Origin of the sequence: Dryocola boscaweniae, assembly GCF_025215095.1 — a bacterium.
Classification (GTDB): domain Bacteria; phylum Pseudomonadota; class Gammaproteobacteria; order Enterobacterales; family Enterobacteriaceae; genus Dryocola; species Dryocola boscaweniae.
The window spans coordinates 1-56,098 of record NZ_JALHAP010000073.1 but is presented as its reverse complement, the minus strand read 5'-3'; the positions used below and the strand labels follow the sequence as shown (position 1 = coordinate 56,098).

Sequence of the window (56,098 nt, the reverse complement as noted above, 5' to 3'; positions counted from 1 at the left end):
CCCACTTTTCGCCCCCGGACGGCATTATTTTTTGTTGTTAAGTCATCCACCCGGCCTTGACCAATGACAAAGCGGCGTCGCACAGTCCGTCACTATAATCAAAGCCGTTTGTCCTCCCACTGGTATGAAACTATGGCTTATCAACTCACCTTAGACTGGCAAGAATTTTTAGAAAAATATTGGCAAAAACAGCCGGTCGTATTGAAAAACGCTTTCCCGAATTTTGTCGATCCTATTACGCCAGATGAACTGGCGGGCCTGGCGATGGAGCCTGAAGTGGACAGCCGCCTTGTCAGCCATAGCGAAGACGGGCAATGGCATGCCAGCAACGGACCTTTTGAGAATTTCGATAATCTGGGTGAAACGGGCTGGTCGCTGCTGGCGCAGGCCGTCAACCACTGGCATGAACCGTCAGCGGGCCTGGTGCGTCCTTTCCGCGTGCTGCCGGACTGGCGTCTGGACGATCTGATGATCTCCTTCTCCGTGCCGGGCGGCGGCGTTGGACCACATATCGATCAGTATGATGTGTTTATTATTCAGGGAATGGGCCGCCGCCGCTGGCGCGTAGGCGATAAGCTTCCGATGCGCCAGTTCTGCCCGCATCCTGCGCTGTTGCATGTTGACCCGTTCACGCCAATTATCGATGAAGACCTGGCGCCGGGCGACATTCTCTACATCCCGCCAGGCTTCCCGCACGACGGCTTTACCCATGAAACCGCGCTTAACTATTCCGTTGGTTTTCGCGGGCCGAATGGCCGCGATTTGATCAGCAGCTTTGCCGATTACGCGCTGGAAAACGATCTGGGCGGCGGGCATTACAGCGATCCGGACTTAACGCTGCGCGAGCATCCCGGCAAAGTGGAAGACTACGAGCTTGACCGCCTGCGCAGCATGATGATGGCGATGATTAACCAGCCGGAGGATTTCAAACAGTGGTTCGGGCGTTTTGCCACTACCGTGCGACACGAGCTGGATATTGCGCCTGCCGAGCCGCCTTATGAACCGTCGGAAATCCTTGATGCGCTGCTGCAAGGCGATAGCCTGACCCGCCTGAGCGGCCTGCGCGTTTTGAACGTGGGCGACAGCTTCTTTGTAAACAGCGAACCGCTGATAACGTCCCGGCATGAAGCAGCAGACGCACTTTGCCGCTATACGACAGTTAGCCGCAAAGAGCTGGGTTCAGCATTGCAGGATGACGCTTTCATCGAGGTGCTGACCGGGCTGGTAAACCAGGGTTACTGGTATTTCGAGGATTAATGCCGCTGGCGTCGTTGGGCGGGAGGCGCTTGTGCTTATCTCGCCCTGACTTGTGCTTATCTCGCCCTGAATAGTTGAACGCCACTCGCAGAAAAAATCAGCAAAACTTCCCAGAGTCAGCCGCAATGGCTACAGTTAAACGGGGACTTCCCGGGCCGGCTTTGGGGACATCATGGCGCTTTATTCCATCGGAGAAGTGGCTGCGCTTTGCGATATCAATCCCGTGACGTTGCGCGCCTGGCAAAGGCGCTACGGACTTCTCAAACCACAACGCACCGACGGCGGGCATCGCCTGTTCGACGACGCCGATATCGATCGCATTCGCGAGATAAAACGCTGGATTGAAAACGGCGTACAGGTCAGTAAAGTCAAAGCGCTGCTTAGCGGAGAAGAAAAGGATCTGGATACCGGCTGGCGCGAAAGGCAGGAAGCCCTGTTAAGCCATCTTCAGTGCGGCAACCCTAACCGATTACGCGCCTGGATTGCCGATATGGGGCGCGATTATCCCGCAGAAACGCTTGTCATGCAGCTCTACACCCCGCTGCGTCGTCGCCTGCAATGCCAGCAGGTTACGCTCAATACGCTCTTAAGCCTGCTTGACGGCGCGCTGATTAACTACATCGCGCTGTGCCTTGCCTCAGCACGTAAACACAGCGGCAAAGACGCGCTTTTAATCGGCTGGAACACGCAGGATACCACGCATTTATGGATGGCGGCCTGGATGGCAGTTCAACAAGGCTGGCGCGTTGACGTGCTCGCGCACCCGCTAAGCAGCGTGCGGCCCGAACTTTTTCCGCAGCAGACCATTCTGGTGTGGTGCGGCGAAACGCCGACCGACCATCAGCTCAATCAACTGGAGCAGTGGCGCTGCGCCGGTCTGCCTGTTTTCCCGCTCACCAGCCACGGACGTGAACCCACTCGCATTACTTAAGGCATTTAAAGGTTCATTAACAAGTCGGCTTCGCTTTATAATCGCCTCCGTCACATTGGGAGCGAAAAATGAAATTATCTAAACTTGCCATCGTCGGCGGCATGCTGGTGATGGCCATCGGCGGCATTGGCGGCGTAATACTGATGGGTTACATCGTTATCCTTCATAACGCGTAATGTAACGCAACAGGCGTTCAAACAGGCGGTCGGTGACTATCGCCGCCAGCGCCACCAGGATGGCCCCCTGAATCACATATGCGGTGTTAAAGCCGCTCAGACCGATAATGATGGGCGAGCCGAGCGTATTGGCCCCAACCGTCGAGGCGATGGTCGCCGTTCCGATATTAATGATCACCGAAGTCCGCACTCCCGCCAGAATCACCGGCGCCGCCAGCGGCAGCTCAACTTTACGCAGCACCTGCCAGCGGCTCATTCCCGCGCCAAAAGCAACTTCTCGCGTCGCTTCAGGCACCGCGCCAATACCCGCCAGCGTACCCTGCAATATCGGCAACAGGCCATAGAGCACCAGCGCGATAATTGCCGGCTGCTGCCCGAATCCCATGACTGGCACGGCAATGGCCAGCACGGCTACGGGGGGAAATGTTTGTCCTGCGGCGGTTATCGTTTCCACCAACGAGCGAAATTCAAGCCCTGCGGGACGCGTTACTGCGATACCCAGCCCCACGCCAACCACTACCGCCACCAGGCTTGAAACCGCCACCAGCGTCAGGTGTGCGAGCGCCAGAGAGCTAAAACTGTCCTGTTGATACATCGGCCTTGCAAGCTCGGGAAACAGCCAGCTAAACAATGCGCTGGTATGGGGCATCAAAAAAAGCAGCGCGATAAACAAAGCCAGCAGCCACAGCAGGGGATCAGCGATTAGTCGCATGTTCACCCCGCACCAGGTCGCTGAAATGCAGCACGCCACACGGCACGCCTTTCTCATCCACCACCGGCAATTGCTGGCACTGTCGGTCAACAAACAGCGACAGCGCCTCACGCAGGCTAAGATCGGCTTTGATAGGCTCGCCTTCGATATGCTCGTCGACGCGTAAACTGTTAACAACCTGACGTAACGACAGCAGCCGCACGCCAAGCTCGCTGCGGCCAAAGAAATCCCGGGCAAAGTCATTGGCCGGATTCGTCAGCAATTCCAGCGGCGTTCCCTGCTGGATAATCTGCCCGCCGTCCATCAGCACGATGCGATCCGCAAGCCTTAACGCTTCTTCAATGTCATGCGTGACCAGCACAATGGTGCGTCCTAGCAGATTGTGGATGCGCACAATTTCCTGCTGAAGCGCCGCTCGGGTTACCGGATCAAGCGCGCCAAAAGGCTCATCCATCAGCAGAACTTCCGGGTCGGCTGCCAGCGCGCGTGCCACGCCGACTCGCTGCTGTTGTCCGCCGGAAAGCTGATGCGGATAGCGCTCGCGGAATTGCGCGGCTTCAAGGCCGAGCAAATCTAATAATTCGTCAATGCGCGCCTCGATTCGCGCCTTTGGCCATTTCAGAAGCTGCGGCACCGTGGCAATGTTCTGCGCCACGTTCCAGTGGGGAAACAGGCCGATGGACTGAATCGCATATCCCATCCGGCGGCGCAGCGCTTTGGCATCAAAATTACGGATCTCTTCGCCGGCGAAGCGAATTCGCCCTTCGTCGTGCTCCACAAGCCGGTTAATCATTTTCAGCGTGGTGGATTTTCCTGAGCCGGAAGTGCCAATCAGCACCGTGAACTCCCCTTCCCGGATAGTCAGCGACAGATCTTTGACCGCCGCTTCCCCCTGGAAGTATTTACTGACATGGTCAAATTCGATCATGGCTGTTTCGCCTCAAGTAACGAGATGAGCAGTTTAAAAAGCGCGTCCAGCATTACGGCCAGCGCAATCACCGGGATCACTCCCAGCAGCACTAAATCCAGCGCGCTGCTCAGCAGCCCCTGGAAGATAATCGCCCCAAACCCTCCGGCGCCGATCAACGCTGCGATAACCGCCATTCCGATAGTTTGCACGCAAACCACACGCAGGCTACGCAACAGTACCGGCATCGCCAGCGGCACTTCCGCCCGCCAGAATATTTGCCGCCGCGACATGCCCATTCCTTCCGCGCTTTCAATAATATTACGCGGCACCTGCTGCAAGCCTGCGACAACGCCGCGAACCAGCGGCAGCAGCGCATAAAGCACCAGCGCGATTAATGCGGGCGTCACCCCAATGCCGCTGACGCCTATTGCGCCAAGCCAGGGGAACACTTTGGCAAGCCCCGCCAGCGGCGCTATCAGCAGGCCGAAAAGCGCCACGGAAGGAACGGTCTGAATCACGTTAAGCACGGAGAATACGGATGATTGCAAGCCTGGGCGCTGATAACAAAGTACGCCGAGCGGCACGCCAATCAGCAGCGCCGGAACCAGAGTACCCAACAATAGCGCCAGGTGGCGACTTAGCGCGTCGTCAAAAACCTCCTGCCGGTTGGCGTATTCTTTAAGCAGAGAAAGATCGGAAAAGAAACCGCCCAGCAGCAGGACAACGGGCACTATCCAGATTTGCAGATTAAGCAGCAGCCGCCAGAGCGCTTTCGGGGTCAGACGATTAATCGCGTCGGCGCACATTAGCAGGCACAGCGCCAGCACCAGCCAAAGACCGCTGCCGGGGGATGTACGGGCAACGCTGCTTCCTTCCTGCGCAAACCAGGCTGCCGTTTTGCCCATTATCACCAGCGCTGCGATAAACATCGCCTCACCAACAAGCAGAGTCAGGAACAGCGGAATTCGACGGGTGGGAGCAAAGGTTAGCCCGGCCAGAATGACCGTTGGAAGAGCGAGCAGTAAAAGCGCATGGTCAGGCAACTGGCTGAGCACCAGGGGTTCCCCCGATACCAGCCGGTTTGCGGCGTGATTGATAAAAGGGAGAACTCCGCCTGCCGCTACCAGCAAAAGCACCAGTAGCAGCAGTACGCGGTTATGGATCTTCGGCAAACTCACATCCTGTTAGTTTTGTCGGGCGGCATTTCGCCTACCCGACCTACGGAACTCATATTCGTAGGGTGGATAAGCCTATGCGCCATCCACCGCTTGTATTGGCCGCCCTTACTTAACGAAGCCTTTCTGCTTCAGATAATCGGCCGCCACTTTTTTAGCATCCAGCCCTTCTACCGCAATGCTGGCGTTTAGCTGCTGCAGGGTTTTCTCATCAAGCGATGAAAAGACGGGTTTTAACCACTCATCAAGCTGCGGGTAAGCTTTCAGCACCGCCTCGCGCACGACTGGCGCAGGCGCATAAATCGGCTGCACGCCTTTTGGATCGCTTAGCGTTTGCAGGCCGAGCGCCGCCACCGGGCCATCGGTGCCGTAAGCCATCGCCGCGTTCACGCCGGAGGTTTGCTGAGCCGCAGCTTTGATGGTCACCGCCGTGTCGCCGCCCGCCAGCGAAAGCAGTTGTTTCTGATCGAGATTAAAGCCGTAGGCCTTTTCAAAAGCAGGCAGCGCATCCGGGCGCTCGATAAATTCAGCGGAGGCGGCAAGCTTAAATTCACCGCCTTTTTTCAGGTATGCGCTGAGATCGTCAAGGGAAGCGAGCTTGTTTTTTTCCGCGACATCTTTGCGCACCGCAATGGTCCAGGTATTGTTCGCAGGCGCAGGCGTCAGCCAGACAAGCTTATTTTTTTCAGCGTCTAGCTGCTTCACTTTGTCATAACCCTTTTGTGCGTTTTTCCACACCGGGTCGTTGTCATCTTTAAAGAAAAATGCGCCGTTGCCGGTGTATTCAGGATAAATATCCAGTTCGCCCGAAGTGATTGCGCCGCGCACCACCGGCGTCGTCCCCAGTTGCACTTTATTTACGGTTTTCACGCCGTGGCTTTCCAGCACCTGCAAGATGATATTGCCCAGTAAAGAGCCTTCCGTATCGATTTTAGAGCCGACCTTTACCGGCTCGGCCGCCTGAGCGCTCGCCGCCAGCATCATTAATCCTGCCACGCCCCAACGCGCTGATAAATTCATGGTGATTCCTCATTGTTGTTCTTTGCTTAAAAATCAGGGGGTCACAAAAGTTTAGCTGAGTTTTAATTCGTTGGGAAAACGAGAGGGGAAGAATAAGAAAAGAGCCGGAAAACCGGCTCTTAAGCTTGAGAATGTTATTTCAGTTCAAACTCGCCACGCTTCACGCGCGCGGAATCCAGGCCAATAAAGACGTTAAATTTGCCCGGCTCGGCGTCGTACTTCATTTCGGCGTTCCAGAATTTCAGCCCTTCGATATCAATCGGGAAGCTGACGGTCTGGGTTTCACCCGGTTTGAGCATCACTTTCTTAAAGCCTTTCAGCTCCTTAACAGGGCGGCTCATTGACGCCGTAACGTCCTGCAGATACATCTGCACCACGGTTTCGCCCGCGCGATCGCCGGTGTTTTGCACATCTACCGAGGCTTCCACTTTGCCGTCGCGCGCCATGGATGGCGCGGACATTTTCACGTCGGAAACGGTGAACGTGGTGTAGCTCAAGCCATAACCAAACGGATAGAGCGGGCCGTTCGCTTCGTCGAAGTAGCGGGAAGTATATTTGTTTGGTTTTTCCGGGTTATACGGACGACCGGTATTCAGGTGGCTGTAATACGTAGGGATCTGGCCGACGGAACGCGGGAAGGACATCGGCAGCTTGCCGGACGGGTTGTAGTCGCCAAACAGCACGTCGGCAATGGCATTACCGCCTTCGGTTCCTGCATACCAGGCCTCAAGCAGCGCATCAGCCTGCCTGTCTTCCTTCACCAGCGCCAGCGGACGCCCGTTCATCAGCACAAGCACCAGCGGTTTGCCGGTCGCTTTTAGCGCGGCGATTAAATCACGCTGGCTTTGCGGCAGCACCAGATCGGTACGGCTTGACGCTTCATGAGCCATGCCCTGCGCTTCACCGACAACCGCGACCACAACGTCTGAGTTATTCGCCGCGTTTACCGCCTCATCGATCATCTCTTTTGGCGTGCGCGGGTCTACCTGCACTGCCGGTTCGTAATGGTTGAGGAAATCGACGATGTCTTTCTGATCGGTAACGTTCGCGCCTTTAACGTGAACAATTTTCGCTTTATCGCCCACGGCGTTCTGAATGCCCTGCAGGACGGTAACGGTTTGATCCGCAACCCCCGCCGCAGACCAACTGCCCATCACGTCACGCTTGCTGTCGGCCAGCGGGCCTACAACTGCGATTGTGCCGGATTTTTTCAGCGGCAGCGTTTGCAGGCGGTTTTTCAACAACACCAGGCTTTCACGCGCGACTTCGCGAGCTTCTTTACGATGCAAGCGGCTTTCGGCGTTGGTATCTTCCGGGTCAGACTCTTTCGGCCCTAAGTGGCTATACGGATCGTTAAACAGCCCCATGTCGTATTTCACGTTCAGCACATGGCGGGCGGCGTCGTCCAGCTCCGCCTGCGGCACGGCGCCGCTTTTCACCAGCTCCGGCAGATATTTGCTGTAGAACTCGTCGCTCATACTCATGTTGATGCCGGAGTTCAGCGCAATGCGCACCGCGTCTTTCGGATCGCTCGCCACGCCGTGCTTGATAAGCTCTTTGATAGCGCCATGGTCAGAAATGGTGATGCCTTTGAATTTCCATTCATCCCGCAGCAGGTTTTTGAGCAGCCAGCTATTTGAGGACGCCGGCGTACCGTTGATGGAATTCAGCGCCACCATTACTCCGCCGCTGCCCGCGTCCAGCGCGGCTTTATAAGGCGGCATGTAATCGTTGAACAGGCGCTGCGGGCTCATGTCCACGGTGTTGTATTCTTTGCCGCCTTCAACTGCGCCATAGGCCGCGAAGTGTTTCACGCTGGTCATCACCGAGTAACGATCCGCCGGGCTTTTGCCCTGCATCGCTTCCACCATGGTGCGGCCCATGATTGACGTCAGGTAAGTATCTTCGCCAAAGCCTTCGGAAACGCGGCCCCAGCGCGGATCGCGGGAGACATCCACCATCGGCGCCCATGTCATGTTCAGGCCGTCGTCCGCGGCTTCATAAGCAGAAATACGCCCGACGGTTTTTACCGCTTCAAGATTAAAGGAAGAGGCAAGGCCAAGGCTGATTGGGAACACCGTGCGCTGTCCGTGAACCACGTCGTAGGCGAAGAACAGAGGTATTTTCAGGCGGCTGAGGCTCATCACCTGATCCTGCATGATGCGAATATCGTGGCGGGTAACGGTGTTAAATATCGCCCCGACCTGCCCGTCTTTGATCATCTCACGAATGGCTTCTTTTGGATTATCCGGCCCGACGCTGATTAAACGTAGCTGACCGATTTTTTCGTCGTTGGTCATTTTTGTCAGCAGATCGGTGACGAACGCATCACGCGCTTGCGGCGTTAATGGATGAGGACCAAACATCTCTTCAGCCAGCGCCGGTTGCAGTGCGAGGCTAACCGCGATACCTACAGAACAGAGCCATTTCATGGATTTACTCTCTTGCTCAAGCCGCCCGCGCGGAGCAGCACATTATGATAAGGAGAGCAGTGTGCCACATCGTTAAGCGGGTAAGAAGAGCGGCTTCAGTGTTAAATGCTGATTTTTCGAACATTTCAGAGTATTGGTAAGCGTTTTGCCGCTATCATTGAAAGCGAGAATTTTTGTGCCATCACAAGGAGTGGGACCATGTCCGTATCTGCACATTCTGACAACCAAACGTTTATAAATGAACTGAACCGTCTGCTTGGCAGCAACCATGTTCTGACTGAAGCGGCAAAAACCGCGCGTTACCGCAAAGGTTTCCGTTCCGGCCAGGGCGAAGCGTTGGCGGTGGTGTTTCCCGGCTCGCTTATTGAGCTGTGGCGCGTGCTGAGCGCCTGCGTAGCCGCGGATAAAATTATTCTGATGCAGGCGGCTAACACCGGTCTTACCGAAGGTTCCACGCCGAACGGCAACGATTACGACCGCGATGTCGTTATTATCAGCACTCTGCGCCTCGATAAATTACAGCTTCTCGATAACGGCAAGCAGGTGCTGGCTTTTCCCGGCAGCACGCTTTATCAGCTTGAAAAGGCACTCAAGCCCCTGGGCCGCGAACCTCATTCCGTGATCGGCTCTTCGTGTATCGGCGCTTCGGTGATTGGCGGCGTCTGCAATAACTCCGGCGGTTCGCTGGTGCAACGCGGCCCGGCCTATACCGAAATGGCGCTTTATGCCCGAATTGATGAACAGGGCAAGCTGACGCTGGTTAACCATCTGGGCATCGAACTGGGCGCCACGCCTGAGCAAATTCTCAGCAAGCTTGATGACGAGCGAATCAAGCCGGAGGATATCCTGCACGATAATCGTCAGGCTTCGGACCATGACTATGCCGAGCGCGTACGCGATGTAAATGCCGATACGCCATCGCGTTTTAATGCCGATCCAAACCGTCTGTTTGAAGCTTCCGGCTGCGCAGGCAAGCTTGCGGTGTTTGCCGTCCGCCTTGATACCTTTGTCGCTGAAAAACAAAACGAAGTGTTTTACATCGGCACGAACAAACCGGAAGTGCTGACCGAAATCCGCCGTCACATTCTGGCGAATTTCAAAAACCTGCCGGTCGCGGGGGAATACATGCACCGCGACATTTACGACATCGCCGAGATCTATGGCAAAGACACTTTTATGATGATCGACAAGCTCGGCACCGACAAAATGCCGTTCTTTTTTACCGTTAAGGGTCGCGTGGACGCGGCGCTGGAGAAAGTGCCGTTTATTAAACCGCATTTTACCGATCGCGCATTGCAACGCTTTAGCGCCCTCTTCCCGAGTCATTTGCCGCCGCGAATGAAATCCTGGCGTGATAAGTACGAGCATCATCTGCTGTTGAAAATGTCCGGTGAAGGCATTGAGGAAGCGCGCACCTGGCTGGAAAGCTATTTCCAGCAGGCCGAAGGCGCGTTTTTTGCCTGCACCCCGGCCGAAGGCGCTAAAGCATTCCTGCATCGTTTTGCCGCAGCAGGCGCCGCCGTGCGCTACCACGCCGTACACGATAAAGAAGTGGAAGATATTCTTGCGCTCGATATCGCCCTGCGCCGTAACGACCGCGAGTGGTTTGAACAGCTCCCGCCGGAAATCAGCGCTCAGATTAGCCACAGCCTGTATTACGGCCACTTTATGTGCCATGTCTTCCATCAGGATTACATTGTGAAAAAAGGCGTGGACGCACATGCGCTCAAAGAGCAAATGCTTGAATTGCTTCGTCAACGTGGCGCGCAGTATCCGGCAGAGCATAACGTGGGTCATTTATACGAAGCGCCAGAAACGTTAAAACGATTTTATAAGGCGAATGACCCTACAAACAGCATGAACCCGGGGATTGGCAAGACTACCAAGCATAAGTGGTGGGATGAGAGCGCTTGCAGCCATACACACCATCATGACCCTTACTAAAACCGGCCGTCAACCGCCAGAATGAGGGCTGTTTTTCGCTCATTTTTAGGACTAAATTAGCGAACCAAAGGGTGGGAAATCCCTTTCCCACCCGCCCCCAGCGCAGAGGTTCGAAAATGTCAGTGGTCGAAACTTTACCGTTCGCGCGGCTGGATGTTCGGGAAGCTACGCTCGACGATATTCCTGCTATCACCGCCATTTATGCATGGCACATCCTCCATGGTCGCGGATCTTTTGAAGAAAAGCCGCCGACCGAACTGCAAATGAGAGAACGTTTACAATGCGTTCGCGAACAGGGGCTGCCCTGGCTGACTGGACGCTATGGCGGCATTGTCGTGGGCTACTGCTACGCCACTGTTTATCGCCCTCGCCCCGCCTACCGTTTTACCATTGAAGATTCGGTTTATATCGACGCCAGCATGACAGGCCGCGGCATCGGCAGCGAACTGCTGAGCGCGCTTATCACACGCTGTGAAGAAGGCCCCTGGCGACAAATGATTGCTGTTATCGGCGACGGCGAGAAAAATACCGGCTCATGCCGCCTGCATAAACGGCTAGGCTTTGAAATCGTAGGGAATTTACGCAGCGTGGGATTCAAGCTCGGTGACTGGCGGGATACGTTAATTATGCAGCGTCCTCTTAATGACGGGGACTGGACGCTGCCTGATTAAGTTTAAGCGTTAGTCTTCCTGCGCACTGCCCGCCACAGCATTGTTCGCCATCTGCGCTGCTTTTTGCTTTTTGTAGCTCAGGGCGGATGACGGAACGGGCGTTATTTGGCCGGTTTCCATCCATTTGCGCAGACGGTTAGCGTCCGCGAAGTGGGTGTATTTACCAAACGCATCCAGCACCACCAGCGACACGGGGCGATTGTTAATCACGGTGCGCATCACCAGGCAATGCCCGGCATTATTGGTAAAGCCGGTTTTCGTCAGTTGAATGTTCCAGTTATCGCGATACACCAGATGATTAGTATTACGGAACGGCAGCGTATACGGCGGATTGCTGAAGGTCGCCATATCCTCTTTCGTGGTGCTGAGCTGGCCGAGCAGCGGGTATTGTTTCGAAGCGATCAGCATTTTGGTGAGATCGCGCGCGGTGGAAACATTTTCTATCGACAGCCCGGTCGGCTCCACATAGCGGGTGTGGGTCATGCCAAGGGATTTAGCCTTCGCATTCATCGCGCGAATAAACGCATCGTAGCCGCCCGGGTAATGGTGCGCGAGGCTTGCTGCCGCACGGTTTTCCGAAGACATAAGCGCCAGCAGCAGCATATTTTTACGGCTGATTTTACTGTTCAGACGCACGCGGGAATAAACCCCTTTCATTTCCGGCGTGTGGCTGATGTCCACGCTCAGCATTTCATCCATCGGCAAATGCGCATCCAGCACCACCATTGCGGTCATCAACTTGGTGATAGAGGCAATCGGGCGCACCAGGTCCGGATGGCTGGAGTACAAAACCTGATTAGTTTGCAGATCGACAATCATGGCGCTGCCGGAAGCGATTTCCTGCCCGGTGCTGGCGGGCGTCACGGTTTTGCTCGCAAGAGCCTGCGGTGCCAGAGGCACGGTTATCATCAGCGCAAGGCTGAACAACGATAGACGGATTTTAGTCGGCATGGTGACGCTTCTGTAATTATTTTGGAATGTGATGTTTGCCACCGCTTACGTTCACATGATGAATAACATAAGTGAGGCGCCAGCATAATACTCTGACGCCTCGGGAAACGGCTACAGGAGAATCGTAACGTGATATCAAAACAGGCGATATCCGTAACCCCACAAAATAACCGCCATCGCCAGCAGCACTTCCAGCACCAGGACGCCGATGGCGAGCGTGGAGCTGGAGAAGCTCATCCCTTCTTCTTTATTGATGTTCAGGAAGTCAGGAATGCCGACATACAGCAGATAGCCCGTATAGACCAGCGCCGCAGCACCCACCGCGACACAAAGCCAAACCAGCGGATAAAGCGCCACCACGCCGCTTAAAAACAAAGGCGTCGCCACATAACCGGCAAACACCATGCAGCGGGCAAGCGACGGACGTTTAGGATAATTTCTTGCCATCCACCAGATAACGCGGCCCATTACGGCCACACCGGCCAGCATCAGCGCATAGAACACCACACCAAGAGACAAACCGGTCAACAACGAGAGTTGCACAAAGGTGCCATCGCCAAAATTCCAGCCAATCTGCGTGGTGCCGATAAAAGCGCAAATGACCGGGATGGCCGCCATAATCAAAACGTGGTGCGTATAGTGATGCGAGATCGTTTCGTTCTCGCGCTTAATTTCCTGCATTTCACGATTGGGATGGGATAGCAATCCCCAGACATGGTTCATAAGGCCTCCTGTCATGTAGATCCAAAGTGTAAGCAGCATCCTAATTATAATGCACACCGGTAGATTGTTTTTTAATCGCAGGAATTTATCTGCCCCGTTTAGCTGCAAGCGAGCTGTGGGGTTGTATGCTTTAAAGGTGTTAACAATAAGGAGAACAACTGAGCCTGATGGATATCAATAGCTTAATTGAGCATTACGGCTATGCAGCGCTGGTTTTAGGCAGCATGGCGGAAGGAGAAACGATTACGCTACTCGGTGGGGTAGCCGCACATCAGGGATTGCTGAAATTTCCTCTGGTAGTGCTTTCAGTGGCGCTGGGCGGCATGATTGGCGACCAGTTGCTTTATCTGGTTGGACGACGCTTTGGTCACTCGTTGCTTTCGCGCTTCAAAAAACATCAGAAAAAAATCACCAAAGCCCAGAGGCTAATCAACCGCCATCCTTATCTGTTTGTACCAGGCACGCGCTTTATGTACGGCTTTCGCATCATCGGACCGATATTAATCGGCGCCAGTCGCCTGCCGCCGAAAATATTTCTTCCGCTCAACGTTGCGGGAGCATTGATTTGGGCGACGCTGTTCACCTCGCTGGGCTATGTCGGGGGCGAAGTTATCGGCCCGTGGCTACATAACCTCGACCAGCATGTTAAGCGCTGGATTTGGCTGGTCGTCGTCGTCGCCCTGGTCTGGCTTGCCCGCTACTGGTTTAAACGCCGCGAGAGCAAACGGCAGGATTAGCTTTTCGGTTTGAACTGGGGATTAGCCAGCATAAAGCCCCCGTCGACGATAAAAGATTGCCCGGTGGTGTAACTCGCGCTCTCTGAACACAGCCAGGCGACAAGGCTTGCTATCTCCTGAGTCTCGCCAAAACGGCCGAGCGGGACTTCCGGCAGCTCAGCGCTTTTACCTTCCCCCTCTTTCATGTTGTTCATCGGGGTGGCGATAGCGCCTGGAGCGACCGCGTTTACCAGAATTTTATGCTGAACCAGCTCCATCGCCATCGATTTAGTCAGCCCGCCCAGCGCGTGTTTTGCGGCGGTATAGGCGCAGGCTTCGGGCAACGGCGTGTGTTCATGAACGGAGGTAATGTTGACAATTCGCCCTCCCTGCCCCTGCTTAACCATGGCGCGAGCCGCTTTTTGCGAACACAAAAATGCGCCGTCCACGTCAACGGTAAACAGCTTGCGCCATTCGTCCAGGGTGACGTCCAGGAAGGGATTCTTGCTCATGGCGCCTGCGTTGTTCACCAGCGCATCGATTCTCCCGAAGCGGCTTATCAGCTCATCAATGCCTGCCGCGCCGTCGGGTAAATTGCCTAAATCAAGCTGAACAGTTTCAGCGCGTCGCCCCAGCCCCCGAACCTGCCGCGCGGTTTCTTCCGCGCCCTGCTCGTCGGAATGCCAGGTGATCCCCACGTCATAGCCCTGCTCAGCCAGCATCAACGCGCACTTTTTGCCGATACCAGAATCCGACGCCGTCACGATAACCACTTTGTTAGCTGCACTCATCATCACCTCCCGGGCAAGATTAAAACCTGAAAGCTAAGTATAGGAGGTGATAAATAATTAGCCGACGCCGGCTTGCAGGGCCGGATAACTGCTACCCTTATGCCAAAAAATAAGCCCATCGATAATCAGCTTAAGCAGGGAGCAGCTTAAGGTAATCATTTAATATTTTTATGGCTTCGTCTGGTCGAGCGTCACGCTGGGCCTTAACGATAGCGCCGTCAATCCCCATCGCTATTATCGCGGCCAGCCTGAGTCCTGTTTCATCTTTGGGCAAATACTCCGCCAGAATCCGGGTCATTTCCTGTTTGTGGCTTTGAGCAAGCGCGAGGCTTTCGGGCAAGGCATCCGCCAGCTCCACCGCAGTATTAATAAACGCGCAGCCTCGAAATGCTTCGCTCCGGAACCATTCGTCCAGCGTGGCGCAAAGTGCTGCGGCAAAGCTATGACGTAGCGTAATTTCATGGGCAAGAGAGGCGCGGAACCAGCCGATCCAGCGTTCATGACGATAGTTCAAAAAAGCACGAACCAGCGCGTCCTTCGCCGGGAAGTGGCGATAGAAGGTCACTTTTGTCACCCCTGCCTCTTTGATTATTTTATCGATACCCGTAGCGCGAATACCGTCGCGATAAAACAGATCGTGAGCAGTCTGCAATATGCGATCGTGGGCGTTTGGTTGAGCGGCTGGCATGTTTCCTCCTGGCTGGAGGCCAATCATGCCGCAAGTAGACAACTCTGTCTACTTGGTTTAGGGTAGCGAAGTAGACAGAGTTGTCTACCTACCTGTGGAGAGCAGATATGACGATTAAAACCCCCGTCCCGCCGTTTACCCGTGAAACCGCACGCGAGAAAGTCCGCCTTGCAGAAGATGCCTGGAACAGCCGAGATCCCGAACGCGTGTCAAAGGCATATTCCGTGGATACACACTGGCGCAACCGCGCAGAATTTGTTGACGGCCGTGAAGCCGTCGTCGGCTTTCTGCAACGCAAATGGCTGCGCGAGCTGGATTACCGCCTCATCAAGGAACCGTGGGCATTTGACGGCAACCGCATTGCGGTACGTTTCGCCTACGAATGGCACGATGACTCAGGCAACTGGTATCGCAGCTTTGGCAACGAAAACTGGGAATTCAACGAGCAGGGTTTAATGATAATCCGCCACGCCTGCATCAACGACTGTCCCATTAAGGCCGAGGAACGAGCTTTCTTCTGGCCGCTGGGCCGCCGCCCGGACGATCATCCTGAATTAAGCAGCTTTGGTTTCTAAAAACAGCAATCAGGTAATGAAACCGATGTATGGCCTGATGCTTTCTTCAGTAATAAGGCCCTACTACACTACCTGGGCCAGTTACGGCTGGTTTTGCCGCTACGCTCGCGTTCGGGGCGCAGCGGAAACCCTGGCGCTTGATGAAGAAAAAGAACGCCGACGATCTTCCTGCTGGCCGCTCGTAAAGCCTAACCCCGCTGATTTTCAGACCTTTTATTCTCAAAAATTCCGTTTACAGGGAGGCGACTCCCCCCGCTTCGCGCATCCTTGCCTATACTGTTAAAACATTAGCCAGAAGTTAAGGAGCCACAATGAAAATTCTTTTATGGGCAATTTTGATCATCTTTATTATTGGCTTACTGGTCGTAACCGGCGTTTTCAAAATGATATTCTGACTGTTGTGGCGGGTGGCGCAACGCTTACCCGCCCTACTTTAAACCGATGCCGGGGAAAGAAATATGCGCCGCCGCGGCCCAGGCCCCTTCCTCAGCAAATTGCCTGAGCCCCCTTTCTCTGGTTAACACAGCCCTTTTCTGATCAACGTCAAAATGAATCGCCACGCCCGGATCAGGCATCTGCACGGCTTTTGCATGAATAATATCGCCCCATAGCATCATGGTTTACCCGCCGTTGCTGACGCAATAAATGTGCCGTCAGACACGGCAGCGCTAAAATTGTCAGAGCTGTTTTCATCTTGTCCGCAGAGCGTTGTTTCAACTTGCGGACAGTACCCATGCGGCATTATTATCACTCCAATTGATTGGAGACATAATGACTATCAAAGAGAATGATTTTCGCAAAATCGACCTCAACTTGCTGATCGCTTTTGCGGTGCTATTTCGCGAGCAGAGCGTTTCGCTGGCAGCGGATAAGCTGCATCTCGGCCAGCCTGCGGTGAGCGGTTCACTGGCGCGTCTGCGAGAAATGTTCGACGATCCGCTGTTTATTCGCAGCGGCCATCGCATGCAGCCCACCGCCCGTGCTACCGAATTACACACCGAATTAATGCCGCTGCTGGAGCAACTGCAGAGCGCGCTTTTCCAGCAGGCGGAATTTAATCCGGCCAGCGCCAAAACCACCATCACCATCGGCATGACCGACTGGGTAGAAATGTGGCTGATGCCGCGGCTGGTGCCCGCGTTGCGCGAGCAGGCCCCGGGCGTGCGTCTGAACGTTGTGGCAAGCGACCCGTTCACCGATGCACAGCGACTGGAAGGCGGCGAGCTGGATATGGCGATTAGCGTCGCAAATCAGTCCGCACGCTGGATGGAACGTGAAATTCTTAAGCCGATGGAGTTTGTTACCCTCTGGCATCCTTCGCAGCTTCAGCCTGCAGCTCCGCTAACTCCGGAAACTTACGCCGCACAGCAGCATGTGCTGGTGAGCTACCGCGAAGCCACAAGCAGCCATATCGATACGCTGCTGGCAAAACTGGGGCACAAGCGCGAAATTTGCTATACCACGCCGCATTTCGCCGCTCTGCCAGGCCTGCTGATGCAGATGCCTGCGATTGCTACCGTGCCACAGGGGCTGAGCGATAACTGGCAGAAAACATGGGGTTTACAAAGCAGCCCGGTGCCGCTTGAGGTCGCCCCGTTTGAGGTAGCTTTGTTGTGGCATCAGCGTCATAACAGCGATGCGGCGCTGATGTGGGTACGTGGATTTATTAAGCGGCTGATTCAATGACCGCGTCGGATGGCGCTGCGCTTATCCGACCTACAAGCGATGAATAAAACGTAGGGTGGATGACGAGGCTTATCCGACCTGCATGCAATAAATTAACGTAGGGTGGGTTAGCTTTAGCGCCATCCACCATAAAGCCGGATGGCGCGGGCCTGTCCGGCTTATGCCTTCAGGCTCCCACCGTTAGTGGCAATCACCTCTTTGTACCAGTGGAAACTCTTCTTACGCGCTCGGGCCAGCGTGCCGTTGCCCTGGTCGTCCCGGTCAACATAGATAAAGCCATAGCGCTTGGAAAGCTCCGCTTTTGACGCGCTCACCAGATCGATTGGCCCCCAGCAGGTATAGCCGAGCACGTGCACGCCGTCGTCAATCGCCTCGCCCACCTGCACCAGATGGTCGTTCAGATAGCTGATGCGGTAGTCGTCATGCACCGTGCCGTCTGCCTCCAGCTTATCTTTTGCTCCAAGCCCGTTTTCAACGATAAACAGCGGCTTCTGATAGCGATCCCAAAGTTCGTTAAGCAGAATGCGCAGGCCAACCGGGTCAATCTGCCAACCCCATTCGGAGCTTGCCAGATGCGGGTTCGGCACCATGCTCAGAATATTGCCGCGCGCCTTCTCGTTCAGCTCTTCATCGGCGGTGACGCAGCCGGTCATGTAGTAGCTAAACGAGATAAAATCGATGGTGGTTTTCAGCGCCTGGCGATCGCTTTCGGTGATGTCCACTTCGATGCCGTTGTCGCGGAAATAACGCAGCATATAGCCCGGATATTCACCGCGACACTGCACATCGCCAAAGAACAGCCAACTGCGGTTTTCCTGGAGCGTTTTAAGCACATCGTCCGGCTTGCAGGTCAACGGGTACATCAGGCCACCCAGCAGCATATTACCGATGCGGGCATCCGGGATTATCTCGTGGCAGGCTTTCACCGCCAGCGCGCTTGCCACTAACTGATGATGAATCGCCTGGTAAATTTCTGCTTTGCTGCTGTTTTCCGGCAGGCCTACGCCGGTGAGCGGCGCGTGCAAAGACATATTGATTTCATTGAATGTCAGCCACAGCTTCACTTTGTTTTTAAAGCGCGTGAACACCGACCGGGCATAACGCTCAAAGAAAGCGATCAACTCGCGGTTGCCCCAGCCGCCGTAGTGTTTAACCAGCCCCCACGGCATTTCGTAGTGGGAAAGCGTCACCATTGGCGTGATGTTATGTTTCGCAAGCTCGTCAAACAGGCTGTCGTAATAGGCAAGCCCCGCTTCGTTCGGCTCCTGTTCATCGCCCTGCGGGAAGATTCGCGTCCAGGCGATAGAAACGCGCAGGCAGCTAAACCCCATTTCGGCAAACAGCGAGATATCTTCCGGATAGCGATGGTAAAAATCGATGGCGACGTCTTTGATACCGAAATCACCCGGCTGACGCTCGGCGACTTCGCCAAACACGCCATGTGGCTGAACGTCAGAGGTGGAAATGCCCTTTCCGCCTTCTTGCCATGCGCCTTCTACCTGATTTGCGGCAATCGCGCCGCCCCACAGAAACGTCTCAGGAAATGCTTTCATATACTTCTCCTTTGCTTAACGGCGCACCGTAAGAAACGGCGAGCCTGAATCAATGGTGTGGTTAGCCGTTACGCGCTCAACCGCTGCGTAATCATCGCTATTGCTGACTATTACAGGCGTGGCGAGGTCGTATCCCGCATCCAGAATTGCCCGGCGGTCAAACTCAATAAGCAGGTCGCCAGGCTTAATTTTGTCCCCCGGCTTAACATGGGCGGTGAAGTGCTGGCCGTCCAGTTTTACCGTATCAATGCCTATATGAATCAATAATTCAATGCCGCTATCGCTCAGCAGGCCGATGGCGTGGCGCGTCTGAAACAGCGAGGCGACTTCCCCGTGGAACGGGGCGATAAGCTGGTTACTGAGCGGTACGATCGCGGCTCCCTGCCCTAACAGGCCGCTGGCGAAAGTTGAGTCCGGAACCTGGTCCATGGCCAGAACGGTTCCGCTCATTGGAGCCAGAATGTCGTTCTCATTTGCCTGTTCAGCACTTGCAGAAATAGCTTCATTTGTTTCGCCGCGCGGCAAACCAGCAAACCACGTCATCACACAGGCCAGCACCAGCGCAAGGGCCGTGCCGATTATCGCCCCCCATACGCTTGCATCTATCCCTCCCGGCGGGATCGTCTGCGCAAGGGTGAAGATACTGGCAAAGCCAAATGAATAAACGTTACTGTGGCTGAACCCCACAATCGCCCCGCCGATAGCCCCGGATACGCAACCGAAAATAAACGGACGGCGATTTGGCAGCGTTACGCCATACACCGCAGGTTCAGTGATACCAAAAATTCCCGCCGTTGCCGCCGATCCCGCCAGCATTTTCAGACGCGTATCGCGAGTACGCAGGAATACGCCAAGGCATGCCCCCACCTGCCCCATAACGGCCGGAAGCAGCAGCGGCAGCAGGGTATCCTGCCCAAAAACAGAAAGATTATTGATCATCAACGGCACCATTCCCCAGTGCAGGCCGAAGATGACGCACACCTGCCAGACCGCCCCCATAAACCCACCAGCAAGCCAGGGAGCGAAGGCATAAATCGCCTGATAGCCGTGCGCCAGCATCTGGCTAAGCCAGGTCGCCGCCGGGCCAATCAGCAGAAACGTCAGCGGAACGGTGATGGCCAGGCAAAACAGCGGCGTAAAGAAATTACGCACGGCGGACGGCAGGAGTTTAGTGAAGCGCTTTTCAAGCCAGCAGCTTACCCATGCGGCAAAAATTATCGGAATAACCGAAGCGCTGTAATTGATGTAGGTAACAGGTATGCCAAAGAAATGCTCGGTCACAGCACCCGCCTGGCTGCCCGCTTCAAAAGCCTGCAGCGCAACCGGATGCGTCAGCGCGCCGCCAATCGCCATAGTGACAAACGGGCTGCCGCCGAACTTTTTGCCTGCCGTATAGCCCAGAACCAGCGGGAAAAAGTAAAACAGCCCGTCGCTTGCGACAAACCACAGTTTGTAGGTTCCACTCTCCGGCGTCAGCCAACCGCAGACAGTCGCCAGCGCAAGCATACCTTTGAGGATACCGGATGCAGCCATCACGCCCAGGAACGGGGTGAAAATCGCCGATACGATATCTATCAGCCGGCTTAGCAAATTAACTTTTTCACCTGTCTCTTGCGGCGTTGAGCCAACCTCAACGATTCCCGCCTCGGCGCATACCGCGTTGTAAACATCATTGACATGGTTGCCTATCACAACCTGGAACTGTCCGCCGCTTTCTACCACCATAATCACGCCGGGGTGTTTTTTAAGCTCCGCGGCATCCGCAAGCGTCCGATCCTTTAGTTTGAAACGCAGTCGGGTGGCGCAATGCACCAGACTCGCTATATTCTCGCGTCCGCCAACGTGGGCCAGAATAACCTTCGCAAGTTCTTGATACTCCATAATTCATTCCTTTCACTTATCGCCCCCAGGCGATGTGCGGCTGAGTAAAATGCAAAAAACCTGAGACCAGCCTCCCTATGGGGAAACCAGCGCTCAGGTTTTGCCTGCCGAAGCAGTAACAATCCGTTTTTATTAAGCCTTACGGCTTTCTTTGCGCACTCGCTCAATGTGAATGGCGAGGAACATAATTTCTTCTGTGGTCAACTCGCGCTGATATTCAGCGACTAAATGCCGATTAATCTTTTCAGCACAGCGCCAGGCGTGCGGATAATTATCTTTCGCCGCGGCGTGCAGCGTCGCATCATCATCTGCCACTACGTTACGGCTTAGCATCCGCTGGGCGAAAAACTTCAAATGAGTAACAAACCGCTGATAGCTCAGGCTCTCTTCGTCATACTCAAGCGTAAGCTGATACTTAACGATATGAAGAATTTCCTGCATTACGCGCGTCACATGCATCACTTCGGGCATTTCGCCGTCAAGCTGTGCGGTGACAAGATGCAGCGCGATAAAACCAGCTTCATCTTCTTCCAGCCGTACGCCAAGACGTTTTTCGATAATGACCAGCGCCTCCTGCCCCAGCAAAAACTCTTTCGGGTAAAGACGCTTTATTTCCCACAGCAGCACGTTGCGGATAGCCACCCCTTTCTTTTGCCTTTCAATGGCAAAGTGGCAGTGATCCGTCAGAGAAACGTACAGGCTCTCCTGTAGCTTGCCCAAACGCTGGCGCGAGAGTTCGATAATGCGATCGCAGGTGGTCATGACCTCCAGCGGAATTTGGTTAAGCAACTCGCTTAAGCGCGCCACCAGCTCATCGCTTTGCAGGGCAAAAACTTTTTCGATTTTATCCCTGTCCAGCGTATCTCCGACGTGTTTCTGGAATCCCAGTCCACGTCCCATTACCACCTGTTCGTGCTGCTGATCGTCCAGAATCACCACTACGTTGTTGTTTAATATTTTGGCGATTTTCATGGCTACCCCAGAAACAAAAAAACCTGACCTCTGGCCAGGGCCAGAAAATCAGGTTTTGCCTGCCATAGGCAGTAACAATCCAATCCGGCTACTTTACCAACTTTGCTTCGTCTCTCAACGAAGCGGGTCGAAAAACGTGATGTCGATCGTCTGTCGCAGAAATCAGCCGGCCGCACATTCAAAAGGTGACAACCGTTTTCAGCCCCACCACCCAGGCATCCTGCGTTTCTTTCAACCCGCCGGGGCGGTGCCAGTATTGCAGGTCTGGCTGAAGCTCTACCCATGATGACAGCCAAAAACGATAATACAGATCCGCGTTGACCGAATGCCCGGGGACCGGGCTGTAGCGCGCATTGCCATAATCATCAATACCCTGAAGCTGGTTCTGATAAGCCTGGCCGCGGGCATAATGGCTTCCCATAGCGATATAAGTTACGCCAAGGCCCAGCCAGTCTTCCGGGCGCGCATCAAATAAACCCCGGTAGCGCATCTGCGCCGCCGCCGTGTAATGCATATAATTACTGCGCTGATCCGCCACGCTAAGACTCGTCGCAACGCTCATACCACGATTCGCATCTTCTTTATGGCGGGTGATTTGCTGATTAAAGCCCGCGTACATAAACCAGGTGCGGTTATATTCACGATAGCCTTCCGGGTCCACGGCTCCCGCGCCACCCGACTTTCCGCTATACAGATCGGTCTGAGGCGCATTGGTGAACAGTACGCCGAAATTATACGCGCCGGGTAGCCCGTTCATCGACGTTCTCGCTTCCAGTTCAACCGGCAGCAGAATGCCTTTGCTCCCTTTGGTTGACCAGCTCCAGGCATGGCTACGGCTGGAAGCCTGAGGATTTTGCTCCATAACGCCGGTTTTCAGCGTCAGCTCCGGCGTCAGTTTGTATTCAAACGTCGTGCCCCACGTATGCACATTCCAGTTATTCCAGGTCATGGAGTTCGCTGATTTGCCGCCGCATTGCGACAACAACTGGAAATCGCAGGGAATAATCTGGTCAAAAGTTTGTACTTTATTCATCATCCCAATTCGCCAGGTCAGACGCCGTTCGTCAAAACTACGGGCGAAAGTCAGCCAGCCCAGACGCGTGATGGATTGCCCACCCCAGCTTTCCTGTGATAAATCATTAAAATTAACCCGCCGATCCTGAAGGCGCTTAGTGGTCAGGTTATCGTTATGATTGCGGTTAACGATATTCCCTTCAATGCGAGCGTCGGGGATCCCGGTCCAGCGCTCCAGATCCTGATTAAAGGTCAACGCCACCTGATCGATATAAGCCATATGTGAATCATGGTCATATCCGCCGCCGGCATTCCAGGCAAGCTGGCTCAGCCAGCCCAGATTCCAGTTAAATCCCTGTTCATTCAAAAGTGGGCGAATCCCCAGCATGTCGCCTAATAAACCCGGCTGGGGTGCTTCAAAACCCAACGCGGTTCCATTCCAGACTTTCTGAGCCGCATTAACCGACAACGAAAGAAAAAGAGCGGATGAAATAAGCGTGACTTTCGCAGTAATTATCATCATTTTTATGCATTCCATTTTTTAGACAAAAGCATCCCGCTACGCTGGATGAAATAAAAATCACAGCGTATGAATTCTCATTTTTTATATGCCGCGTATTAAAAGTTCTGGTAAATACCCTCCTCCTTCGTTCTACCCCTTTAACATGCACCAGAAAAAAGGCAAAAAAAAACCTAACCTTTTGGCCATATAAATCTATATGATCAAAAGGTTAGGTTTTGCCTGTTATGCAGTAACAACCCTATATTTAATTTACCTACACACCCTAACACCAGGATTATTTATGATCCAGCATGGGAACCCAGTAACATCTCAAACTGTGAGCAGTTTAACATCTGACGGTAATTTCTTTTAAATTTGTAATAAATTAGCTTAACCAACCGCCAGATTAAATAGCGTTAAGGGCTTATTTATTACCCCTTTTATTAATTATAATGCGCCTATCGCTCGCGCAATATCAGACGAGGTTTTATACGTGCGAATCTCGCTAAATAAATCCGTCGCCTCAGCGTATTCTTTTCGCAGATAACCCAGCCACTGTTTGATGCGCGCCACGTGATACATGCCGGTATCGCCCTGTTTTTCGAGCTGGCTGTATTTTTGCAGCAGTTTCACCACTTCCGGCCAGGGCATGCGCGGTTCGTTATATTTGATTACCCGACTCAGGTTCGGCACGTTCAGCGCGCCGCGCCCGATCATCACTGAATCACAACCGGTTGCCGCAAGACAATCCTGCGCGCTTTGCCAGTCCCAAATTTCGCCGTTAGCGATTACCGGAATGGACAAACGCTGGCGGATTTCACCGATGGCGGCCCAGTTGATCAGCTCAGCTTTATAACCGTCTTCTTTCGTGCGTCCGTGGACGACAATCTCCGTCGCTCCAGCCTGCTGTACGGCATCGGCGATTTCAAACTGCCGCGCGCAGCACGCCCAGCCCAGGCGTATTTTCACCGTCACCGGCAGTTCCGCAGGCACGGCTTCACGCATAGCTTTGGCGCCGCGGTAAATCAGTTCCGGATCTTTAAGAAGAGTCGCGCCGCCGCCGCTGCCGTTAACCAGTTTGGACGGACAACCGCAGTTGAGATCCACCCCCCACGAACCGAGCTCCACTGCGCGCGCGGCGTTTTCCGCCAGCCATTGAGGATGCTGGCCGAGAAGCTGTACGCGCACCAGGGTGCCGGACGGCGTGCGGCTGTTATGCAGTAATTCGGGGCAAAGCTTATGGAAGGATTTTACCGGCAAAAGCTGGTCGACCACGCGCAGAAATTCGGTGATGCATAAGTCGTAGTCATTCACCTGAGTCAGCAGTTCACGAACCAGTGAGTCGAGAACCCCTTCCATCGGCGCCAGTAGTACACGCATAACGTTTTCCGGTAAAAAAAGAGGCGCTATGTTAGTGCGTAGGGCGGATAAGCGCCAGCGCCATCCACCGAAAAATTGGCGGGTGGCGCGTTGCTTACCCGCCCTACTTATAGCTAATTAGTTAGATGCGGCAGGCTTGCGAGACGGGCGACGACGGCCGTTCGCCCCGGCGGGTTTAGCTGCGCCATCGCCCTGAGGACGGGACTGACGACGCGGCACGCTGTTGCGATCGGACGGCGCGCTGCCGCCGTTGCCGCCACGACGTTGTCCCTGACCCTGGCCGCCGCGACCACCGCCGCGCTGCTGCTGGCGACCGTTCACGATAGGCTCGGCAGGGATCGACGGATCGACTTCGTAGCCAGGGATTGCCATACGCGGAACTTCGCGCTTCAGCAGACGTTCGATATCACGCAGCAGTTTGTGCTCATCAACGCAAACCAGCGACAGCGCTTCGCCCGTTGCAGCAGCACGGCCGGTACGGCCAATGCGGTGCACGTAATCTTCCGGCACGTTCGGCAGCTCGTAGTTCACCACGTGCGGCAATTCTTCGATGTCCAGACCGCGAGCCGCGATATCCGTTGCTACCAGCACGCGAATGCCGCCGTTTTTGAAGTCGGCCAGCGCACGGGTACGCGCGCCCTGGCTTTTGTTGCCGTGGATAGCCGCGGCGGTAATGCCGTCTTTACCCAACTGTTCAGCCAGATGGTTCGCGCCGTGTTTGGTGCGCGTAAAGACCAGCACCTGCTGCCAGTTGCCTTCGCCGATCATCTGCGACAGCAGCTCTCTTTTACGTTTCTTATCAACAAAGTGAACGTGCTGGGTCACCTGCTCAGAGGCCGTATTGCGACGCGCCACTGAGACTTCTTCAGGGTTATGCAGCAGCTTTTCAGCCAGGCCTTTAATGTCGTCGGAGAAGGTTGCCGAGAACAGCAGGTTCTGACGGCGGGCCGGCAGTTTTGCCAGCACGCGACGGATGTCGTGGATAAAGCCCATGTCCAGCATGCGGTCGGCTTCATCAAGCACCAGGATTTCGACCTGGTCGAGTTTTACGGCGTTCTGGTGTTCCAGATCTAACAGACGACCAGGCGTTGCCACCAGCACGTCCACGCCGCTGCGCAGTTTCATCATCTGCGGGTTAATGCTCACGCCGCCGAAAACCACCAGCGAGCGGATATCCAAATATTTACTGTAATCACGTACGTTTTCGCCAATCTGCGCAGCCAGCTCGCGGGTTGGCGTCAGGATCAGGGCGCGCACAGGACGGCGGCCTTTGGCATGCGGTTGCTTATCTACCAGACGTTGCAACAGCGGCAGGGTAAAACCTGCGGTTTTGCCGGTGCCGGTCTGGGCACTGGCCATCAGATCGCGGCCTGCTAATACTACCGGGATTGCCTGGCGCTGGATTGGGGTAGGCTCACGATAGCCCTGCTCTTCCACCGCACGCAGAATATCGGCATTCAGGCCGAGAGAATCAAAAGACATAGGTACTCCAGAATCGCCCTGACCGCGAGGCGCGGTGTAGTTTCCAGGGGTTCATATGACGCCAGTATCCTGGCGAGTAGAGGGGCACAAACCACGGTGCCATAAGGGGCGCATTGTAGCATCTTTTGTGATGCCCCGCACAAATTCTCTTTTTAACTCAGGTTTGCAGGATAATTATTCGTCTCTGGACGGCCTGCAGCTTAAGGCTTACTCTTAATCAATCGTTTGATTAACTTTATAAGAGACGATATGAACGCCACGCCGACGCCCGTCACCTTTCGTGGTGAACAGGCTAAAAATACCCTTATCAATGCCGCCATTGCCCAGTTCGGCGAATATGGCCTGCACGCCACCACGCGTGATATCGCTGCCCTTGCCGGGCAAAATATCGCGGCCATTACCTATTATTTCGGCTCCAAAGAAGAGCTGTATATGGCTTGTGCCGGGTGGATTGCGGATTTCATCAATCATAACTTTCAGCCGCACGTGCAAAGCGCCGAGGCGATTCTTAGCCAGCCGGAACCCGATAAAGCGCAAATCCGCGAGCTTATTCATACCGCCTGCAGCCATATGATTAGTCTGCTCACCGCCGATGAAACGCTGAATCTGAGCAAATTTATTTCACGCGAGCAGCTTTCGCCCACGCCTGCCTATCAGCTTATTCACGATCGGGTGATTGCGCCGATGCACGCTCATCTTACAAGCCTTGTGGGCCGCTATACCGGGCGCGACCCGTTTGATAAAGAAACCATTTTGCATACTCACGCGCTGCTTGGGCAGGTGCTTGCCTTCCGGCTGGGGCGCGAGACGATTTTATTACGCACCGGCTGGACGACCTTCGACAAGGCAAGCGTGCAACAAATCAGCGGCGTGGTGCTAAGCCATATCGATTTCATTCTGCAAGGATTATCCATTGAGCGAGGGAGAACGTGAGATGAAAAATAAAAAGCCCATAGCTGTCGTGCTGGTGCTTATTGCGCTGCTGGCCGCCGGTACTGGCGGCTGGATGTGGTATCAGAGCGGCCGGGAAAAGCCGCTGACGCTGTACGGCAATGTGGATATTCGCACCGTCAATTTAAGCTTCCGCGTCGGCGGGCGCCTTGCCGCACTGGAAGTGGATGAAGGCGACGCCATTAAAGCCGGTGAAACGCTGGGCATACTGGACAAAGGCCCCTATCAAAACGCTTTGCAGCAAGCGGAAGCCAACGTGGCGGCCGCGCAGGCGAAATTTGATCTGGTAATTGCAGGTTATCGCGATGAAGAGATAGCCCAGGCCGCAGCTCAGGTTAATCAGGCGCAGGCCGCTTACGATTATGCGCAGAACTTTTATCAGCGCCAGCAGGGCTTATGGGCCAGACGCGTAATTTCCGCAAACGATCTGGAAAACGCCCGCTCATCAAGCAACCAGGCCAAAGCCACGCTGAAAGCCGCCCGGGACAAGCTCAGCCAGTACCGCACCGGTAATCGCCCGCAGGAAATCGCTCAGGCGCAGGCCAGTCTGCAACAGGCCAAAGCACAGCTCGCTCAGGCCCAACTGGATTTACAGGACACCACGCTTATCGCTCCGTCCGACGGGACATTGCTGACCCGCGCCGTTGAGCCAGGCAGTATGCTGAACGCCGGAAGCACGGCGCTGACCCTTTCTTTGACCCGCCCGGTTTGGGTGCGAGCTTATGTGAATGAAGTCAGCCTCAATAAGGCACGGCCGGGCACCGAGGTGCAGATTTATACCGACGGACGCCCCGATAAACCCTGGCGCGGCAAAATTGGTTTTGTTTCCCCGACCGCCGAGTTCACGCCTAAAACCGTTGAAACGCCCGATCTGCGCACCGATTTAGTTTACCGCCTGCGTATTATCGTCACCGACGCGGACGACTCGCTGCGCCAGGGCATGCCGGTCACCGTCAAATTTAATGATGGAACCCAGCATGAACAGCAGTGAGGGCATCATCCACCTGCAGGGTCTGATGAAAAGCTTCCCGGAACTGAAAAAACCTGCGGTGGCGCGCCTGAACTGTGAAATTCATGCGGGCGAAGTCACCGGCCTGGTTGGGCCGGACGGCGCGGGTAAAACCACCTTAATGCGTATGCTGGCGGGCTTGCTTAAACCCACCGAGGGAAGTGCTGACGTCATCGGGCTCGATCCTGTTAAAGATGACCGCGCCCTGCACGCCGTTTTGGGATACATGCCGCAAAAATTCGGGCTGTATGAAGATTTAACGGTGATGGAAAATCTCACGCTGTACGCCGATCTGCGAGGCGTGACGGGCGAGGAGCGTGAAACAACGTTCAAGCGTCTGCTGGAGTTCACCTCTCTCGGGCCGTTTACTTCACGCCTTGCAGGCAAGCTTTCCGGCGGCATGAAGCAAAAACTCGGCCTCGCCTGTACGCTGGTCGGCCAGCCTAAAGTTCTGCTGCTTGATGAACCCGGCGTCGGCGTGGACCCGATTTCGCGCCGCGAGCTGTGGCAAATGGTGCATGAACTGGCAGGCGAAGGGATGCTGATTTTATGGAGCACCTCATACCTCGACGAAGCCGAGCAGTGCCGCGACGTACTGCTGATGAACGAGGGCGAGTTGCTGTATCACGGCGCACCGAAAGAGCTCACGCAAAAAATGGCCGGGCGTTCGCTGCTGGTCAGCCACGGCGAGGAAAACAACCGCAGGCTGCTGCAACGGGCGCTAAAACTGCCGCAGGTAAGCGACGGCGTGATTCAGGGGCGCTCGGTGCGGCTAATCCTCGCCAAAGAAGCCAGCATTGAAGAGCTGGCAAAGGCGTTGAAACTTTCCCCCGAGCATATCGCGCAGACCGAACCACGGTTTGAAGATGCGTTTATCGACCTGCTGGGCGGCGCCGGTGAGCAGGAATCGCCGCTCGGTGAAATTCTGCATACCGTAAAAGGTGAGCGCGATGAAACGGTGATTGAAGCCAGGCAGCTAACGAAAAAGTTTGGCGATTTTGCCGCCACCGACCATGTCGATTTTACCGTACAACGCGGGGAAATCTTCGGGTTGCTTGGGCCAAACGGCGCGGGGAAATCCACCACGTTTAAGATGATGTGCGGGCTGCTGGTGCCCACTTCCGGCAAAGCGCTGGTGCTGGATATGGATTTAAAAACCAGCTCCGGCAAGGCGCGTCAGCACCTCGGCTACATGGCGCAAAAATTTTCGCTCTACGGCAACCTGACGGTGGCGCAGAACCTGCGCTTTTTCTCCGGGGTGTACGGGCTGCGCGGCAAAGCGCAGGAGGAAAAAATCAGGCGCATGAGCGAGGCGTTTAACCTCCAGCCAATTTTTAACAGCCAGACGGACTCGCTGCCGCTCGGCTTTAAACAGCGCCTGGCGCTGGCCTGCTCATTGATGCACGAACCGGACATTCTTTTCCTCGACGAACCCACTTCAGGCGTAGACCCCATCACCCGCCGCGAATTCTGGCTGCACATCAACAGCATGGTTGAGAAAGGCGTGACGGTAATGGTTACCACGCACTTTATGGACGAGGCGGAATACTGCGACCGCATCGGGCTTGTGTACCGTGGAAAGCTTATCGCCAGCGGCACGCCGGACGATCTCAAACGGCAGGCGGCGGACGACGAGCAAGCCGACCCAACCATGGAGCAGGCGTTTATCACGCTGATACACGAGTGGGATAAGGAGCATGAAGATGAACAAGCATAATCAGATTGTCTCCTGGCGGCGCGTGCGCGCCCTGTGCGTGAAGGAAACGCGGCAGATTGTGCGCGACCCGAGCAGTTGGTTGATTGCGGTGGTGATTCCCCTGCTGCTGCTGTTTATTTTTGGTTACGGCATCAACCTGGACTCCAGCCGCCTGCACGTTGGCGTACTGCTGGAGCAGCAAAGCGAGGAAGCGCTGGATTTCGCCCATACCATCAGCGCCTCGCCCTATATCCAGCCCACCATCAGCGATAATCGTCATGAGCTGATTCAGCTTATGCAGGCGGGGAAAATTCGCGGCATGGTGGTTATTCCCACCGACTTTGCGCAGAACATGGCGCGAGCGGGGGCAACCGCGCCGATTCAGGTTATTACAGACGGCAGCGAACCGAATACCGCGAACTTTGTGCAGGGTTATATGGAAGGGATCTGGCAAATCTGGCAGCAGCAGCGCGCGGAGGATCGGGGAGAAAGCTTTGAACCGCCGATCGATGTGCAGTTGCGCTACTGGTTTAACCCCGCCGCCATCAGTCAGCATTTTATTATCCCCGGCGCGATAACCATCATTATGACGGTTATCGGCGCGATCCTGACTTCGCTTGTCGTCGCGCGTGAATGGGAGCGCGGCACGATGGAAGCGCTGCTTTCGACCCAGGTTACGCGCACCGAGCTATTGCTGTGCAAGCTGCTGCCCTATTACGTGCTGGGCATGCTGGCGATGCTGCTTTGCATGCTGGTGTCGGTATTTATTCTCGGCGTCCCGTATCGCGGTTCGCTCATACTTCTGTTTCTTATCACCAGCCTGTTTTTGCTCAGCACGCTCGGCATGGGCCTGCTGATTTCCACTATTACCCGTAACCAGTTTAACGCCGCCCAGGTGGCGCTGAACGCCGCGTTTCTGCCGTCGATTATGCTGTCGGGCTTTATCTTCCAGATTGACAGCATGCCCGCGATTATTCGCGCGGTGACCTACGTGATACCCGCACGCTACTTCGTCAGTACGCTGCAAAGCCTGTTTCTGGCGGGGAATATCGCCACCGTGCTGACAGTCAACGTGCTGTTTTTAATCGCTTCTGCGGTGATGTTTATCGGCCTGACGGCGCTGAAAACCAAACGCCGTCTTGATTAAGGGAAAGCTATGTTTCATCGACTATGGACATTGATTCGCAAAGAGCTGCAATCCCTGCTCAGAGAACCGCAAACCCGCGCCATTCTGATTCTGCCGGTGGTGCTGCAGGTAGTGCTGTTCCCGTTTGCCGCAACTCTTGAAGTCACCAACGCGACCATTGCGATTTATAACGAGGATAACGGCAGCCATTCCGTGGAGCTGACGCAGCGCTTTGCCCGCGCTAAAGCTTTTAATCACGTGCTGCTGTTGAAGAGTCCGCAGGAAATACAGCCGACCATCGACAACCAAAACGCGCTGTTGCTGATTCGCTTCCCGGCGGATTTCTCGCGCAATCTGGCGAGCGCTCAGCCAGCAAAACTGCAAATTATTCTGGATGGCCGCAACTCTAACAGCGCCCAGATTGCTGCCAACTATCTGCAGCAGATTGTGAAGAACTACCAGCAGGAGCTAATGACCGGGCAACCAAAGCCGAACAACAGCGAGCTGGTGGTGCGCAACTGGTATAACCCGAATCTGGACTATAAATGGTTCGTGGTGCCGTCGCTTATCGCCATGATAACGACCATCGGCGTGATGATTGTGACGTCGCTGTCGGTGGCTCGTGAGCGCGAACAGGGCACCCTTGACCAGCTTCTGGTCTCCCCCCTTGCCACCTGGCAGATTTTTGTCGGTAAAGCCGTACCTGCGCAAATCGTCGCTATCGGCCAGGCCACTATCGTGCTGGGCGTGGGCATCTGGGGCTATCAAATCCCCTTCTCCGGATCGGTGCTGCTGTTTTATTTCACGATGCTGATTTACGGGTTGTCTTTGGTCGGTTTCGGACTGCTTATTTCCGCGCTGTGTTCAACGCAGCAGCAGGCTTTTATCGGCGTGTTTGTCTTTATGATGCCGGCGATATTGCTTTCAGGGTACGTTTCGCCGGTGGAGAACATGCCGGTGTGGCTGCAGGATTTAACCTGGGTAAATCCTATCCGCCATTTCACCGACATCACGAAACAGATTTACCTGAAGGATGCGAGCTTTGACATTGTGTGGGGAAGCGTGTGGCCGCTGCTGGTGATAGCGGCCGTCACGATATCAGCGGCGTACTGGATGTTTCGCCGCAAAATTGCCTGATTTGTCTTTGGCAAGCAGGGAATACACGGCAGGTCCGGCAATCATCACCAGGCCTGCCGCAGCGATAAGCAAATTGCTTTCTACCACGCGAGACAGCAGCCACAGGGCAATCATCGCCGATCCGAAATACCAGGTGGTGGTTAGCTCTTCGAGGAAGTCGCCGATGTTGCGCAGTTTGCCGCTATGGAAGCGCTGTAAGGCGAACATCGCAATAACCGTTGCCACATAAAGCAAACACAGGCCTACGCCGACCGGGATAAGGGCCTTCGTTTTCCAGCCTGTCAGCAAGGCAACCACTACCATAAAATGCAGCATAATCTGCCAACAAGTCAGGCCGGTTGTCACCTGCACGCGCTGTTGCCACTTCATGTTTTCACTCCTGGCATATTTTTTCCTGTCTTTGAGAGTACGCCAGTGTACGGAAAATTCCGCAAGCCGCCCTCTTTTTGTGACAAAGACTACACTTTATTTTCATCAGGAAAACAAAAAGACCGGGAGCGGCATGGCACATCAGACTCCGCGCTTTACCTTTAAAGTGCTCACAATAAATACACACAAAGGCTTCACCACCTTTAACCGACGTTTTATTCTGCCGGAGCTTCGCGATGCGGTACGCACGGTAGCGGCAGATATTGTTTGTCTTCAGGAAGTGATGGGAGCGCACGAAGCCCACTCGGTGCGCTTCGAGAACTGGCCGGAAACCAGCCACTATGAATTTCTGGCTGATACCGTGTGGAACGATTTCGCCTACGGCCGCAACGCCGTTTATCCGGAGGGGCATCACGGCAATGCCGTGCTTTCCCGCTTCCCAATCACCCAGTTTGATAATCGCGATATCTCTGTCGATGGTCATGAAAAACGCGGCATGCTGCATTGTCAGATGACGGTGCCGGAGCAGGACATCCGCGTGCACGTGATTTGCGTTCACCTTGGGCTGCGTGAGGAGCACCGTCAGGAGCAGCTTAATATGCTGTGCGAGCTGGTTAATGATTTGCCCGAAGGCGATCCCGTGGTGGTGGCGGGCGATTTCAACGACTGGCGGCAAAAGGCAAATCGTCTGCTAAAAAATGAAGCCGGACTCGATGAAGTCTTTACCCGCGCCTATGGCCGCCCCGCCCGCACTTTCCCGGCGGGCTTGCCGCTGCTGCGGCTGGACAGGATTTACGTCAAGCATGCCCACATCAGCGCACCTTCGACCCTTAATTTGCGTCAATGGCGCCACCTGTCCGACCATGCCCCGCTCGCCGTGGAGATCCATATATGAAAAATAACTGGCGCGACGGCAACCGCATCGAACTGCTGGAAAACGGTGAGGAGTATTTTCCAGCGGTGTTCGACGCGATAAAAAATGCCAACAGCAAAGTAATCCTGGAAACGTTCATCTGGTTTGAAGATGAGGTGGGTAAACAGCTCCATAAAGTGATTCTTGATGCCGCCCGTCGCGGCGTCAGCGTTGAAGTCTTACTCGACGGCTACGGCTCGCCGGATTTAAGCGATAGCTTTGTCAGCGAACTGACCACCGCCGGCGTGATGTTCCGTTACTACGATCCTCGTCCGCTGGTTTTCGGTATGCGCACCAATGTGTTCCGCCGCATGCACCGCAAAATTGTGGTAGTCGATGGCGAAGTGGCTTTCGTGGGCGGGATTAACTATTCCGCCGAGCATATGACTGATTACGGTCCGCAAGCCAAGCAGGATTACGCCGTCAAAGTCGAAGGGCCGGTCGTTGAAGATATCTATCAGTATGTGATTTCCAGCCTGCCGGGGCACGAAGAGACCCGACGCTGGTGGGGCCGCCATCACAATCAGGCGCACGAAAACCTGAAGCCCGGCGAGGCGCAGACGCTGTTTGTCTGGCGTGATAATAACCAGCATCGCGACGATATCGAGCGTTATTATCTGAAAATGCTTAGCAATGCGAAGCAGGAAGTGATTATCGCCAACGCCTATTTCTTCCCCGGCTACCGGCTGCTTCATGCCATGCGCAGCGCGGCACGACGCGGTGTAAAGGTGAAACTGGTGGTTCAGGGCGAACCGGATATGCCGATTGTGAGAGTCGGCGCGCGCCTGCTTTATAACTATCTGGTGAAATCTGGCGTAGAGGTTTACGAATATACCCGTCGGCCGCTGCACGGCAAGGTCGCGATTATGGACGATCATTGGGCAACCGTAGGTTCCAGCAATCTCGATCCCCTTAGCCTGTCGCTGAACCTTGAAGCGAACCTGATTATTTATGACCAGAAGTTCAACAGCACCCTGCGCGAAAACTTAGATGGGCTTATCACCAACGACTGCCGGCAGGTAGACGAATCCATGCTGCCTAAACGCACCTGGTGGAATCTTGGTAAAAGCGTGCTGGCGTTCCACTTTTTACGTCATTTCCCGGCGCTGGTGGGCTGGCTGCCCGCGCATACGCCTCGATTGTCGCTTGTAAAGCCTCCCGTACAGCCGGAAATAGAAACGCAGGATCGGGTTGAAACGGGTAATCAGGGAGTGAAATTCTGATGTCACACGCGCATCCTAAATGGCGAAAAGCCAAAAAAATCCTCACCTGGCTGTTTTTTATCGCCGTTATTGTTCTGCTGGTGGTTTATGCCACCAAAGTTAACTGGGAAGAAGTCTGGAAGGTTATCAGCAACTACAACCGTCTGGTGCTGTTTAGCGCCGTCGGGCTGGTGATTTTAAGCTACCTGATTTACGGCTGTTACGATCTGCTGGCGCGTTCTTATTGCGGACACAAACTGGCGAAGCGACAGGTTATGCTGGTGTCGTTTATCTGCTACGCCTTTAACCTGACGCTCAGCACCTGGGTTGGCGGCATCGGCATGCGCTATCGCCTTTATTCGCGGCTGGGGCTGCCGGGCAGCACCATTACACGCATTTTTTCCCTGAGCATCTCTACCAACTGGCTTGGCTATATTCTGCTGGCCGGGGTGATTTTCACCATCGGCGTGGTGCAACTGCCGGAGCACTGGTACATCGATGAAGGCACCTTGCGCATTCTTGGCATTGTTCTGCTGCTTATTATCGCGGTGTATTTGTGGTTTTGCGCCTTTGCCAAACATCGCCACGCCACCATTCGCGGGCAGCGCCTGGTGCTGCCGTCGTTTAAATTCGCCCTCGCGCAGATGGCGATTTCCAGCGCTAACTGGATGGTAATGGGGGCGATTATCTGGCTGCTGCTGGGCCAGGAGGTGAACTATTTCTTTGTGCTGGGCGTGCTGCTGGTCAGCAGTATTGCCGGGGTTATCGTGCATATCCCCGCGGGGATCGGCGTGCTGGAGGCGGTGTTTATCGCTTTGCTCGCGGGCGAGCATGTCAGCCACGGCACAATTATCGCCGCCCTTCTTGCTTATCGACTGCTGTATTTTATCGCCCCGCTGCTGCTGGCGATTGTTTGCTATTTAGGTCTGGAGAGCCGGGCGAAAAAGCTGCGGGCGAAAAATGAGAAGACGGCGGAGATGAATTAATTTTTCCCCTGATTCTATCTGATACGGTTTTCACTCTGGTTAAAATAGCCAGAGTGAAAACAAAATTAATCATCCATATTACCTGATTTATTTAATAGTCTATTTATCTTGGTTTTTATTTTTCCACGTTAAGAATATATAAAGGCCAATGGCAAATAACAGATAACATACCGTACTTCCCCAGGCATATTCAGGCCAATAAGTTGCTGCCAACATGGCAAAAACGATCACCGTGGCAATCGTCAGGTATACTCCCACAATCTCCGTGACGAAATCCCGCCACCAGGTTAAAAATGTTTTTTTCATCGGGTGATCCTTAAAATATCTGAGACTATTTCTCTATCCGTTTTGAACACCCAGCCGAATAAATCAACCTGCCTGATTGTTGGCTCTATTAGAAAATAGAGCATTTCTAATTCTATTGCGTAAAGCGCCATATAATATGTATGGTTTTTATTTTTAAGCCTGGACACAGCGTTAGCTGCGGCTTGTGCATACCCATATACCCCTGTAAGAGCAACACCTAAATTTATCGTTTTTGTTAACGCACTATTAACAGAATTTCTTAACCCCAGACTTATACATACTGCGGAACTAATTGAGTAAGCAAAGGAACGATTAGATACTGTTGATGCAGTAAAATTTGCGCCCCCCTGAGCCAGCAGGCGGGTTATACTTCTTATCCTTTCATCAGAAAGATTGCGTACCAAATAGTTGATGAATAGCTCCACCATTTGCCAAATAACGTCCCATTGACCGATCAGTTTTGCCAGCGCTCTTGCAAAACGAATATCTTCTTCTTTTAACCGGGAGCAGACATCCAGATAATTATCAAAAAAACATGATGAGTACCATGTCAAACGAGTGAAACCTGACAATATTAACTCTGCCTGCCGAAGCACCTGCTGGCCAGTCTCACTGAAACCTTTTTCGAGTATTACCGCCAACTGCTTGTCTGCTTCCAGTTTTTTTATTATGAGCGAGTTGTAACTCATTTCCTGTCTCCTTCCATGAATGAACGGTCCACGATCCCACTGGTGCACAAAATAAATTCCAGGGATGCAGGCTGGCTGCATCTGAATATGTTTTTATTTGATCGATTTGTAAACAACGCAAAGAGAGGATCAATCTTAAAATTGCTGGCGGCGCAAGAAGGGACTTAACAGTAGGGAAACGGTCTTCATCCTGCGCCCGTTATGGGAGCAGGATGAAGACGAAATGAAATTAACGGCGATTACCGAAAATACGCAGCAGCATCAGGAACAGGTTGATAAAGTCGAGATACAGCGTCAGTGCGCCAAGGATGGAGTACTTACGCATGTTTTGCGTATCGCGCGCGTCAATCCGTTCGCCGATGTTTTTCAGCTTCTGCGTGTCGTAAGCCGTCAGACCAACAAACACAATCACGCCGATGTAAGTCACCGCCCACATCAACGCCGTGCTTTTCAGCCAGAGGTTCACAAGCGACGCCAGCACGATGCCGATCAGCGCCATAAACAGCATATTGCCGAAACCGCTCAGGTCACGTTTGGTAGTGTAGCCATACAGGCTCATGGCGCCGAACATGCCGCCCGCCACCACAAAGGTGCTGGCGATGGACGAATAGGTGTAAACGATAAAAATGCTGGAAAGCGTCAGGCCCGTCAGCGCCGAGTAGAGCATAAACAGCGTGGTCGCCATGCCTGCGCTCAGTCTTTGCACCAGGCCTGAGAGCACAAAAACCAGCGCCAGTTGGGCGATAATCAACCCAAAGAAGGTGATTTTGCTGGAGAAGACAAACTCCATTACCGCCGGCGTGTTCGCGGCATACCAGGCAACAAACGCGGTCAGTAACAGCCCGCAGGTCATCCAGCCATAAACCTGCGCCATATATGCCTGCAGGCCGGTACGCGCCTGCTGAACGATTGTGTCATTGGAGCGGGGGAATCGATCCATGATGCTACCTCTGTTAATTGCGTTAACCCAATTTCAGGCTTAAAAGCCTACCATGCTTAAGATTAACACAACTCCAACGGGGCGCCTCCTACCAGCGCTTAGCCGCCTGTTTATCGGTTTCGCGCGCTTCCACCCAGCGTTCCCCTTCCGGCGTGGCTTCCCGCTTCCAGAACGGAGCGCGGGTTTTCAGATAATCCATAATAAATTGTGCGGCATCAAACGCCGAACTGCGGTGCGCACCGGTTACGCCGACAAAGACGATTTCGTCGCCCGGCCATAACTCGCCAATACGATGAATGACCGAAACGCGTTGCAGCGGCCAGCGGGCGCGAGCTTCTTCGATAATTTCCGCCAGCGCTTTTTCCGTCATTCCCGGATAATGTTCAAGCGTCAGCGCGCTGACGCTGTTGCCAAGATTGTGATTGCGAACTTTGCCGGTAAAGGTCACCACCGCGCCGTCTTCATCGCACTGCGACAGCCAAAGGTATTCGTCACCAACGCTAAAATTTTCATGGCTGACGCGGATTCGGGTGTTTTCCATTATTTCAGCCTCCGGTAACCGGTGGGAAGAAAGCGACTTCATCGCCGTCCGCCAGAGGATGGTCGAAGCTCACCAGCGTTTGGTTCACCGCCGCCAGCAGTTTGCCGGACTCAAGCGCCAGAGCCCAGCGGCTGCCTTTGGCGGCAAGCTCAGCGCGCAGTTGCTCAACGTCGTTATATGCTGCGTCGAGCTGCAGCCTGTCGCAGTCGACCAGTTCACGCACCTGGGCAAAAAACAGTACGTTAATCATTATCTTCCGCCTTGAAATCGCCAGATTTACCGCCGCTTTTCGCCAGCAGGCGAACCGGGCCAATCACCATGTCTTTCTGCACGGCTTTGCACATGTCGTAGATAGTTAACGCGGCAACGGATGCGGCTGTCAGCGCTTCCATTTCGACGCCGGTTTTGCCTGTCAGACGGCAAACGGCCTCGATGCGCACGCGATTGTGATTCGGCTCAGCTTCCAGGTTTACTTCAACTTTGCTCAGCAGCAGCGGGTGGCACAACGGGATTAATTCCCAGGTGCGTTTCGCCGCCTGAATACCGGCAATGCGGGCGGTGGCAAAAACATCGCCTTTGTGGTGGCTGCCGTCGACGATCATGGCGAGCGTTTCAGCCTGCATGGTGACAAAGGCTTCCGCACGCGCTTCACGGACGGTTTCATTTTTGGCAGAGACATCCACCATGTGCGCTTCACCAGCGGCATTAATATGGGTCAGTTGCGACATAGTTTATTTCTTGATGTGTGGATGGAAATTACACGGACGCTGGCGTGCATCCAACTGCTGGGAAATAATATTTTCCCAGGCGGTATGGCAGGCTTTGGTCGAGCCCGGCATGGCGAAAATCAATGTACGATTGGCAATGCCGGCTATAGCGCGGGATTGCAGCGTCGAGGTGCCGATCTCTTCGTAAGAAAGCATGCGGAACAGCTCGCCAAACCCTTCGATTTCACGATCGAAGAGCGGCAACAGCGCCTCCGGAACCTGATCGCCCTCGGTAAACCCCGTACCGCCGTTGATCAACACGACCTGAATATCGTCGCTTGCGATCCACTGGGAAACCTGGGCGCGGATCGCATAGCGATTTTCTTTCACGATGGCTTTGTCAGCCACCTCGTGACCCGCTTCAGTGGCTGACTCGCGCAGATAGTGGCCGGAGGTGTCTTCCTCTTCACCACGGCGACTGGAGACAGTCAAAATGGCAATACGTGCCGGGATAAAGGCTTCGCTTACCTGACTCATACTTTCTCTCCTTATTTTTGACGCTATCCACCAATATAGGACAGGTTCTGGGTGATGCCGGTATGTCCGTCATGCAGAAAATGGGTTTGTTTCTTTTGGGCGAGCGCTGAGGAAATACGCGCTTCCAGCTCTTCGCCCTGGGCATCATCCGCAAGCAAATCGCGCAGCGAGATGCCGCCGTCGCCGAATAAACACAGATGCAGATTGCCAATCGACGACACGCGCAGGCGGTTGCAGCTAGCGCAGAAGTCTTTCTCATAGGGCATGATAAGGCCGATTTCGCCTTCGTAATCCGAATGACAAAAAACCTGCGCCGGGCCATCGCTGCGGCCGCGAAGCTTCTGCACCCAGCCGCGCTGGAGCAGCTCGTCGCGAATGGTGGTGCCGGAGATATGGTATTTACGGAAGAGTTCGCCGCCGTCGCCGGTTTCCATCAGCTCGATAAAACGTAGCTGGATGGGGCGCGGTTTGATCCAGGCGAGGAAGGTATCCAGTTCGTGGCTGTTAACGCCCCGCATCAGCACCGTGTTGACTTTTACACGCTCAAATCCGGCGGCGAAAGCGGCGTCGATACCGTCCATAACCTGGCGGAATTTATCCTGGCCGGTGATGGCGTGAAACTGGCGGGCGTCCAGGCTGTCCACGCTCACGTTCACCGCGGTTAGGCCTGCATCGCGCCACTGCTGAATATCTCTCGCCAGGCGGTAACCGTTTGTCGTGACGGCAAGCTGGCGAATGGCCGGGTTTTCGCGCACGGCGGCGATAATTTCAGGGAAATCACGGCGTAAAGACGGTTCGCCGCCGGTGAGGCGTACTTTTTCAGTACCCAAAGCGGCGAAGGCGCGGGTGACACGGCGAATTTCATCGACGTTAAGGAAGCTTTTGTTCGCCACGCCGTGCGGCTTGTAGCCATCCGGCAGGCAATAGTTGCAACGGAAGTTGCAAACGTCGGTAATCGATAAACGCAAATAGAAAAACTTGCGCGCAAACGCATCGGTCAGTTGAGGAGCCATATACACCTTTCCAAATACGGGAGATGCAGGCATTTCTTTCTGCACCCTGGTGACCGGGAGGGTCACGGCCAAAGCACCGTATCTTGCGACTTAGGTCCAGAGGCTTAGTGTGTGTTCAAACGATAGTAGCGCGTGCCGGGATTGTTCGCCATAGCAGCTTTCGTTATATAAATCTATACATAACGAACTAATCGCTCAATTTCGCCACAGAGTACGCGAAAAGCGAACTTTTACCTTGATATACATCATTAACGCCGGAGCCCGCATCGTCTTTTTGGCGCTTTTACGCTACCTTAAGCCGGAGAGTTCGTCATAAGGAATAGCTATGCGCAGTCGCACGTTTGCGGATCTTGATCGGGTGGTTGCCTTGGGCGGCGGCCACGGTCTCGGCCGGGTCATGTCTTCCCTTTCATCTTTGGGCTCCCGTCTGACGGGGATCGTGACCACCACGGATAACGGCGGGTCAACCGGCCGTATCCGGCGCTCTGAAGGAGGCATTGCCTGGGGTGATATGCGTAATTGTTTAAACCAGTTAATTACCGAACCCAGCGTCGCATCAGCAATGTTTGAATATCGTTTTGGCGGTAACGGCGAGCTTTCCGGGCATAACCTCGGAAATCTGATGTTAAAGGCGCTTGATCACCTGAGCGTGCGGCCTCTGGAAGCCATTAATCTTATTCGTAACCTGTTAAAAGTCGATGCGCTACTGATTCCCATGTCGGAACAGCCGGTTGATTTGATGGCAACCGACGCAGACGGACATTTTATCTATGGCGAGGTGAATATCGACCAGCTTGCTTCGCCGCCGCAGGAACTGATGCTGTATCCGAAATCCCATGCCACCCGCGAAGCGGTAGAAGCCATTGCCGAGGCGGATCTGATTCTGATTGGTCCAGGGAGTTTTTACACCAGCCTGATGCCGCTTTTACTGCTGGAAGATATGGATCAGGCGCTGCGCCGCACCCCAGCGCCGGTGGTTTATATCGGAAATCTGGGGCGTGAGCTTAGCGTCGCCGCAGCAAGCCTGACGCTGAAAGAAAAGCTGGAAATCATGGAACAGCGGATTGGGAAAAGAATTATCGATGCGGTGGTTGTCGGGCCGCAGGTTGATGTTTCGAGCGTTGCCGACCGGGTGGTGATTCAGGAACAGCTTGAAGCGAGCGATATCCCTTATCGTCATGACCGTGTCCTGCTGCGCCGGGCGCTGGAAAAAGCGGTTCAGAGGCTGGGTTAACGGATGGGAAACGTCTGTGAATGAAGCTTGCGCTTATCCATCCATATCCATCCAACGAGAGCTTTCACATTCGTTAATTGCACAGGTCGGGTAAGCGCCAGCGCCACCCGACGCTCAATTTCCCTAGGATGCGGCGATAAACAAATCGCGCAGTTGGTGTAGCTGGTCGCGTACCAGGGCTGCCTCTTCAAACTCCAGGTTCTGCGCATGCTCCAGCATCTTCGCTTCAAGCTGATGAATTTTCTGCTGCAGCGCCTTCGGTGTCAGGACGATTTCATCATCTTCAATCACGCTACGAGCTTTGCTCTTCATTCTGCCTTTGGTTTTCGCCATCCCTTCGCCAAGCTGCAGAATATCGACCACTTTTTTGTTCAGGCCCTGCGGAGTAATGCCGTTTTCTTCGTTATAGTGCTGCTGTTTCTCGCGGCGACGCTCCGTTTCCCCAATCGCCTTCGCCATCGACGGGGTGATTTTATCACCGTACAGAATCGCTTTGCCGTTAACATTACGCGCCGCACGGCCAATGGTCTGAATCAAAGAACGCTCAGAACGCAGGAAGCCCTCTTTGTCGGCATCCAGAATCGCCACCAACGAGACTTCCGGCATATCCAGCCCTTCGCGCAGCAGGTTGATACCCACCAGCACGTCAAACTCGCCAAGGCGCAAGTCACGGATTATCTCCATACGTTCTACCGTATCGATATCAGAGTGCAGATAGCGCACCTTTTCGCCATGCTCTTCAAGGTATTCGGTAAGATCTTCCGCCATGCGTTTGGTCAGCGTGGTCACCAGCACACGCTCGTTAATTTCAACGCGCTTGCGGATCTCCGAAAGCAGATCGTCAACCTGGGTGGCAACGGGACGCACTTCGATTATCGGGTCCAGCAGCCCCGTCGGACGCACAACCTGATCGACAATATCGCCGCCGGATTTTTCCAGTTCATAATTGCCAGGCGTTGCCGAAACGTAAATAGTCTGCGGAGCCAGCGCTTCGAACTCTTCAAACTTGAGCGGGCGGTTGTCCAGCGCAGAAGGCAGACGGAAACCATACTCCACCAGCGTCTCTTTACGCGCCCGGTCTCCGCGGTACATGCCGCCAATTTGTGGGATGGTCACGTGCGATTCGTCCACCACCAGAAGACCATCGGCCGGCAGGTAATCGAACAGCGTCGGCGGCGCCTCGCCAGGCCCGCGTCCGGAGAGAAAACGAGAATAGTTTTCTACGCCCGAGCAATAACCCAGCTCGTTCATCATTTCCAAATCGAACTGCGTACGCTGCGTTAAGCGCTGCTCTTCAAGAAGCTTATTGTTCGCCAGCAATATCTTGCGCCTGTCCGCCAGCTCAACTTTGATCTCTTCCATCGCCTGCAGGATGCGTTCGCGCGGGGTGACGTAGTGCGTTTTCGGGTAAACCGTAAAGCGCTGGATAGCCTGATCCACCTGGCCTGTGAGCGGATCGAACAACGACAAGCGCTCAACCTCTTCGTCAAATAACTCTACACGCAACGCCAGGTCATCCGATTCCGCCGGGAAAATATCAATAACTTCGCCACGCACGCGGAACGTACCGCGCTGGAATGCCTGATCGTTACGCGCATATTGCAGCTCGGTAAGTCGGCGCAGAATGGAACGCTGATCGATGATCATCCCTTTGGTGAGGTGCAGCATCATTTTCAGATACAGATCCGGATCGCCCAGACCATAGATGGCTGAAACCGACGCCACCACGATAACATCACGGCGTTCAAGCAGCGCTTTGGTAGCCGACAAACGCATTTGTTCGATGTGCTCGTTAACCGAGGAGTCTTTTTCGATAAAAGTATCGGAGCTGGGTACGTAGGCTTCTGGCTGGTAATAATCGTAGTAGGAGACAAAAAACTCCACCGCGTTGTCAGGGAAGAATTCTTTCATCTCGCCATAAAGCTGTGCCGCAAGCGTTTTATTCGGTGCTAACACCATGGTGGGGCGCTGCAAATCCGCAATCACGTTTGCCACGGTAAAGGTCTTACCTGACCCGGTTACCCCCAGCAACGTCTGATGGGCAAGTCCGTCTTCCAGACCCTCTTCAAGACGCCGTATAGCATCGGGCTGATCGCCGGAGGGTTTGAATGCAGAATTAAGTTTGAACGCTTTACTCATTGAGTTGCTACCTGAGGAGAAAACTAGCGGGCCGGACGATAATTTTACTCGGCGCAGGAATTTTTGCCAGTAAATAATACTGGATGAAAAACCAGTAACATATACAACGATTTCGGTTATGCAGACGAATCTCGCCCAGGTTTGCGCGCAATTTCATCAAAGACGGAATTAATCACTGTCTTATATCGGTTATCCCCAGATTTTTTTGTTCTTTAACATTTGTCAAGCAATGTAATAAAAGTGAGACGTTGTTCTTTGACACTTTCCTTACACGGATTGATTTTATTTAACTAGCTAATTTAAAAGGAATATTTCCAAAAGACCGGTTTCGCGTCAATTTGCAGCCAGGCCGCGCCCGCTCTCGCTTACCGATAGTTTTCTAACTCTAATGCACAAGGTTATCCACAGGAATGGTGGATAAGTGCATCCAGGCCTTTGGGGTTGCCGCCCGCAAAAATCCCTGATTTTGGTGTGCGCGCGTCGAAAAAAATTTTTCCGTCCTATTTTAGGTTTTTATCGCCTCATTTCACTTTGCTTAGCCAGAGGTGAAGGCGCTCACAAAACAAACATTTCTCCTGGCTTTTAAACCGCTTTCTGCACCAAAACCGAAAAGCGTTAAGCACTGCCAAAGTGCAGCCTGACGGCAAAGTTTTACCTCTCCTGCTTTTGTTCACCCGAATTTATGAGTCTATTCTCAAAATCGCAATGTTCCTGCGATGCTTGCATGAGATGGCAAGGGAATTGCACTGTTGGTCAGGAGAACTCAACCCCCCTCCTTTGGGAGCGATGCTGGATGCCGTGGTGAAATGGGTTTATTGCAAGCAAAAGCGCGCGAAGTGGCTTTAGGTTTTTAACCCGTCGTGAGGAGATGACACATGTTGAGTTTACGCGCCGTGAACCAGTTTTATGGGGAGAACCATATTTTGTGGAATCTCGATCTGGAGCTGACAAAAGGAGAATGCACCTGCGTGCTGGGTGCGCCGGGCATGGGGAAAACCACGCTGGTGAATTGCATTACCGGCTACCTGCCCGTGCAGAGCGGAAGCATCATATGGAATGATGCAGGCCGCCCGCCTCAGGATTTACTCGTTACGCCTGTTGAAGGACGTGCTGCGCTGGGCATGAGCTATGTCGCACAGGAACGCCGCATTTTTTCTCAGCTTTCCGTCGAAGAAAATCTGCAAATAGCGCTGCTGGCCGGCAACGAACGTGCCCGAACCATTCCTTCGATGGTATATGACCTGTTCCCGGCGCTTTACTCAATGCGGCATATGCGCGGCGGCGAACTCACAGGCGATGTTCAGCAGCAGCTTGCGCTTGCCAGGGCGCTGGTGACGGAACCCAAGCTGCTGATTCTTGACGAGCCGACGCTTGGGAGCGGACAGCGTTTTATTCACGATATGGGCAATATTATCCGCCGCCTGAACCGTGACTTCGGCCTCACGATTTTGCTGGTTGAACAGCGGTTGTCATTTATCCGCCGCGTCGCAGACCGTTTTTGCCTTTTGCACCGTGGACGTAACGTAGCGCAGGGGAATGTCGCATTGCTTGACGATAAGCTCGTTGCAAACTGGATGACGCCATGAATTTATCTACAGTGGCGGCCAGTTTTTGACCGTCACTCTATTGCAGTTGCCCAATCTGCTTTTGCAGGTCGCGGTCCAGCGCCGCCAGTTCGCGTTGCAGATTACATTGTCTCGTCACCGCCGAAAGCTCCAGCAGCGGTAAAGGGACTTTGCTTACTCCCGTCTCACGTAGCCAGCGCAGCACAGATTCAAGATGCCAGATAGCCGTTTTACCGTTATGCACCGGGGCGGGAAAAGCCTGACGGCTCACCATTAATTTGCGCATGTATTGCCGGGAAAAACCCATTAATTCGGCTATATCCGTTAACCCAACCAAATCTGGCGTGACCTCCGCGAGGCCTGCGCCGGGAATAATCCGTTTAACATCCTGAATGGCGGAAACCACAGCCTGCCTCGCGGTTTGCGCTTCACGGATAAAATGCAGCGCGATTCTGCCCGTTACGCCTGTGCCCGGCAGCGCATCATCGCAGCCATTTTCGCCCAGCGCCTGTACCCAAAGCGCCGGGTCCTGGCGGCTTTGCGGCAAGGTGAATATCAGGGTGAAACTAAATTCCGACATACTCTTCTCCTTACTTAATGTCGTCCCGGCTTAGCTGTATTTTGACAGCAGCCGTCAACCACGCGTCTTATCTGTTTTGCGTGGTTCACTGCATTGCGTGGCGCATTCCATATGCAACTGATACAGAATTCGCCGCATCGGCAGGCTTTGTCATGCCACGGGCAATACATTTTTCCCCAGCAATGGGAGCCACCGGATTTTATCTGCCAGCCCTGGCATTCCGCATAGCTCAACGCGGCTTCAATCTCCTTATTCGGATGCACTCTGCGCACCATAAATCCTCCTGATTATCATTCCACAAATGGTTGTCACATGACAACAAAAAGTGCAGATAATTTAGCCTGTATTGAAGCATTGCGACAGGGTTTGCTTTAGCGAATGAGCCGTTATGGAAAAACGCCCGAAGTAAATTTCGGGCGTTGCAGTTATGCAGAGAAAAAACGCGACCTAAGCCGCAAGAGGGGATAAATCGAGGTAATTGCCGAGAACCGTTTTTTCATCCAGCTCCGCAAGCCAGGGGATTTCCCCGAGCATCGGTGCCGGCAGCACTTTCCTGAGCGTCGCAATGTATTCAGCGTGCCGTTTGCCCGTCGGCTGGACATCGTTTGCAATCCAGCCTGCCAACGGCAGCCCGGCGCTTTTTATCGCATGAGCAGTTAACATCGCGTGGTTAATGCAGCCAAGCCTTACGCCCACCACGAGAATGACCGGCAGTTTTTCTTTGACCACCCAGTCAGCAAAAGTCGTGGATTCGGAAAGCGGAGTAAACCACCCGCCAGCCCCTTCCACCTGTACCCAGTTCCCGAGTTTCGAAAGCGCCTGCAGGCCCGCAGAGAGCGCTGAAAACTCAACAGGCCGACCTTCCTCCGCGCTGATAATGTGCGGAGAGGTCGGCTCAAGAAAGGCCAGCGGATTAACCTGTTCATAGCTAAGAGGCACGTTGCTGTTGCGCTGCAGAGCAAGCGCGTCACCGTTACGGATACCTTCCGGCGTCATTTCGCTTCCGGAGGCGACGGGCTTGTAGCCCACGGTCTGAAATCCCGCCTGCGCCGCCGCCTGCAGCAAGGCACAGCTCGCCACGGTTTTTCCCACTTCGGTATCGGTTCCGGTAACAAACCATTTTCTAATCACGTTCAATAACTCCAGAAACAAGTTGCCAGCTAAGCGGGAATTTTCCATCACGCTGCGGCCAGGCAAGACTAAGACGCTGCAACTGTTGGCGCGTCATCAGCGAGCTTTTTCGGCCTTCGTGAAGATGCGTCGCGCCAACGCCTTTAAGCGTGCGCATGGCGCTCATAACATCCGGAAAGCTCTGCGTTACCTGCCCGGCATGAAGCGATATACGCCAGCCGTCGCAGGCCGTTTCAATTTCATTTAAAGACAAAAAATTATTGGCATGCGCCCTTTTATCCACCGCCTGCCAGGCCGCATGCAGCTCCGGGAGCGAGCCTGCGGCTATCGTTGTAAACGCAACGCATCCGCCCGGACGAGTCACGCGGTAAAGCTCGCTTAATCCCTTGCGTAAATCGCCGCACCACTGCACTGCAAGATTGCTCCAGGCCAGCGACACTTGTTCATTTGGCAGCGGCAGCGCCTCTATATCGCCCTCAAGGTAGCTATTTGCCGCCCGCTGTCCGCGGGCGTGGTTCAACATTTTTGCCGACAGATCGAGAGCCGTAACATGGCAGCCCTGCGCTTTCCAGTAGCGGCTGAACCAGCCCGTGCCGCACCCGGCATCCAGCACCTGCGCGAACTCGCGCCTGGCGAGACGGCTTATAAGCTGGTTTCCGCTGATGCGCTGAAGTTCGGAAAAATCGTCATAGGTGTTTGCCGCGCGCCCAAAAGCCTGCGCCACCGCCAGTTTATTAACGGGTTTCATCATGAAGAGCCTCCAGCAGCGCTTCGATGTCCTCGCGGGTATGTTCGGCGGTAAGCGTTACGCGTAAACGCGCGCTGCCCGTCGGGACTGTGGGGGGACGAATGGCCGTGAGCCAGAATCCACGCTCGCGCAAACGAGCAGCAAGGCTAAGCGTGCGGGCATTCTCGCCAACGATCAGCGGTTGAATCGCGGTATGTGAGTTGATCAACCCGAGCGGGAGCTGTGCCGCTTCACGCCGGAAATCAGCAATGTTGTCGCGTAGCCGGGAGCGTCTTTCATCCCCTTTGCGAATCACGTCCAGCGCCGCTGATAGCGCACAGGCCTGGGCGGGAGGCATGGCCGTGCTGTAAATCAGATGACGGGCAAACTGCAGCAGATAATCGGCTACGTCATCGCTGCACAACACCGCCGCGCCGCTTACGCCAAAGGCCTTACCGAAAGTGATCACCAGTAAATCAGGTTTGATTCGCTGCTGGTAAGCGCTTCCTCGCCCTTCTTCGCCAAGCACGCCAATGCCATGCGCATCGTCGACCATCAGCCAGCCGCCCGCGCGACGAGTGGCCTCAGCAATCTCGCCGAGAGGAGCCTGGTCGCCATCCATGCTGAATACTCCCTCGGTGATAACCAGTTGCTGGCCTTCACATGGAATAGCCAGTAAATCCGCAAGCGCCTGAACGTCGTTATGCGCGAAGCGTCGCAATTGCGCAGGGCTTAACATCGCCGCTTCAAGCAAGGAGGCGTGGCTGAGTTTGTCTGCCAGAATGCGATCCTGCTTTTGCGCCAGCGCCGCGATCACCGCCTGATTGGCGGCGAATCCGGAGATAAATCCTAACGCTCGCGGATAGCCCAGCCACTGCGCAAGCTCGTTTTCCAGCAGATGATGTGCGGAGCTGTAACCCGTAACATGACCCGAACCACCGCTGCCGACGCCATAACGTTCAGCGCCTTTTTGCCAGGCACGAACAATCTCCGGATGTTGGCTTAACCCCAGATAATCATTACTGGAAAAGTTAAGATGCCGCTTCCCGTTATGGACTAAAAAGCGTCCGCTCCCTGATTCGTTTACCTGGCGGGTACGTAAGCTATCGCTGGCACACCTTTGTGCAAGATGCTGCTCGATGCGCTGCTGCCAGCTCATACCGCCGCCGCGTTGTAATACTTGTCCGTATCCGCCGTAAGCAACTGAGAAGCCAGCTTTTGCTGCTGCTCGTTATCGCCTGCGTCGGTGGTGGTTTGCTGCGGATTCAGGCCCAGCTTACGGAACAGTTGCAAATCTTTATCTTCTTCAGGATTTGGCGTGGTGAGGAGTTTGCAGCCGTAGAAGACGGAGTTCGCACCGGCCATAAAGCACATAGCCTGAGTCTGCTCGCTCATTTGCTCACGGCCCGCAGAGAGACGCACAAACGAGGTCGGCATCATGATGCGCGCAACGGCGATAGTGCGGATAAAATCAAACGCGTCCACGTCGTCGTTATCCGCAAGCGGCGTGCCTTTCACTTTTACCAGCATGTTGATCGGCACGCTTTCCGGCGGCGTTGGCAGGTTGGCAAGCTGAAGCAGTAACCCAGCGCGATCTTTCACGGTTTCACCCAGCCCGACAATACCGCCGGAGCAAACCTTGATCCCCGCATCGCGCACTTTATCGAGCGTATCCAGACGTTCCTGGTAGGTACGCGTGGTGATAATGTTGCCGTAAAATTCCGGGGAGGTATCAAGGTTGTGGTTGTAATAATCCAGCCCGGCCGCCGCCAGGCGCTGCGCCTGAGCATCGGTTAACGTGCCGAGCGTCATGCAGGTTTCCAGCCCCATTTCGCGCACGCCCTGCACCATTTGCTCAAGGTAAGGCATATCGCGGTCGTTGGGGTTTTTCCAGGCAGCTCCCATGCAAAAACGAGTTGAGCCCGCGTTACGCGCCTTGCGGGCGGAATCCAGCACCTGTTCGACTTCCATCAGGCGCTCGGATTCCAGGCCAGTTTTATAGCGTGCGCTTTGCGGGCAATATTTACAGTCTTCCGGGCAGGCGCCGGTTTTTATCGACAGCAGCGTACTGACCTGCACGTGGCGAGGATCGAAGTGCTGACGGTGAACCTGCTGCGCTTCAAACAGCAGTTCGAGGAAAGGTTTTTCAAATAAAGCAGTGACCTGCGACATTGACCAGCGAGCGTGGTGAGCCATGGGGCGTCTCCAAAAGGGGGTGTTGTTAGCCGTTGATTGACGTTATACTTGTAAACCTAAATCTTTTTAAAATGGTTTACAAGTCGCCTTATGACGCCTGCTGATTTAACGTTCGACCAACAACATATCTGGCACCCCTACACTTCCATGACCCAGCCGCTACCGGTTTATCCGGTGGTTTCGGCTGCCGGCTGCGAGCTGAATCTTGCTGACGGCACGCCGCTGGTTGACGGCATGTCTTCATGGTGGGCGGCCATTCACGGCTATAACCACCCTCGCCTGAACCAGGCGATGAAAAACCAGATTGACGTGATGTCGCACGTGATGTTTGGCGGCATTACCCACCCCGCGGCGGTGGCGCTTTGCCGCAGGCTGATTGCAATGACGCCTGATCCGCTCGAATGCGTTTTTCTGGCAGATTCAGGCTCTGTCGCGGTAGAAGTGGCAATGAAAATGGCGTTGCAGTACTGGCACGCCAAAGGCGAGCCGCGCCAGCGCTTTTTGACTTTCCGCCACGGCTACCACGGCGATACGTTCGGCGCCATGTCGGTGTGCGATCCTGATAACTCCATGCACAGCCTCTGGCAGGGTTATCTTCCGGAACACCTGTTCGCCCCTGCTCCGCAATGCGGTTTTGACGACGAGTGGGATGAGATGGATATCGTTCCTTTCGCGCGTCTGATGGCGGCCCATCGTCAGGAAATTGCGGCGGTGATTCTGGAGCCTGTCGTACAGGGCGCAGGCGGGATGCGTTTCTATCACCCGGAATGGCTGAAGCGCATTCGCCGCATGTGCGACCGCGAAGGAATTTTGCTTATCGCCGACGAAATCGCCACCGGTTTTGGTCGCACCGGGAAGCTTTTTGCCTGTGAACATGCAGACATTGCGCCGGACATCATGTGCCTGGGTAAAGCGCTGACGGGAGGAACCATGACGCTTTCAGCGACGCTTGCCACGCGCCATATAGCCGAAACCATCAGCAACGGCGAGGCGGGCTGCTTTATGCATGGCCCCACGTTTATGGGCAATCCATTAGCCTGTGCGGTAGCGGCTGAAAGCCTGGCGCTGCTGGAAGAAGGCGCATGGCGGCAGCAGGTTAAAGATATTGAACACCAGCTATTAGCAGGGCTTGAGCCCCTGAAGAGATGCGAACAGGTGGCGGACGTGCGCGTGCTTGGCGCAATTGGCGTAGTGGAAACTTGTCAGCCGGTAAATATGGCAGCGCTTCAGGCTTTCTTTGTGGAGCAAGGCGTATGGATTCGTCCCTTTGGTCGACTGATTTACCTGATGCCGCCGTACATTATCAGTCGCGAACAGCTTGCAAAACTTATCGACGCGGTGGCAAAAGCCGTCGAAAATCCGGCCTTCTTTAGGAACTAGCCGCCAGCAGCCCGTGCAAGGATGCACTACACTTCGAAGATCTTTTCATGCGCCCAACAGGGAGAAGCAAATGAAAATCCTCATGGTGCTAACCTCGCACAATCAACTCGGTGATACGGGCAAACCTACCGGCTTCTGGCTTGAAGAATTTGCCGCACCTTATTACGTCTTTCATGATGCCGGACTTGAAGTAACGCTCGCATCCCCCAAAGGCGGGCAGCCGCCGCTCGATCCCAAAAGTGACGAGCCGGATGCGCAAACCGACAGCACCCGCCGCTTTCGCAGCGATGTTGCCGCGCAAAACTTACTGGCGAACACGCGCAGGCTCGATTCCCTCAATGCAGAGAGCTTTGATGCTGTGTTCTACCCAGGCGGCCACGGCCCGCTGTGGGATCTGGCTCAGGATCCGCATTCCATTAAACTGATTGAACAGTTCTGGGCGACCGGTAAACCCGTTGCCGCGGTTTGCCATGCGCCGGGCGTGCTGCGCCAGGTGAAAACCCCGGAAGGTACAGCGCTGGTGAAGGGCAAACGCGTTACGGGATTTACCAATAGCGAAGAAGAAGGCGTTGGATTAACGGCCATCGTGCCTTTCCTGGTCGAAGATGAGCTGAAAAAAGCAGGCGGCCTGTTTGAACGTACCGACGACTGGGGCGAATATGCCGTTGTCGATGGGCATCTGGTCACCGGGCAAAATCCCGCCTCTTCCACCGTTGCCGCCGAAGAATTGCTGAAACTACTCGATCTGTAATCTCAAGGAGCGGTTATGAAACTGATTAGCAAAGACATTCAAGAAGGTGAAAAGCTCCCTTCCCGCCATGTCTTTAACGGCATGGGTTATGAAGGCGACAATATTTCCCCGCATCTTGCATGGGATGAGGTGCCGGCAGGTACGAAGAGCTTTGTGGTGACCTGCTACGATCCGGATGCGCCAACCGGTTCAGGCTGGTGGCACTGGGTGGTGGCAAACCTGCCCGCTGGTACTCGCGTATTGCCGCAGGGTTCCGGCTCTGATTTGGTAGAACTTCCTGAACCCGCCGTTCAGACGCGCACGGACTTCGGCAAGGCGGGTTACGGCGGCGCGGCTCCGCCGAAAGGCGAAACGCACCGTTATATTTTCACCGTTCACGCGCTGGACGTTGAAAAACTGGATGTCGATGAAAACGCATCCGGTGCCATGGTCGGTTTTAACGTCCATTTTCACTCGTTAGGAAGCGCCTCCATTACTGCGATGTTCAGTTAATCCCACCTTTTATGAAGCCGAGTTGCACAATCGGCTTCCCGTTTCGCTCAACTTAGTATAAAAATGCAGGCCTTGAGGACACCCCCTTTTTCAACCCCACAGCAAGGAGCAACCCTTGAACACATTATCGGTTACTCGTCGGGCCGCAGCGCTCGCTTTTGCCGTTGCGTTGAGCGCCTGTAGCTCAACGCCGCCAGAAGACCGTCCATCCACGCAGGTGGCGCCGGGAACCCAGTCTCGCCCGATTTTATCGGCGGATGAAGCGCAGAACTTTGTTCAGGCGCGTTACTTCTCTTCCATGAATAAAGATGAAGCGCCGTGGACGCCGTCGTCCATTCGTATCCCGCAACAGCCAGATTTCGTGGTTGGCGCTGCGGGCGGCGAGGGCGTGACGCACACTTCCATCCAGGCAGCGGTTGACGCGGCGATTGCGAAACATAGCAGCGCACGTCAGTACATCGCTATTCAGCCGGGCGAATACCCAGGCACCGTTTACATTCCGGCGTCTTCCGGAAGCGTGACGCTGTACGGCACAACGGATAACGCCGCAGATGTGAAAATCACCATGCCGCTTGATTCCGAAACCGATGTCGCAACCTGGCGTCGCGCGGTAAATCCGTCGGGCAAATACATGCCGGGCAAGCCGGCATGGTATATGTTTGATAGCTGCCAGAGCCGCCGTTCGGCCACCGTCGGCATCATGTGTTCCGCCGCCGTATGGTCGCAGAACAGCGGTCTGCAGTTGCAAAACCTGACCATCGCCAACACCCTGGGCGACAGCGTTGATGCTGGCAACCACCAGGCCGTGGCGCTGCGTACCGACGGCGATAAAGTCCAGTTGAACAATGTTCATCTTCTGGGCCGCCAGAACACCTTATTCGTAACCAACAGCGATGTGCAAAACCGCCTGTTAGACAACCGTCAGCCACGTACACTTGTAACCAACAGCTACATCGAAGGTGACGTGGATGTGGTTTCCGGGCGCGGTGCGGTGGTGTTCGATAACACCGATTTCCGCCTGGTAAACAGCCGCACGCAGGAAGGCTATGTCTTCGCGCCAGCGACGCTGCCAAACGTGTTCTACGGTTTCCTCGCTATTAACAGCCGCTTTACCGCCGCTGGCGATAACGAAGCGCAGTTGGGCCGCGCCTGGGATGTTGAAGCTTCTGAAAACGGTTATGCCGCCGGTCAGACTTCTAACGGCCAGGTGGTTATTCGCGATAGCGTGATTAACGAAGGTTTTAATGCCACAAAACCCTGGGGCGACGCTGCCGGTTCTAAACGTCCGTTTACGGGCAACACCGGTGCGAAAGATGAAAAAGGCAACGTTCAGCGCGACCTGAATGATGCTAACGCTAACCGCCTGTGGGAGTTCAACAACCGCGGCGTTGGCAGCCCGGTTGCGGGCGAATAAAACTCATAAGCTTTAAAACAAAAAACCTCGCGGCCGCGAGGTTTTTTTATCGTGCTATCAGGCTAATCAGTGCGCGTTAACCACAACCCACATTGGCCCCTGCCCTACCGCGTAGCGCCCTTTCTCTTCTAACAGCCCCTGCACGCCGTTAATTTGATACACCGCGATATGGTGAGATTTCTGACCTGCGGCAATCAGATATTTACCGCTGTGATCGACATTAAAGCCGCGTGGCTGGGTTTCCGTCGGCTGGTAACCTTCAACGGCCAACACGCTGCCGTCTTCAGAAACGCTAAAGATGGTAATGATGCTGGCGGTACGATCGCAGGTATAGAGATGGCGACCGTCCGGCGTGATGTGGATATCCGCCGCCCAGCGGGTATCTGAGAAGTCCGGCGGCATGATATCAAGCGTCTGCACGCATTCAATTTTGCCGTACGGATCTTTAAGCTCCCATACGTCGACGGAGCCGTTCAGCTCATTAACGCAGTAAGCATATTGCTGGTTAGGATGGAAAGCCATATGACGCGGGCCTGCCCCTTCTACCGTTGCCACCTCAGCCGGATTTTGTGCGACCAGCGCGCCATCGTCAGACAGCGTAAACAGGCAAATGCGATCCTGTTTCAGCGCGGGCACCCACAGCGTGCGGTTATCCGGTGAAATATTGGCGGAGTGGCATCCTTCGAGACCTTCCACCAGCGATACCGTATCGCCAGGCAAGCCATCGTTAGCAAGGCTTGTTACGCTTACGCAGCCGGAATTATAGGATGCGCTGAACAGATATTTGCCCTGATGGTCGGTGGAAATATGCGTTGGGCTGCCCGGCAGCGCGGCCACGCCCGCTTCGGTCAGACGGCCGTCGTCTGGCGTGATGCGCCAGGCAATCACACGAAACTCCGGACGCACGCCCACGTAGAGGAAACGTTTATCCGGACTGATAACCATCGGCTGAACCTGGCCTGGAACATCGACAACCTGCACCAGGGTGAGTTCGCCCTGTGAGCTCAGCGCCCAAACGTGGATCTGCTGGCTTTCGGGACTGGCGGTATAGACTGTTTGTTTCATGAAATCTCGTTCCTCCCAACGTATCGAGTGATAGTCACAAGGGTAGCCCGTTTTGTCGCTTCGGGACGTAATTTTGAACAACGCCCCAGGCGGTGTACCATCGGCTCAAACCTTGTGACTTGAATTTGACTGGAACCTGAAATGACTTATCGAGTAATCGCCCTTGATCTGGACGGCACCCTGCTGACGCCACAAAAATCCATTCTTCCTGAATCTCTGAGCGCGTTACAGCGCGCACGCGAAGCAGGGTTCAAAGTCGTTATCGTGACCGGTCGCCATCATGTTGCCATCCATCCTTTTTATCAGGCACTGGCTTTAGATACACCTGCAATTTGCTGTAATGGCACTTATTTGTATGATTATCATGCGAAAAAGGTTCTGAACGCCGATCCGCTGCACGCCGAACAAGCCACTCAACTTATTGATTTGCTCGATACTCACGACGTTCACGGGCTGATGTACGTCGATAACGCCATGCTGTATCAACACCCGACAGGCCACGTAATTCGTACTGAAAACTGGGCGCTTTCGCTGCCGGAAGCGCAGCGCCCGGTGTTTCGCCATGTGGATTCACTGCGTGAAGCGGCACATACCGTGGATGCAATCTGGAAATTCGCCCTTACCGATGCAGATATTCCTAAACTGCAACGCTTCGCAAAAACGGTGGAACGCCAGTTGGGGCTGGCCTGCGAATGGTCGTGGCACGATCAGGTGGATATTGCGCAGAGCGGCAACAGCAAAGGCAAGCGCCTGGCGCAGTGGGTTGAGTCTGAAGGATTATCGATGGACCAGGTTATCGCTTTTGGCGATAACTATAACGACCTGAGCATGCTGGAAAGCGCCGGTCTTGGCGTGGCGATGGGCAACGCCGACGAGGCCATTAAAGCCCGCGCGGACGTGGCGATCGGCACCAATCTGGAAACAGGCATTGCCGAAACAATTTATAAGTACTTGCTGTAGCGCTCAGAAAGCGGTGGATGGCGCTACGCTTATCCACCCTACTTTTATCCAGACGTAGGTTGGATAAAAGTAGGGTGGATAAGCACCGCCCCATCCGACATAATCGGTCAGGTGGTTATCGACACGCTTTTGATTTGTGCATATAGCCACTGGCCGGGCTTGATGACCAACTCGTCTCGCGCCCAGGGGCTGATGCGCGC

Annotated in this window: 56 protein-coding genes, 1 pseudogene and 1 riboswitch; of the genes and pseudogenes, 24 read left to right on the top strand and 33 right to left on the bottom strand. The window is 54.5% G+C overall.

Features of this window, described 5'->3' with window-relative positions:
• Positions 1–132: 132 nt before the first annotated feature.
• The 3 genes from MUA00_RS05675 to MUA00_RS05665 all read left to right on the top strand — a co-directional run bounded on the left by MUA00_RS05675 (position 133) and on the right by MUA00_RS05665 (position 2,364).
• Positions 133–1,257, top strand: coding sequence for a ribosomal protein uL16 3-hydroxylase (locus MUA00_RS05675; RefSeq protein WP_271122141.1), 1,125 nt, complete (start codon positions 133–135; stop codon positions 1,255–1,257).
• 172 nt (positions 1,258–1,429) lie between these two features.
• The gene (locus MUA00_RS05670; protein ID WP_271122142.1) at positions 1,430–2,188 is read left to right on the top strand and encodes a MerR family transcriptional regulator; all 759 of its coding nucleotides are present in this window, start codon (positions 1,430–1,432) and stop codon (positions 2,186–2,188) included.
• A gap of 68 nt (positions 2,189–2,256) precedes the next feature.
• Positions 2,257–2,364: a hypothetical protein gene (locus MUA00_RS05665; RefSeq protein ID WP_271122143.1), complete on the top strand. Its 108-nt coding sequence runs from the start codon at positions 2,257–2,259 to the stop codon at positions 2,362–2,364.
• Here the strand turns inward: MUA00_RS05665 and MUA00_RS05660 are convergent.
• The 5 genes from MUA00_RS05660 to bglX all read right to left on the bottom strand — a co-directional run bounded on the left by MUA00_RS05660 (position 2,345) and on the right by bglX (position 8,613).
• Positions 2,345–3,076 (bottom strand): ABC transporter permease, encoded by a 732-nt coding sequence (locus tag MUA00_RS05660; RefSeq protein ID WP_271122144.1) that lies wholly within the window; start codon positions 3,074–3,076, stop codon positions 2,345–2,347. The genes MUA00_RS05665 and MUA00_RS05660 overlap by 20 nt on opposite strands.
• Positions 3,060–4,004, bottom strand: a complete 945-nt coding sequence (locus tag MUA00_RS05655) for an ABC transporter ATP-binding protein (protein ID WP_271122145.1) — start codon at positions 4,002–4,004, stop codon at positions 3,060–3,062. The genes MUA00_RS05660 and MUA00_RS05655 overlap by 17 nt, the downstream gene beginning before the upstream one ends.
• Positions 4,001–5,158 carry an ABC transporter permease gene (locus MUA00_RS05650; protein ID WP_271122146.1) on the bottom strand — a complete coding sequence of 386 codons (1,158 nt, stop codon included), beginning with the start codon at positions 5,156–5,158 and terminating at the stop codon, positions 4,001–4,003. The genes MUA00_RS05655 and MUA00_RS05650 overlap by 4 nt, the downstream gene beginning before the upstream one ends.
• A 111-nt stretch (positions 5,159–5,269) precedes the next feature.
• Complete coding sequence (gene osmF, locus MUA00_RS05645; RefSeq protein WP_271122147.1) at positions 5,270–6,181, bottom strand: glycine betaine ABC transporter substrate-binding protein OsmF; 912 nt, start codon at positions 6,179–6,181, stop codon at positions 5,270–5,272.
• A 134-nt stretch (positions 6,182–6,315) separates the two neighbouring features.
• The gene (gene bglX, locus MUA00_RS05640; RefSeq protein WP_271122148.1) at positions 6,316–8,613 is read right to left on the bottom strand and encodes a beta-glucosidase BglX; all 2,298 of its coding nucleotides are present in this window, start codon (positions 8,611–8,613) and stop codon (positions 6,316–6,318) included.
• 198 nt (positions 8,614–8,811) lie between these two features.
• On the opposite strand from bglX, the gene dld reads away from it, so the two are divergent.
• On the top strand, positions 8,812–10,557 hold the full coding sequence (dld, locus tag MUA00_RS05635) for a D-lactate dehydrogenase (protein WP_271122149.1): 1,746 nt from the start codon (positions 8,812–8,814) through the stop codon (positions 10,555–10,557).
• 116 nt (positions 10,558–10,673) lie between these two features.
• Positions 10,674–11,228, top strand: a complete 555-nt coding sequence (locus tag MUA00_RS05630; protein ID WP_271122150.1) for a GNAT family N-acetyltransferase — start codon at positions 10,674–10,676, stop codon at positions 11,226–11,228.
• Positions 11,229–11,237: 9 nt separating this feature from the next.
• On the opposite strand, the gene pbpG is transcribed toward MUA00_RS05630, so the two are convergent.
• Complete coding sequence (pbpG, locus tag MUA00_RS05625) at positions 11,238–12,179, bottom strand: D-alanyl-D-alanine endopeptidase (RefSeq protein ID WP_271122151.1); 942 nt, start codon at positions 12,177–12,179, stop codon at positions 11,238–11,240.
• Between the two features lie 135 nt (positions 12,180–12,314).
• A complete protein-coding gene (locus tag MUA00_RS05620) occupies positions 12,315–12,902 on the bottom strand; it encodes a Yip1 family protein (protein WP_271122152.1) in 588 nt (195 codons plus the stop codon).
• Between the two features lie 167 nt (positions 12,903–13,069).
• Between MUA00_RS05620 and MUA00_RS05615 the strand changes: the two genes are divergently transcribed.
• Positions 13,070–13,639 carry a DedA family protein gene (locus MUA00_RS05615; RefSeq protein ID WP_271122153.1) on the top strand — a complete coding sequence of 190 codons (570 nt, stop codon included), beginning with the start codon at positions 13,070–13,072 and terminating at the stop codon, positions 13,637–13,639.
• Here MUA00_RS05615 and MUA00_RS05610 read toward each other — a convergent pair.
• Both MUA00_RS05610 and MUA00_RS05605 read right to left on the bottom strand, forming a co-directional pair.
• On the bottom strand, positions 13,636–14,409 hold the full coding sequence (locus MUA00_RS05610; RefSeq protein ID WP_271122154.1) for an SDR family oxidoreductase: 774 nt from the start codon (positions 14,407–14,409) through the stop codon (positions 13,636–13,638). The two genes, MUA00_RS05615 and MUA00_RS05610, sit on opposite strands and share 4 nt — an antisense overlap.
• 130 nt (positions 14,410–14,539) lie before the next feature.
• Complete coding sequence (locus MUA00_RS05605) at positions 14,540–15,097, bottom strand: TetR/AcrR family transcriptional regulator (protein ID WP_271122155.1); 558 nt, start codon at positions 15,095–15,097, stop codon at positions 14,540–14,542.
• Positions 15,098–15,204: 107 nt separating this feature from the next.
• Between MUA00_RS05605 and MUA00_RS05600 the strand changes: the two genes are divergently transcribed.
• Both MUA00_RS05600 and yohP read left to right on the top strand, forming a co-directional pair.
• Positions 15,205–15,672 (top strand): nuclear transport factor 2 family protein, encoded by a 468-nt coding sequence (locus MUA00_RS05600; protein ID WP_271122156.1) that lies wholly within the window; start codon positions 15,205–15,207, stop codon positions 15,670–15,672.
• Positions 15,673–15,983: 311 nt separating this feature from the next.
• A complete protein-coding gene (gene yohP, locus MUA00_RS05595; RefSeq protein ID WP_124023456.1) occupies positions 15,984–16,067 on the top strand; it encodes a small membrane protein YohP in 84 nt (27 codons plus the stop codon).
• Positions 16,068–16,109: 42 nt separating this feature from the next.
• Here yohP and MUA00_RS05590 read toward each other — a convergent pair.
• Positions 16,110–16,292 (bottom strand): annotated as a pseudogene (locus MUA00_RS05590) (MBL fold metallo-hydrolase); the annotation flags it as partial.
• 151 nt (positions 16,293–16,443) lie between these two features.
• Here MUA00_RS05590 and MUA00_RS05585 point away from each other — a divergent pair.
• A complete protein-coding gene (locus MUA00_RS05585; RefSeq protein ID WP_271122157.1) occupies positions 16,444–17,358 on the top strand; it encodes a LysR family transcriptional regulator in 915 nt (304 codons plus the stop codon).
• A gap of 158 nt (positions 17,359–17,516) precedes the next feature.
• On the opposite strand, the gene MUA00_RS05580 is transcribed toward MUA00_RS05585, so the two are convergent.
• The 6 genes from MUA00_RS05580 to rhlE all read right to left on the bottom strand — a co-directional run bounded on the left by MUA00_RS05580 (position 17,517) and on the right by rhlE (position 26,142).
• A complete protein-coding gene (locus MUA00_RS05580) occupies positions 17,517–18,911 on the bottom strand; it encodes a glycoside hydrolase family 1 protein (RefSeq protein ID WP_271122158.1) in 1,395 nt (464 codons plus the stop codon).
• Between the two features lie 15 nt (positions 18,912–18,926).
• Complete coding sequence (gene bglF / locus MUA00_RS05575) at positions 18,927–20,792, bottom strand: PTS beta-glucoside transporter subunit IIABC (protein ID WP_271122159.1); 1,866 nt, start codon at positions 20,790–20,792, stop codon at positions 18,927–18,929.
• Between the two features lie 132 nt (positions 20,793–20,924).
• Entirely contained in the window at positions 20,925–21,764 is an 840-nt protein-coding gene (bglG, locus tag MUA00_RS05570) for a transcriptional antiterminator BglG (protein WP_271122160.1), read from the bottom strand.
• A gap of 178 nt (positions 21,765–21,942) precedes the next feature.
• A complete protein-coding gene (locus tag MUA00_RS05565) occupies positions 21,943–23,301 on the bottom strand; it encodes a carbohydrate porin (protein WP_271122161.1) in 1,359 nt (452 codons plus the stop codon).
• A gap of 426 nt (positions 23,302–23,727) precedes the next feature.
• On the bottom strand, positions 23,728–24,660 hold the full coding sequence (gene dusC, locus MUA00_RS05560; RefSeq protein WP_271122162.1) for a tRNA dihydrouridine(16) synthase DusC: 933 nt from the start codon (positions 24,658–24,660) through the stop codon (positions 23,728–23,730).
• A gap of 117 nt (positions 24,661–24,777) precedes the next feature.
• Positions 24,778–26,142 (bottom strand): ATP-dependent RNA helicase RhlE, encoded by a 1,365-nt coding sequence (rhlE, locus tag MUA00_RS05555; protein ID WP_271122163.1) that lies wholly within the window; start codon positions 26,140–26,142, stop codon positions 24,778–24,780.
• A 249-nt stretch (positions 26,143–26,391) separates the two neighbouring features.
• Between rhlE and cecR the strand changes: the two genes are divergently transcribed.
• The 5 genes from cecR to MUA00_RS05530 are packed head-to-tail and all read left to right on the top strand — an operon-like array spanning position 26,392 to position 32,061.
• Entirely contained in the window at positions 26,392–27,075 is a 684-nt protein-coding gene (gene cecR / locus MUA00_RS05550) for a transcriptional regulator CecR (RefSeq protein WP_271122164.1), read from the top strand.
• 1 nt (position 27,076) lies between these two features.
• Positions 27,077–28,084 carry a secretion protein HlyD gene (gene hlyD, locus MUA00_RS05545; protein WP_271122165.1) on the top strand — a complete coding sequence of 336 codons (1,008 nt, stop codon included), beginning with the start codon at positions 27,077–27,079 and terminating at the stop codon, positions 28,082–28,084.
• A complete protein-coding gene (locus MUA00_RS05540) occupies positions 28,071–29,819 on the top strand; it encodes an ATP-binding cassette domain-containing protein (RefSeq protein WP_271122166.1) in 1,749 nt (582 codons plus the stop codon). Before hlyD ends, MUA00_RS05540 begins: the two co-directional genes overlap by 14 nt.
• Entirely contained in the window at positions 29,806–30,945 is a 1,140-nt protein-coding gene (locus MUA00_RS05535) for an ABC transporter permease (RefSeq protein ID WP_271122167.1), read from the top strand. Before MUA00_RS05540 ends, MUA00_RS05535 begins: the two co-directional genes overlap by 14 nt.
• A gap of 9 nt (positions 30,946–30,954) precedes the next feature.
• Positions 30,955–32,061: an ABC transporter permease gene (locus MUA00_RS05530; protein ID WP_271122168.1), complete on the top strand. Its 1,107-nt coding sequence runs from the start codon at positions 30,955–30,957 to the stop codon at positions 32,059–32,061.
• On the opposite strand, the gene MUA00_RS05525 is transcribed toward MUA00_RS05530, so the two are convergent.
• A complete protein-coding gene (locus MUA00_RS05525; protein ID WP_271122169.1) occupies positions 32,023–32,430 on the bottom strand; it encodes a YbhQ family protein in 408 nt (135 codons plus the stop codon). The genes MUA00_RS05530 and MUA00_RS05525 overlap by 39 nt on opposite strands.
• A gap of 133 nt (positions 32,431–32,563) precedes the next feature.
• On the opposite strand from MUA00_RS05525, the gene MUA00_RS05520 reads away from it, so the two are divergent.
• The 3 genes from MUA00_RS05520 to MUA00_RS05510 are packed head-to-tail and all read left to right on the top strand — an operon-like array spanning position 32,564 to position 35,531.
• The gene (locus tag MUA00_RS05520; RefSeq protein ID WP_271122170.1) at positions 32,564–33,325 is read left to right on the top strand and encodes an endonuclease/exonuclease/phosphatase family protein; all 762 of its coding nucleotides are present in this window, start codon (positions 32,564–32,566) and stop codon (positions 33,323–33,325) included.
• On the top strand, positions 33,322–34,566 hold the full coding sequence (gene clsB / locus MUA00_RS05515; protein WP_271122171.1) for a cardiolipin synthase ClsB: 1,245 nt from the start codon (positions 33,322–33,324) through the stop codon (positions 34,564–34,566). The genes MUA00_RS05520 and clsB overlap by 4 nt, the downstream gene beginning before the upstream one ends.
• The gene (locus tag MUA00_RS05510) at positions 34,566–35,531 is read left to right on the top strand and encodes a lysylphosphatidylglycerol synthase domain-containing protein (protein ID WP_271122172.1); all 966 of its coding nucleotides are present in this window, start codon (positions 34,566–34,568) and stop codon (positions 35,529–35,531) included. The genes clsB and MUA00_RS05510 overlap by 1 nt, the downstream gene beginning before the upstream one ends.
• Before the next feature lie 99 nt (positions 35,532–35,630).
• Here the strand turns inward: MUA00_RS05510 and MUA00_RS05505 are convergent, their stop codons facing one another.
• From MUA00_RS05505 to moaA, 8 genes are all read right to left on the bottom strand, one after another.
• Positions 35,631–35,837, bottom strand: a complete 207-nt coding sequence (locus MUA00_RS05505) for a hypothetical protein (RefSeq protein WP_271122173.1) — start codon at positions 35,835–35,837, stop codon at positions 35,631–35,633.
• Entirely contained in the window at positions 35,834–36,526 is a 693-nt protein-coding gene (locus MUA00_RS05500; RefSeq protein ID WP_271122174.1) for a hypothetical protein, read from the bottom strand. The genes MUA00_RS05505 and MUA00_RS05500 overlap by 4 nt, the downstream gene beginning before the upstream one ends.
• A 229-nt stretch (positions 36,527–36,755) precedes the next feature.
• Positions 36,756–37,466: a Bax inhibitor-1/YccA family protein gene (locus MUA00_RS05495; protein ID WP_271122175.1), complete on the bottom strand. Its 711-nt coding sequence runs from the start codon at positions 37,464–37,466 to the stop codon at positions 36,756–36,758.
• Between the two features lie 88 nt (positions 37,467–37,554).
• Positions 37,555–38,007 carry a molybdopterin synthase catalytic subunit MoaE gene (gene moaE / locus MUA00_RS05490; RefSeq protein WP_271122176.1) on the bottom strand — a complete coding sequence of 151 codons (453 nt, stop codon included), beginning with the start codon at positions 38,005–38,007 and terminating at the stop codon, positions 37,555–37,557.
• A gap of 4 nt (positions 38,008–38,011) precedes the next feature.
• The gene (gene moaD / locus MUA00_RS05485; RefSeq protein WP_271122177.1) at positions 38,012–38,257 is read right to left on the bottom strand and encodes a molybdopterin synthase sulfur carrier subunit; all 246 of its coding nucleotides are present in this window, start codon (positions 38,255–38,257) and stop codon (positions 38,012–38,014) included.
• Positions 38,250–38,735, bottom strand: coding sequence for a cyclic pyranopterin monophosphate synthase MoaC (moaC, locus tag MUA00_RS05480; protein ID WP_271122178.1), 486 nt, complete (start codon positions 38,733–38,735; stop codon positions 38,250–38,252). Before moaC ends, moaD begins: the two co-directional genes overlap by 8 nt.
• Positions 38,736–38,738: 3 nt before the next feature.
• Positions 38,739–39,251, bottom strand: coding sequence for a molybdenum cofactor biosynthesis protein B (moaB, locus tag MUA00_RS05475; protein ID WP_271122179.1), 513 nt, complete (start codon positions 39,249–39,251; stop codon positions 38,739–38,741).
• Between the two features lie 23 nt (positions 39,252–39,274).
• Complete coding sequence (gene moaA, locus MUA00_RS05470; protein ID WP_271122180.1) at positions 39,275–40,264, bottom strand: GTP 3',8-cyclase MoaA; 990 nt, start codon at positions 40,262–40,264, stop codon at positions 39,275–39,277.
• Positions 40,252–40,383: riboswitch (molybdenum cofactor riboswitch) on the bottom strand. Its footprint overlaps the gene before it by 13 nt.
• A 206-nt stretch (positions 40,384–40,589) precedes the next feature.
• On the opposite strand from moaA, the gene yvcK reads away from it, so the two are divergent.
• Positions 40,590–41,498 (top strand): uridine diphosphate-N-acetylglucosamine-binding protein YvcK, encoded by a 909-nt coding sequence (gene yvcK / locus MUA00_RS05465; protein ID WP_271122181.1) that lies wholly within the window; start codon positions 40,590–40,592, stop codon positions 41,496–41,498.
• Between the two features lie 123 nt (positions 41,499–41,621).
• On the opposite strand, the gene uvrB is transcribed toward yvcK, so the two are convergent.
• A complete protein-coding gene (gene uvrB, locus MUA00_RS05460) occupies positions 41,622–43,637 on the bottom strand; it encodes an excinuclease ABC subunit UvrB (protein ID WP_271122182.1) in 2,016 nt (671 codons plus the stop codon).
• A gap of 875 nt (positions 43,638–44,512) precedes the next feature.
• On the opposite strand from uvrB, the gene MUA00_RS05455 reads away from it, so the two are divergent.
• Positions 44,513–45,223, top strand: coding sequence for an ABC transporter ATP-binding protein (locus MUA00_RS05455; RefSeq protein ID WP_271122183.1), 711 nt, complete (start codon positions 44,513–44,515; stop codon positions 45,221–45,223).
• A gap of 37 nt (positions 45,224–45,260) precedes the next feature.
• Here MUA00_RS05455 and MUA00_RS05450 read toward each other — a convergent pair whose 3' ends face one another.
• From MUA00_RS05450 to bioB, 5 genes are all read right to left on the bottom strand, one after another.
• Positions 45,261–45,782 carry a DNA-binding protein gene (locus MUA00_RS05450; protein ID WP_271122184.1) on the bottom strand — a complete coding sequence of 174 codons (522 nt, stop codon included), beginning with the start codon at positions 45,780–45,782 and terminating at the stop codon, positions 45,261–45,263.
• A gap of 447 nt (positions 45,783–46,229) precedes the next feature.
• Positions 46,230–46,961, bottom strand: a complete 732-nt coding sequence (bioD, locus tag MUA00_RS05440; RefSeq protein WP_408639686.1) for a dethiobiotin synthase — start codon at positions 46,959–46,961, stop codon at positions 46,230–46,232.
• A complete protein-coding gene (bioC, locus tag MUA00_RS05435) occupies positions 46,906–47,661 on the bottom strand; it encodes a malonyl-ACP O-methyltransferase BioC (RefSeq protein WP_271122213.1) in 756 nt (251 codons plus the stop codon). Before bioC ends, bioD begins: the two co-directional genes overlap by 56 nt.
• The gene (gene bioF, locus MUA00_RS05430; protein ID WP_271122187.1) at positions 47,648–48,799 is read right to left on the bottom strand and encodes an 8-amino-7-oxononanoate synthase; all 1,152 of its coding nucleotides are present in this window, start codon (positions 48,797–48,799) and stop codon (positions 47,648–47,650) included. The genes bioC and bioF overlap by 14 nt, the downstream gene beginning before the upstream one ends.
• Positions 48,796–49,836 carry a biotin synthase BioB gene (gene bioB / locus MUA00_RS05425; protein ID WP_271122188.1) on the bottom strand — a complete coding sequence of 347 codons (1,041 nt, stop codon included), beginning with the start codon at positions 49,834–49,836 and terminating at the stop codon, positions 48,796–48,798. Before bioB ends, bioF begins: the two co-directional genes overlap by 4 nt.
• Before the next feature lie 90 nt (positions 49,837–49,926).
• Between bioB and bioA the strand changes: the two genes are divergently transcribed.
• From bioA to MUA00_RS05405, 4 genes are all read left to right on the top strand, one after another.
• Complete coding sequence (gene bioA, locus MUA00_RS05420) at positions 49,927–51,216, top strand: adenosylmethionine--8-amino-7-oxononanoate transaminase (protein WP_271122189.1); 1,290 nt, start codon at positions 49,927–49,929, stop codon at positions 51,214–51,216.
• Between the two features lie 70 nt (positions 51,217–51,286).
• Positions 51,287–51,967, top strand: a complete 681-nt coding sequence (locus tag MUA00_RS05415) for a type 1 glutamine amidotransferase domain-containing protein (RefSeq protein ID WP_271122190.1) — start codon at positions 51,287–51,289, stop codon at positions 51,965–51,967.
• A 15-nt stretch (positions 51,968–51,982) separates the two neighbouring features.
• Positions 51,983–52,459 carry a kinase inhibitor gene (locus MUA00_RS05410; protein WP_271122191.1) on the top strand — a complete coding sequence of 159 codons (477 nt, stop codon included), beginning with the start codon at positions 51,983–51,985 and terminating at the stop codon, positions 52,457–52,459.
• 115 nt (positions 52,460–52,574) lie between these two features.
• Positions 52,575–53,873: a putative acyl-CoA thioester hydrolase gene (locus MUA00_RS05405; RefSeq protein ID WP_271122192.1), complete on the top strand. Its 1,299-nt coding sequence runs from the start codon at positions 52,575–52,577 to the stop codon at positions 53,871–53,873.
• 66 nt (positions 53,874–53,939) lie between these two features.
• Here MUA00_RS05405 and pgl read toward each other — a convergent pair whose 3' ends face one another.
• Positions 53,940–54,938 (bottom strand): 6-phosphogluconolactonase, encoded by a 999-nt coding sequence (gene pgl, locus MUA00_RS05400; protein ID WP_271122193.1) that lies wholly within the window; start codon positions 54,936–54,938, stop codon positions 53,940–53,942.
• A gap of 141 nt (positions 54,939–55,079) precedes the next feature.
• Here pgl and MUA00_RS05395 point away from each other — a divergent pair, with 141 nt between their 5' ends.
• The gene (locus MUA00_RS05395; RefSeq protein WP_271122194.1) at positions 55,080–55,898 is read left to right on the top strand and encodes a pyridoxal phosphatase; all 819 of its coding nucleotides are present in this window, start codon (positions 55,080–55,082) and stop codon (positions 55,896–55,898) included.
• A 107-nt stretch (positions 55,899–56,005) separates the two neighbouring features.
• On the opposite strand, the gene MUA00_RS05390 is transcribed toward MUA00_RS05395, so the two are convergent.
• A partial coding sequence (locus MUA00_RS05390; protein WP_271130439.1) for a TOBE domain-containing protein occupies positions 56,006–56,098 on the bottom strand: 93 nt, incomplete at its 5' end.

Bases quoted from the DNA above. Each gene is read 5' to 3' on its own strand.
- bglX (WP_271122148.1), bottom strand. From the start codon at position 8,613: ATGAAATGGCTCTGTTCTGTAGGTATCGCGGTTAGCCTCGCACTGCAA.
- dld (WP_271122149.1), top strand. From the start codon at position 8,812: ATGTCCGTATCTGCACATTCTGACAACCAAACGTTTATAAATGAACTG.
- dusC (WP_271122162.1), bottom strand. From the start codon at position 24,660: ATGCGTGTACTACTGGCGCCGATGGAAGGGGTTCTCGACTCACTGGTT.
- bioD (WP_408639686.1), bottom strand. From the start codon at position 46,961: ATGGAAAATTCCCGCTTAGCTGGCAACTTGTTTCTGGAGTTATTGAAC.
- cecR (WP_271122164.1), top strand. From the start codon at position 26,392: ATGAACGCCACGCCGACGCCCGTCACCTTTCGTGGTGAACAGGCTAAA.
- MUA00_RS05615 (WP_271122153.1), top strand. From the start codon at position 13,070: ATGGATATCAATAGCTTAATTGAGCATTACGGCTATGCAGCGCTGGTT.
- MUA00_RS05410 (WP_271122191.1), top strand. From the start codon at position 51,983: ATGAAACTGATTAGCAAAGACATTCAAGAAGGTGAAAAGCTCCCTTCC.
- MUA00_RS05525 (WP_271122169.1), bottom strand. From the start codon at position 32,430: ATGAAGTGGCAACAGCGCGTGCAGGTGACAACCGGCCTGACTTGTTGG.
- MUA00_RS05520 (WP_271122170.1), top strand. From the start codon at position 32,564: ATGGCACATCAGACTCCGCGCTTTACCTTTAAAGTGCTCACAATAAAT.
- MUA00_RS05510 (WP_271122172.1), top strand. From the start codon at position 34,566: ATGTCACACGCGCATCCTAAATGGCGAAAAGCCAAAAAAATCCTCACC.
- rhlE (WP_271122163.1), bottom strand. From the start codon at position 26,142: ATGTCTTTTGATTCTCTCGGCCTGAATGCCGATATTCTGCGTGCGGTG.
- bglG (WP_271122160.1), bottom strand. From the start codon at position 21,764: ATGAAAATCGCCAAAATATTAAACAACAACGTAGTGGTGATTCTGGAC.
- MUA00_RS05660 (WP_271122144.1), bottom strand. From the start codon at position 3,076: ATGCGACTAATCGCTGATCCCCTGCTGTGGCTGCTGGCTTTGTTTATC.
- pbpG (WP_271122151.1), bottom strand. From the start codon at position 12,179: ATGCCGACTAAAATCCGTCTATCGTTGTTCAGCCTTGCGCTGATGATA.
- MUA00_RS05565 (WP_271122161.1), bottom strand. From the start codon at position 23,301: ATGATGATAATTACTGCGAAAGTCACGCTTATTTCATCCGCTCTTTTT.
- moaA (WP_271122180.1), bottom strand. From the start codon at position 40,264: ATGGCTCCTCAACTGACCGATGCGTTTGCGCGCAAGTTTTTCTATTTG.
- MUA00_RS05610 (WP_271122154.1), bottom strand. From the start codon at position 14,409: ATGAGTGCAGCTAACAAAGTGGTTATCGTGACGGCGTCGGATTCTGGT.
- osmF (WP_271122147.1), bottom strand. From the start codon at position 6,181: ATGAATTTATCAGCGCGTTGGGGCGTGGCAGGATTAATGATGCTGGCG.
- MUA00_RS05415 (WP_271122190.1), top strand. From the start codon at position 51,287: ATGAAAATCCTCATGGTGCTAACCTCGCACAATCAACTCGGTGATACG.
- hlyD (WP_271122165.1), top strand. From the start codon at position 27,077: ATGAAAAATAAAAAGCCCATAGCTGTCGTGCTGGTGCTTATTGCGCTG.
- MUA00_RS05500 (WP_271122174.1), bottom strand. From the start codon at position 36,526: ATGAGTTACAACTCGCTCATAATAAAAAAACTGGAAGCAGACAAGCAG.
- MUA00_RS05455 (WP_271122183.1), top strand. From the start codon at position 44,513: ATGTTGAGTTTACGCGCCGTGAACCAGTTTTATGGGGAGAACCATATT.
- MUA00_RS05505 (WP_271122173.1), bottom strand. From the start codon at position 35,837: ATGAAAAAAACATTTTTAACCTGGTGGCGGGATTTCGTCACGGAGATT.
- MUA00_RS05535 (WP_271122167.1), top strand. From the start codon at position 29,806: ATGAACAAGCATAATCAGATTGTCTCCTGGCGGCGCGTGCGCGCCCTG.
- bioA (WP_271122189.1), top strand. From the start codon at position 49,927: ATGACGCCTGCTGATTTAACGTTCGACCAACAACATATCTGGCACCCC.
- MUA00_RS05620 (WP_271122152.1), bottom strand. From the start codon at position 12,902: ATGAACCATGTCTGGGGATTGCTATCCCATCCCAATCGTGAAATGCAG.
- MUA00_RS05675 (WP_271122141.1), top strand. From the start codon at position 133: ATGGCTTATCAACTCACCTTAGACTGGCAAGAATTTTTAGAAAAATAT.
- bglF (WP_271122159.1), bottom strand. From the start codon at position 20,792: ATGGAGTATCAAGAACTTGCGAAGGTTATTCTGGCCCACGTTGGCGGA.
- uvrB (WP_271122182.1), bottom strand. From the start codon at position 43,637: ATGAGTAAAGCGTTCAAACTTAATTCTGCATTCAAACCCTCCGGCGAT.
- MUA00_RS05605 (WP_271122155.1), bottom strand. From the start codon at position 15,097: ATGCCAGCCGCTCAACCAAACGCCCACGATCGCATATTGCAGACTGCT.
- MUA00_RS05665 (WP_271122143.1), top strand. From the start codon at position 2,257: ATGAAATTATCTAAACTTGCCATCGTCGGCGGCATGCTGGTGATGGCC.
- MUA00_RS05630 (WP_271122150.1), top strand. From the start codon at position 10,674: ATGTCAGTGGTCGAAACTTTACCGTTCGCGCGGCTGGATGTTCGGGAA.
- MUA00_RS05585 (WP_271122157.1), top strand. From the start codon at position 16,444: ATGACTATCAAAGAGAATGATTTTCGCAAAATCGACCTCAACTTGCTG.
- MUA00_RS05450 (WP_271122184.1), bottom strand. From the start codon at position 45,782: ATGTCGGAATTTAGTTTCACCCTGATATTCACCTTGCCGCAAAGCCGC.
- bioF (WP_271122187.1), bottom strand. From the start codon at position 48,799: ATGAGCTGGCAGCAGCGCATCGAGCAGCATCTTGCACAAAGGTGTGCC.
- clsB (WP_271122171.1), top strand. From the start codon at position 33,322: ATGAAAAATAACTGGCGCGACGGCAACCGCATCGAACTGCTGGAAAAC.
- bioB (WP_271122188.1), bottom strand. From the start codon at position 49,836: ATGGCTCACCACGCTCGCTGGTCAATGTCGCAGGTCACTGCTTTATTT.
- moaE (WP_271122176.1), bottom strand. From the start codon at position 38,007: ATGGAAAACACCCGAATCCGCGTCAGCCATGAAAATTTTAGCGTTGGT.
- MUA00_RS05530 (WP_271122168.1), top strand. From the start codon at position 30,955: ATGTTTCATCGACTATGGACATTGATTCGCAAAGAGCTGCAATCCCTG.
- MUA00_RS05395 (WP_271122194.1), top strand. From the start codon at position 55,080: ATGACTTATCGAGTAATCGCCCTTGATCTGGACGGCACCCTGCTGACG.
- MUA00_RS05655 (WP_271122145.1), bottom strand. From the start codon at position 4,004: ATGATCGAATTTGACCATGTCAGTAAATACTTCCAGGGGGAAGCGGCG.
- MUA00_RS05495 (WP_271122175.1), bottom strand. From the start codon at position 37,466: ATGGATCGATTCCCCCGCTCCAATGACACAATCGTTCAGCAGGCGCGT.
- MUA00_RS05580 (WP_271122158.1), bottom strand. From the start codon at position 18,911: ATGAAAGCATTTCCTGAGACGTTTCTGTGGGGCGGCGCGATTGCCGCA.
- bioC (WP_271122213.1), bottom strand. From the start codon at position 47,661: ATGAAACCCGTTAATAAACTGGCGGTGGCGCAGGCTTTTGGGCGCGCG.
- moaB (WP_271122179.1), bottom strand. From the start codon at position 39,251: ATGAGTCAGGTAAGCGAAGCCTTTATCCCGGCACGTATTGCCATTTTG.
- moaD (WP_271122177.1), bottom strand. From the start codon at position 38,257: ATGATTAACGTACTGTTTTTTGCCCAGGTGCGTGAACTGGTCGACTGC.
- pgl (WP_271122193.1), bottom strand. From the start codon at position 54,938: ATGAAACAAACAGTCTATACCGCCAGTCCCGAAAGCCAGCAGATCCAC.
- yohP (WP_124023456.1), top strand. From the start codon at position 15,984: ATGAAAATTCTTTTATGGGCAATTTTGATCATCTTTATTATTGGCTTA.
- yvcK (WP_271122181.1), top strand. From the start codon at position 40,590: ATGCGCAGTCGCACGTTTGCGGATCTTGATCGGGTGGTTGCCTTGGGC.
- MUA00_RS05670 (WP_271122142.1), top strand. From the start codon at position 1,430: ATGGCGCTTTATTCCATCGGAGAAGTGGCTGCGCTTTGCGATATCAAT.
- moaC (WP_271122178.1), bottom strand. From the start codon at position 38,735: ATGTCGCAACTGACCCATATTAATGCCGCTGGTGAAGCGCACATGGTG.
- MUA00_RS05600 (WP_271122156.1), top strand. From the start codon at position 15,205: ATGACGATTAAAACCCCCGTCCCGCCGTTTACCCGTGAAACCGCACGC.
- MUA00_RS05540 (WP_271122166.1), top strand. From the start codon at position 28,071: ATGAACAGCAGTGAGGGCATCATCCACCTGCAGGGTCTGATGAAAAGC.